Source organism: uncultured Nitratireductor sp. (genome assembly GCF_913053745.1).
GTDB lineage: Bacteria > Pseudomonadota > Alphaproteobacteria > Rhizobiales > Rhizobiaceae > Nitratireductor.
The window spans coordinates 1-43,217 of sequence record NZ_CAJXGF010000019.1 but is presented as its reverse complement, the minus strand read 5'-3'; the positions used below and the strand labels follow the sequence as shown (position 1 = coordinate 43,217).

The following is a 43,217-nucleotide window of genomic DNA, read 5'->3' as shown; positions in this document are numbered from 1 at the left end:
TTTCGGCTTCCGGTAGGGCAAGGATGTCGCGCCCTGCCAGGGTGGCCGTCCCCGCCGAGACGCGCGCCATAGGCTTTGGCAAAAGCTGCATCAGCGACAGCGCGGTCATGGATTTTCCCGAACCGCTTTCGCCGGCGATACAAAGTGTCTTCCCGCGTTCCAGCGAGAAAGACAGATCGTCCACGACCGTGCGCGCGCCCGTCGGCGTGGCCACCTGTACGGTGAGCCCGCTCACCTCTAGAAGGCCGGTGCTTGCTGTTTTTTCCATGGCGCGCGCTATGGTCATTGAGCCCTTCTCACGAGAATACGATGCGCGGGAAGTAGAACGAGACCACCCAGTTGGGCTGGTCGACGATCTCGCTGATGCGCAGGTCGCCACACACCGAACACAGCATGTAGGCGTCCTCGGGCGAGAGCCCGCGCGTGGCACACAGAAGGTCGATCATGCCGGAAAGAGCAGCGCGTGCACCTTCCATGAGGTCGGAGCCGATGCCCGTCGTCACCTCATAGCCTTCCGCATCCAGATGCCGCGTGACCGGTCCCGGCGTGGTGAAGCGCGGCATGGCAAGGTTGGCATCCTTCACCACATCCAGCTTTACCGCCACGTTCATCTGGCTCTCGATGGCCGTGCCGCACACTTCGCCATCGCCCTGGGCAGCATGGGTGTCGCCGATGGAGAACAGCGCCCCCTCCACCTCGACCGGCAGATAGAGCGTGGTGCCCGCTGCCAGATCGCGAATGTCGAGATTGCCGCCCATGCGGCGCGGCGGCACAACCGAGTGCAAGCCAGCTTCCGCCGGTGCCAGCCCGATTGTTCCGGCAAAGGGTTTGAGCGGAACACGGCCATGCTTGCCAAAGGCAGCCGGCTCAAGGCTCGTCGCGTCATAGTTCCACAACGTCAGTGCCGGGTCCTCGAACTGGTCCGCCAGAAGGCCGAAGCCGGGAATGTTCGCCGTCCAGCCGAAGCCGGACGGTTTGAACGAGAGGATCTCCACCTTCAGCGCGTCACCCGGCTTGGCCCCCTCCACATAGATGGGGCCGTTGACCGGATTGACCTTGGAGAAATCCAGCGTCGCGATATCGGCCACGGTGCTTTCCGGCGAAAAATGGCCGGAGCCGGAATCCAGACACTCGAATTCCAGCGTCGAGCCCGGCGTCACCCGTTCTGCGGGCGGGATCGAATGATCCCACCCAAAGTGGTGATGGCGCCCGTGGATGGTGTAGTCGCAGTTATTGCACATCTTTGGCATAGACCTCGTCATAGTGGACGGGAATGTGCACCGGATCGACGAACAGCTTGTCGTCGCCGCCGATGCGTTCGGAGCGAATGGTGAAGCGCTCTTCGTTGAAAATCGGTGCCCACGGGGCGTCTTCCATCACCTTCAGATAGATGTCGCGCCACATGGCCTCGCGCTCACCGGCCTTTTCCGGATCGACCATGGCATCGGCGTCCTTCGCCATGGCGTCGAGATCCTCATTGCAATACCAGGCCCAGTTCCAACCACCCGGCACCGCGCCGTCGCAGCCGAGGATCGGACCATAGAAGTTGGACGGATCGGGGAAGTCGGCAATCCACGCCATGCCGCCCGACCAGATCATCGGCGCTTGATCTTCCTCGCCGCCAGCCGCAATCACATTGGCCTGCGCCAGAGACTTGATCGAGGCATTGATGCCGATGGCCTTCAGATCCTGCTGGATCGCCTGTGCGATACGCGGCTGCGGGTCGGTGTTCATCACATAGAGTTCGGTCTCGAACCCGTCGGCAAGACCGGCCTCGGCCAGAAGCGCCTTCGCCGCTTCGGGATCATAAGCATAGCCCTCATAATCCTTGGCGTAGCCCGGCATGGAAGGCGGCAGCGGCTGGTTGGCGGCAACAGCGCGGCCATTGATGATGCGCAGGATGCGATCCTTGTTGATAGCCATGTTCACGGCCTTGCGCACTTCCGGCTTGTCGAAGGGCTCCATCTTCACATTCATGGTCACATAGCCGGTGTGTAGCTGGCCACCCTGAATGATCAGATCCTTGAATTTGGGATCGTTCTTAACCTCGATGAACTTCGCCGGCGGAATGCCGTCGCCCGGCGCGTCCACTTCGCCGTTCTGAAGACGCAGCAGCGCAACCACCGGCTCCTGCCCGACCTCGAAGACGATCTGGTCGAGCTTCGGCACGCCGGAGTTCCAGTAATCCTCGAAGCGTTCGAAGACCAGGCGCTGGCCAAGCGTCCATTCCGCCAGCTTGAACGCGCCGGAGCCGACCGGATGCTTGCCGAAATCGGCACCATGCTTCTCGACCTCTTCCTTGGGCACCACATGGGCGAAGTTGAGCGCCAGAACATGCAGGAAGGTTGCGTCGGGGCGGGAGAGTTCGAATTTGATGGTGTGATCGTCCACCACGGTGATGCCCGAAAGCCCGTCCGCATTGCCGCCGGAGGCTTCCTCAAAGCCCTTGATTGAGCCGAAAAAGCCGGCACCCGGGCTCTGCGTCTTCGGGTTCACCGTGCGCTCGATGGAGTATTTTACGTCCTCGGCGGTCAGTGCCCGGCCATTGTGGAATTTCACGCCCTCGCGCAGCTTGAAGGTGAAGACCGTGCCGTCGTCGGAAATCTCGTAGGATTCGGCGATTTCCGGGCGCAGTTCCGTGGTGCCAGGCACATAGTCCATCAGCCCGTCGAACAGCGACTTGATCATCGACCAGTTCTGCCAGTCGTATCCGATCGCCGGATCGAGCGTGGACACGTCGTCCTTGTAGGTCACGGTCATGGAGCCGCCCTGCTTGATGTCCTGGGCAAGTGCCGGGACGAGCATGGCGGAGGTGGAAAGGGCAGCGGCGGCGGCGCCGGCCAGAAGCAGTTTTCTCATCTCAAGTGTTCCTTTCTCTGGTGCTGCACGTTTTGTTTGTCTTGCATCAGCGCAGCTTGATGCGCGGGTCGATCAGTGGGGTGATCAGATCGGCAAGCAGATTGCCGAGCACGATGGCGCAGGCCGAAACCAGCGTGACACCCATGATGATGGGAATGTCGACGCGCTGGATCGCCTGCCAGGCGAGCTGACCGATGCCAGGCCAGCCGAACACGCTTTCCACCACCACGATGCCCGACATGAAAAGCCCGATGTCGATGCCGATCATGGCGATGATGGGCAAGATGGCGTTGGGCAGCGCATGGCCGAAAAGCACTTTTGCGCGGGTCGCGCCGGTGGCGCGGGCGGTGCGGATGTAATCCTGCCTGAGCACGTCGATCAGCGACGAACGCATCATGCGCGAATACCAGCCGGCTCCCAGAAAGCCGAGCGTGATGGAGGGCAGGACGAGATGCGCAAACGTGCCGTAGCCGCCGATGGGGAACCAGCCGAGCTTCACCGCGAAGACGTAGAGCAGCAGAATGCCGATCACGAATTGCGGTGCCGAAACGCCGACGAAAGAGGCGATCATCAGCGTGTCGTCGGTGCGCGAGCCGCGTTTCAACGCCGCCACCACACCCATGGTCAATCCGAGCACGAGTTCGCAGAAGATCGCACCAACCATCAGGAGAAGGCTGGCCGGCAGGCGGGAAGCGATGAGTTCGGAAACCTCGGTCTTTTGCAGATATGAGCGGCCGAGATCGCCGTTCAAAAGGCCGCCGAGATAGCGCAGATACTGTTCATAGAAGGGCAGGTTGAGGCCAAGCTGCTCGCGGATGTTCTCCACCGTGGCCGCGGTGGCGCTGCGGCCGGCGATCTGGCGTGCCGGATCGGCCGGCACGAGATAGAGCAGCACGAAGGTCACGAAGCTGATGCCGAGCAGGATCAGCGCGGTTTGGATCAGGCGGCGGGCGACATAGGCGGGCATCAGTGGCGCCCCTGCTGTGTCGGGTCGAGAATATCGCGCAGCGCGTCGCCGACGAGGTTGAAGGCTAGCGCGAGCGCCAGAATGGCCGCACCGGGAATGAAAACCAGCCAGGGCGCGGAGGTGAAATAGGTCTGGTTTTCGAAAATGATGTTGCCCCAGGAAGGAATGGGCGGCTGAACCCCGATGCCGAGGAAGGAGAGCGTTGCCTCCAGAAGCACGGTGGTTGCGATGCCGAGCGTTGCCCACACGATGATGGTGGACAAAAGATGCGGCAGAATGTGGCGGAACAGGATGCGCCCCGCGCCCGCGCCCATGGCGCGCTCGGCCACGACGAAATCGCGTTCGGCGATGGAGCGTGTCTCCGTGTAGGTCACGCGGGCGATCTGCACCCAGTTCACCATGGCGATCACCATGGCGACGATCCAGAGACTCGGGCTGAAGATCGCCGCCAGAACGATGGCCAGAAGCAGCGCCGGAAAGGCCATCATCAGATCGGTGAAACGCATCAGCACCGTGTCGACCCAGCCGCGGAAATAGCCGGCCGAAATGCCCACGGCCGAGCCGATCACCACGGCGATGCCGTTGGCCACCACGCCGATCACCAGCGATGTCTGCGCGCCATAGATGAGACGGCTGAAAAGATCGCGTCCAACGAGATCCGTCCCGAACCAGAACTGCGCATTGGGCGGCAGCGGCGCGCCCTCGATGGTCAACCCCTCGAAGAATTGCTCATAGGGATTGTAGGGCGCGAGCCATGGTGCAAAAACTGCGGCCAGAACCACCACCGCGATGATGATGAGCCCGGTCAGCGCCAGCGGCCGGCGCAGAAGGCGCGCCAGAACCGACGGCGTCGACACGGGTCTCTCCGTCTCAGCGACCGTTTGTGACATTCGTTTGTCCGTGCGTGTCGAAGCCAGCGACGATGCTGGCCGCAGCCCTTTCGATGGAGCGCCTTTCGGCCATGGCTGTCTTGCGAAGGCGGTTGTAGGCGGCCTCGGCACCGCAATTGTGTTTCAGCATGAGGATGGCGGTCGCCTCGGCAATGACCTGCCGTTTGGCCAGTTGGTCTTTCAGTCGGACGATTTCCTGGGTCTGTGTCGTGCGCCGCAGAAACCCCTGGCTCGCCACGACAAGTGCGCTGTAGAGCCCGGCGCTGCCGATGGGCTTGAGAAGCTGTGCGTCCGCCCCCTGGCCGATAGTCCAGGCGATCCGGCCCGGTGCCTCGGAGCCGATCAGCGCGATGATCGGTATGGGTGCCAGTCCCGGCGCCCAGGGAAACTGTTCGTCATGACCCATATCGGCGTCGATCAAGAGCACGTTGAAACCGGACATCGCATCTTGATCGTCAAGCGTGGGCCAGGCCTGTTCGGCCGTGATGCCGATGCGCGCGCATTGCGCGCTCAGGGCGTCCACGTTCTGGTGCGGGCGGTGCAGGATCAGTGCCCGCCAGCCGACGAAATTGGGGGTATGGGCAAGCGAAGGGCTCATCGCACCACCCTTAGCTGACGCGCATCGGCGCCACTGCTGGCATACAGCCGGTCAAGCGGCGTTGCCGTCAGGAAGGGATCCGGCGTTATGGTTTCACGACAGTGGTGCACGATGTCAAAATCGCCATCGGCGCGCGCCCGCCCGATGTGTCCGCAAAGGCTGACATGGTTCGTGCCGCGATCGACACGTACGGAACCGAGCGGCGTTGCCGTTCCGCTGCTGCGCACGGCCTCCAGAACGCCCTGCGCCTCGTCGCTGCCGGTCTGGCGGATGGCTTCAGCGATCATTACCACCGCCGCATAGGCTTGTACGAAGAAGGCATCCGCCACTTGACTCGGGTTGTCGGCCTTCATGCGTGCCGCGAACCGGTCGTTTTCCTCGCTCGCCAGCGCCCGAAAATAGCTCGAAACCGTATAGTGCCCGGCGGCATTTTCGCCGAGCCGCGTGGTCTCGTTCTCGCAGAGATTGCAGCTTATCACCGGACAGTTTTCCGGCAGAAAGGCCGGATCTTCCTGCCCAAGCGCGCGGTAGGCGGCAAGAAAAGCGTAGGAGGATGGGCCGATCAGATTGTTGAGGATGAAGTCCGGTCGTTTCTCACGGATTTCCGTGATCAAGTGGCCAATATCCTCGTCGCCTATGGGCACATAGCGCTCGCCTAAAACGGCGCCGCCGGAGCGGGTGAGGATGTCGCGGGCGATGCGGTTCGTCTCCCAGCCCCAGATGTAGTTGGAGCCGGTCAGGAAGGCGCGGGCGCCGAAACGCGGAACGATGTGGTCGAGCAGTGGCACGAGATGCTGGTTGGCGCAGGCGGCCACGTAAACGAGGTTCTCCGAAACTTCGAAGCCCTCATAAACGCATGGATACCACAAGAGCGCGTCGAGCTTTTCAACGACAGGGATCACCTCCTTGCGGCTCCACGAGGTGGTGCAGCCGACGATGTGCTGAGCGCCGGACTTACGGATCAGATCGCGACAAAGCTCCGCATAGCGGTCGGCATTTCCCTTCGGGTCGGCATGATGAACCTTGAGCTGAAAGGGATAGGCGTTGTCGGCGTTGATGTCGCTCACTGCCGCCAGTGCGCCGAAATAGCCTTGCTCGGCCGGACGGCTGTAACCGCCCGAACGCGAAAATAAAACCCCTACCGGATAAACGCTCACACCCGTTCCCCAAACGCAAAAGGCCCCGGCGGGAACAACAATATTCCCAACGAGGCCCAGATGCCAAAATCTTATTATGTCTTAAGCCTAGCCAGTGACGCGAAACTGTCAAGAGCGTCGTGGATTTCGAATTGCTGCGGCGCAGCAAGGTGCGGCGCTTGACAAGACATCGCGTCATGCCTCATTGATCCTACCAATGCGTTCAAGGGAGGAGCAATGACGTCGCGCGGTACGGCTCCATGGAGGTCGGGAGCCTTCATCACGGCTGAGGTCATCGGTCAGGCGATTGTGGAGGGCGAGTTTTCCCAGGGCGAGCGTTTGCCTTTGGAAGCGGAGCTTGCGTCGCGCTTTGCGGTTTCGCGCAACACGCTGCGCGAAGCGATGAAGCTGCTCGCCGCCAAGTCCATGGTGGCCATTGCGCCACGTCGCGGAACCGTGGTTTTGCCGCGCGCTGAATGGAACGTGCTCGATCCCGATGTGATCGACTGGTTCGGGTCGTTCTTTCGCGCCGACCCGCAGTTTCTCGAAGAGTTGGCGAAAACCCGCCAGACCATCGAGCCGGCGGCTGCCTTCGAGGCTGCCGTTTCGGCCACTCCGGAGCAGGTGCAGGCCGTCGCAGCGGCCTATCGTGCCATGGAAGGCCAGCACGGGAGCGATAGCACTGTCGAACAGGTCAAGGTGGATGTGGCTTTCCACCTCGCGGTCGCCGATGCGGCAAACAACCGATTTATCCAGTCCATCATCCGCTCGATCATCCATGCCGTGCGCGCCAATTTCGAGGCACTCATCGAGCAACCGGGCAATTTCGAGGGGAATCTGAAAAATCACCGTCTCGTGTACGAGGCCATCGCCGCGCACGATCCGGGTCGGGCCCGTGCGGCAATGGACAAGCTGCTGGAGCAGAGCCTGTCCGACACCAAGGAGCTTTTCGGTTCGACGCGAACACGGCGCGGATCGTCAACCGGCATCGACTGAATGCCAATCAACGGAGGAGAAGCAATGAAATACGCAACCCTGACGACGCTGTTTGCGGCGACCGTGGCCTTTGCCGGCCCGGCCTTCGCCGAATATCCGGAACGCCCGGTCACGCTGATCGTCCCATGGTCGGCTGGCGGCGGCACCGATGCCGTGGGCCGCATGCTCGCAAAAGGCCTGCAGGAACAATTGGGCACGCCGGTGAATGTGGTCAACCGCACCGGTGCCGGCGGCATTGTCGGCCATACGGCAATGATCGACGCCGATCCCGACGGTTACACGCTGGGCCTTGCGACCGCTGAACTGACAACCTACGCCGCGATTGGCACATCCCAGGCGTCCCCGGCTGATGTCACGCCCATCGCGCTCGTCAATTTCGACGCATCGGCTTTCAATGTGCGCGCCGACAGCGATTGGGAAGACGCCAAGCAGGCGCTTGACGACATCAAGGCCAATCCCGGCGAGTTCAAAGCGTCCGGGTTCCCGGTCGGCGCGGCGTATCACTTGGCCTTTGCCAGCTTCCTGAACGACAATGGTGTCGATCCGACCGCGCTTACTGTGGTGCCCAGTCAGGGGGCGGCTCCTGGATTTCAGGAACTGGTAGCCGGCGGTGTCGCCGTTGTTCCCTCGTCGCTGCCGGAGGCCGCCTCGATGCGTGACGCCGGTCTGGTGAAGACGCTCGCCGTCCTGGCCGACGAGCGGCTTGCATCCTACCCCGACGTCCCAACTGCCGAGGAGGCCGTGGGCACGGCTTCGGTCGGCGGCACCTGGCGCGGCGTTGTCGGGCCCAAAGGGCTCGATGAGGCAATCGCCGACAAGGTGGAGGCCGCGCTCGACACGGTCTATCAGAGCGACGAGTTTCAGGAGTTCATGAACAGCCGTGGCTTCGGCGTGCGCTGGCTTCCTGCGGATGAGTTCGGCGCGTTCATGGACGACGCTTCCAAAAGCAATGCCGAAGTCATCGAGAAACTCGGATTGAAACAGTAACCGGGCGTGGGGAGGCCGAGACCATGCGTATGAACGACGCCGTGACAGGAGGAATTTTCGTTCTCCTTTCGGCCATCATTCTGTTTGCCGTTCGAGGCTTCCCCACCCTGCCGGACCAGCCTTACGGCCCCGGCACGTTTCCCGCCATCATCGCGGCCGTGATGATGGTTGGCGGCCTAGGCCTGATCTGGAGTGGGATACGCAGCCATGTGCCACTCGTCGAGGTCGCCGACTGGATGCGCGGTCCGGCCACGTTGCATCGCATGGTCTGGGTGCCGGGTTTCGTCATCGCCTATATTTATTTGAGCAAGCCGGTCGGTTTCCCGCTTCTGGTGCCGGTGCTGCTGGGTGCTTTCCTGTCCGTCACAACGGGCAGGCCCGCGCGCTCCGCGCTTATTGCCCTGCTTGGAACCGCCGCCCTTTGGCTGCTCTTCGCCTATACTTTGCGTGTGCCGCTGCCGCTCGGCCTGCTGACGGAGGTGATCTACTGATGGACGCCGTTCTGACAGCTTTCGCCGAGGTTCTGCAGCCGCAGGTATTTTTCATCATCGTTGCGGCGTCAGCCTACGGCCTGATGATCGGTTCCATTCCCGGCCTTACCGCGACCATGGGGACGGCGCTGCTGGTGCCGATTACGTTCTTCCTGGACCCGATCCCGGCCATCGGCGCGATTGTCGCGGCCACCACCATGGCCATCTTCGCCGGCGATATTCCCGGCGCACTTCTGCGCATTCCCGGTACACCGGCATCGGCGGCCTACACGGACGAAGCCTATCGCATGCGCGAGAAAGGGCAGGTCGAACTGGCGCTCGGCGTCAACATGGTGTGTTCCACCATTGGCGGCCTCGTCGGCGTCGCCGTTCTCATCTTTGCTGCGCCGCAGATAGCCGCGGTATCGCTGGGCTTTTCCAGCTACGAGTATTTCTGGCTGGCGCTGCTTGGCCTGTCCTGCGCCATTTTCGTGTCCAGCAGTTCGCCGGTGAAGGGCGTCTTGTCATTGTGCGTCGGTCTCATGCTGTCCACCATCGGCATCGATGTTGTGATGGGCGTCAAACGTTTCACCTTCGGAGATACCGAACTGATCGGCGGCGTCTCCATTATCCCGGTTCTGATCGGCATGTTCGCCATCACCGAGATCTTGCGCAAGGTCGCCCGCCCCTCGCGGTTGCCCGCGCCGCCGCCGGTACGGCTCGGCGCGATGGTGTCGGGTGTCGGCAGCACCATTTGGCGTTTCAAGGGCGGCGTGGCGCGTTCCTCGCTCATGGGCAGCGTTATCGGTGCACTGCCGGGCGCCGGCGCCGATATCGCCGCCTGGATCGCCTACGCGATTTCCAAGAAATTCTCCCGATCCCCGGAGAAATTCGGGACCGGCTATCCCGAGGGCATCGTCAGCGCTTCGAGTGCCAACAACGCGGCTCTGTCCGGCGCCTACGTGCCGAGCCTGGTTTTCGGCATTCCCGGCGATACCATCACCGCTATCCTCATCGGCGTCCTTCTGATGAAAGGCATCACGCCGGGGCCGATGGTCTTCGTTATGGACACCGGGCTGGTGAATGCGATCTTCGCGGTCTTCGTCCTCGCCAATCTCCTGATGCTGCCGCTCGGTCTGGCCGCCGTGTACGGCTCGCGCCGGCTGCTCGGCATTCCGCAGGACATCCTGTTTCCGATTATCCTCCTGTTCTGCGTGATCGGCGCGTTCGCCGCCAACAACACCCTGTTCGACGTGTGGGTGATGTTGGTGGTGGGGCTCGTCGCCTTCCTGCTGGAGGAAAACGACTTTCCGCTCGCGCCGATGATCTTGGCGCTGATCCTCGGGCAACTGGTCGAGGAAAACTTCATGAAGTCGATCATCAAGGCGGATGGGCATCTGGCCGAGTTCTTTGCCCGTCCCATTGGCGGCACGCTGGGCGTGCTGACATTGACGCTCTGGGCGCTTTTGATCGGCATGTCGCTTCACAGGGCATGGCGTGGGCGCCACGCCGAAAAACCGGAGACTGAATGAATGACGAGAACGGTTGTCGTCGTCGGCGGGTCGAGCGGCATCGGCCGCGCCATTGCCGCCGGCTTCGCAGGCGGGGAGGGCACACGCGTTGTCGCGACCGGGCATGAGCAAAGCGCCGTGGGCGATCTGCCGAACGGTGTCGAGGGGGCGGTTCTCGATGTGCGTGACGCAGAAAGCGTCGCCCTGTTCTTCGCCGCGTTCGAAAGTCTCGACGTACTGATCAATTGCGCCGGCGTGATCCGGCGCAACAAGGCGGAGTTTCGGCAGCAGGACTTCGCCGACGTGCTGGATATCAATCTCAACGGCACGCAGCGGTGCTGCGAGGCCGCCCATGCGGCGCTAAAGGTCGCTGGCGGCTGCATTATCAACACCGCATCCATGCTCACCTATTTCGGCAGTGCCACTTCGCCGGCTTACGCGGCCTCGAAGGGCGGGGTAGCGCAATTGACGAAGTCGCTCGCCATGGCCTGGGCGTCGGACGGTATCCGCGTCAATGCGATCGCGCCGGGCTGGATCGCCACCGATCTGACGAGGGCGCTTACCGAAGACCCTGCGCGCAGCGACGCGATCCTGTCGCGCACGCCCATGAAACGCTGGGGCAGGCCGGACGATCTCGCCGGCCCGGCGCGTTTTCTCGCTTCCCCCGAAGCCGCTTTCGTCACCGGCGCGATCCTGCCGGTGGATGGTGGTTATTCGGCCTCTTGAAGAAGGACTTGACCTGATGAGCAAACCCTACGCCAACGACACGGAGATGTTCGCGCTCATGCGTGAGCGGCTGTTCACCGCCGTGCTTGGAGACATACTCGACCAGCTGGGCCTGCGCCGCCAGTTTCTACCGGCCGGCATCGCGCCGTTGAAACAGGAGATGATCACGGTCGGCCGCGCCATGCCCGTTCTCGAGGCCGATGTGTTCGACGATGGCGGCCCCGAGGCGCGCGGGCCGCTCGCGCACAAACCGTTCGGCCTGATGCTCGAGGCGCTCGATGATTTGAAGCAGGGCGAGGTTTATGTGGCCACGGGCGCATCGCTGCGTTATGCGCTCTGGGGCGAGCTCATGGCCACCCGCGCCGGTTTCCTCAAGGCCGCCGGCGCGGTTCTTGACGGATACGTGCGCGATGCCGACGGCATCGAGGCGCTCGGCTTTCCGACCTTTTGCCGCGGCGTTTACGCACAGGATCAGGGGCCGCGCGGCAAGGTGATAGACTTCCGTTCGTCTGTGGAGATCGAGGGCATCCGGGTCGAGCCCGGCATGCTCGTGTTCGGCGACCGTGAGGGCGTCCTGATCATTCCCCGGGATGCGGAAGAAGAAGTGGTGCGCCGCTCGCTGGAAAAGGCCGAGACGGAAAGCCGCGTCGGCACGGCGATCCGCGAAGGCATGCCCGCGGTCGAGGCTTTCGAAACCTTTGGCGTGATGTAATCGAAGGAGAAAGATGTGGCCCAGAGCGAAGACGAAAAGAGAATGCCCTATCAGTTGCCCATGCCGCCGGAGGCGGGCAGCGACATCGTCGTGTCCAGTGTGATCCCGCAGGATGAGCGGGTGTGGGTGCCGCAGGCCGAGCAAGTCTGGTTCCGTCCGCTGTGCTTAAACGCTTCGCAAGGCTATTGGGTAAACCTTTTGAAGGTGCGCAAGGCCGGTGTCCTGGCGAGGCACCGCCATCCGAACCCTGTTCACGGCTATGTGATCAAGGGGCGCTGGCATTATCTGGAGCACGACTGGGTGGCCGAGGAGGGGGGCTATGTCTATGAGCCGCCGGGCGAAACCCACACGCTCGTCGTCCCCGAAGACGTTGAGGAGATGATCACGCTCTTTCAGGTGAACGGCGTCATGTATTACGTCGATCCCTGGGGCAAGCATGAAGGGTTCGAGGACGTCTTCACAAAGATCGAGATGTGCCGCAAGCACTATGAAAAGGTCGGCCTCGGCCGTGATTTCGTCGATCAATTCATTCGCTGAAACGCAAACCGGCAGCGTGCCTTCCGGTCGTCTCTGGGAGGCAGGCGCGGGAACATCGACCGAGTGTTCACACGGGCTTTCGACAAGGACCGAACGAGCGCTTCTGCAGGACGGCTCTGAAAACGCGCCTCCGGAGGCCGGCGATGTCAGTTACATCAACGGCGATAATTTATTTTTATATGCATCTACAATGATAATTTATTGACAAAATGTCTGGAAATGTTTTCTTTGGGCACCAAAGTCGCTCGCAAAGCGCGGAGATCAAGCGTCTCCCGATCGCCTGGGCCATCGAATAGGGCCAGATGATGCCGGGAGCAACGAGACATTTCGGCGCTGTCAGTCAACTGCGAGCACCCGCCAGATGGGAGTATCAATGCCGCAGCCCGGACAGGACACGTTACTGGATGTTCGTTCACTTGCCGTCGAGTTCGGCTCGAACCGGGTGGTGGACGATCTGAGCTTCAAGGTGGCGCCGGGCCGCACACTGGCGATCGTTGGCGAATCCGGGTCCGGCAAGTCGGTCACATCGCTCTCCATCATGCGTCTGATCGACCACATGAATGGCACCATCGCCGGTGGCGAGATCCTGTTCGATCACGGCAGTGACAATGCGATCGATCTGGCAACCGCATCGGTCGATACCATGCGTCGGGTCCGCGGCAAGGACATCGCCATGATCTTTCAGGAGCCGATGACGTCGCTCAACCCGGTCTTCACCATCGGCGACCAGATCGCCGAAGTGCTTATGTTGCATGAGGGCGTTTCCAAAAAAGAAGCGCTGCGCCAGGCTGGCGATCTTCTGGAGATGGTGCGCCTGCCGGATGCCCGCGCGCTGCTTTCGCGCTATCCACACCAGCTTTCCGGCGGTATGCGCCAGCGCGTCATGATCGCCATGGCGCTGGCCTGCAAGCCAAAGCTGCTGATCGCCGACGAGCCGACCACCGCGCTCGATGTCACCATCCAGGCTCAGATTCTGTCCATCGTAAGCGATTTGCAGGAAAAGCTCGGCATGGCCGTCATCTTCATCACGCACGACATGGGCGTGGTGGCGGAGGTGGCCGACGAGGTGGTCGTCATGTGGCGCGGCCAGAAGGTCGAGGAAGGCCCGGTCGACCAGATATTCGCCAACCCGCAGCACGCCTATACGCAGACCCTCTTGTCGGCCGTGCCGACGCTCGGCTCGATGAACGGCGAAAAATATCCCAAGCGCCTGCCGGTTGCCGTCATGGATGGCGCAACGCCCCGTATCGTCGGCGAAGAACACCTGCAGGACACGGCGCGTTACGATCAGGCCCCGCTTTTGAGCCTGAAAGGCTTGGAAACCCGCTTCGACATCAAGAAGGGCTTCTTCGGCGGCGTTACCCATCGTGTTCACGCGGTGGAAAAGGTGAGCCTCGATATCTGGCCCGGCGAAACCCTTTCGCTGGTCGGTGAATCGGGATCCGGCAAGTCCACCATCGGACGCACGATCCAGCAACTTCAGGGAGCGACGGGCGGTGAAATCTTCTTCGAAGGCAAGGCGATCTCAGCCATGTCGTCGGCCGAGCGTCACAGCCTGCGCCAGAAGGTGCAGTATGTGTTTCAGGATCCGTTTGCCTCGCTCGATCCGCGCCGCACGGTCGGCTTTTCCATCGCCGAACCCATCGTCACCCATGGTCTGATCGAGGGCTCTGCCGCCCGCCAGAAGCGCGTGGACGAACTGCTTGAGCGCGTCGGTCTCAGGCCCGAACATGCGCGCCGCTACCCGCATGAATTTTCCGGCGGCCAACGCCAGCGCATCTGCATCGCACGCGCACTCGCCTCGCGGCCAAAACTCATCATTGCCGACGAGGCGCTTTCGGCGCTCGACGTGTCGGTGCAGGCGCAGATTATCAATCTCATGATGGAGCTTCAGGCCGACGAGGGGCTGTCCTATCTTTTCATCAGCCACGATATGGCCGTGGTGGAGAAGGTCAGCCATCGGGTCGCGGTGCTCTATCTCGGCCAGATCGTCGAGACGGGTTCGCGCGAGGCCGTGTTCGAGCGGGCAACGCACCCTTACACGAAAAAGCTGCTCTCGGCCGTTCCCGTCGCCGACCCGACGAAGCGGCCCGACCGACCGATGCTGGAAGGCGAGATCCCAAGTCCCGTCCGCCGGGTCGGCGACGAACCGGAAATCCAGCCTCTGGTGGAAATCGCGCCCGATCATCTGGTGGCGCAAGCCGCTACAGGCTGATCACTGGAACACAAACACCAAAGAAACGGAGGACTTATCCATGAAATTGGGCATCACACGCGGCGCATTGCTCGCCGCCGTGCTGGCGGCTCTGCCGTTCGGCGTCACGCCGGCGCAGGCCGCAGGCACGCTCACCATCTCTTCCCCGCAGGATCCGGGCAGCTGGGACCCGATCGACACCTTCCTGGTGAACTGGTCGTCCGTCGCCACCAACATCTATGACGGCCTGGTCTATCGTGGTCCCGATACGAAGATCGTCCCCGGTCTCGCCACCGAGTGGGACGTGCTCGACGAGGGCAAGCGTCTCCGCTTCAAGCTGCGCGAAGGCGTCAAGTTCCACAATGGCGAGGATTTCAACGCCGAGGCCGTAAAATTCACCTTCGACCGTCTGCTTGGCGAAGAAGGCAAGAAGGGCCCGCAGCGCTCCAATTATGCCGTCATCGAAAAGGTCGAGATCGTTGACGATTTCACGGTGGATCTGGTTCTGACCCAGCCCGATCCGGTGCTCATCACCAAGCTCGCAGGCTATGGCGCGATGATCGTGCCGCCAAAATACGTCACCGAGAACGAGGAAGATTTCGTCAACGCAAATCCCGTCGGCACCGGCCCGTTCAAGATGACCTCCTACGAGCCGAAGGTCGGCGTGAAGCTTGAAGCCTTCGCCGATCACTGGGGCGGCGCACCCAAGCTCGATGCCGTCGAGTACCGCTTCATCTCGGAGCCGGCCACCGCCGTTGCCGAGCTGCAGGCCGGCCGTGTCGACATCGTCATCCCGCCGACCATTCCGATCTCCATGGTTCCCACCATCGAGGCGGACGACAAGCTTGAAATCCGCTCCGTCACCAGCCCGACGGTCTATGCACTGCGCTTCAACACCGGCAACGGCATCACCGCCGATGAGCGCGTGCGCAAAGCGATGATCATGGCCGTCGACCGCAAGGCCATCATCGACGCCGTTCTCGGCGGACAGGCCAAGCAGATCGCATCCTTCCAGTCGGAACTGTCCTTCGGCTACGACCCGGAGATGGAGCCGCTGCCCTTCGATCAGGCAAAGGCCAAGGAGCTTCTGAAGGAAGCCGGCATCGCTGCCGGCGCACCGGTCCAGATCGACATTCGCGGCAATGACGCCACCTTTGGCGAAGTCACCCAGGCAGTTGCGAGCTACCTGCAGATGGTCGGCCTCAACGCCACCATCAAGCCGTATGAGACCAATGTCCTGCTCAACGACATCATCCCGCAGGGCAAGACGGGCGAAATGTTCCAGCAGAGCTGGGGCGGCTGGACGCTCGATTACGACAACACCGCTTACCTGATGTACCACACGGGCGAGCGCTGGAACCCGTATGACAGCGATAAGGAACTGGACGCGCTTCTGGAATCGCAGCGCCCCATGATCGACGCCGAAAAGCGCGAAAAAGTGCTGCAGGAGATCGCACATTATGCGGCCGATCGCGCTCTCGAAATGCCGCTCTACAACCTCAATGCGCTCTATGGCGTCAACAAGCGGGTGAAGAATTTCATCGCGCCGCCGGACAGCCGCATGCGTCTCAACGAGGTTGAAGTCGAATAGTCCTCCCAGGACAAGAATGTCGGGGGCGGTTCTTGCCGCCCCCGAGCCTGTGAACCTGGCGCAAACCGCATGGACTCACGCGGGCGCGCACCGAATTTATCCCGGAGGCTCTGGTGGCCAGTTTTCTTCTCAAACGCATCCTGCAAGCGGTGTTCGTCGTTTTCGTCGTCACCCTCACGGTGTCGTTCGCCATCCGGCTCACCGGTGATCCAGCACTCATGCTTTCTCAGGGCGCGGGCAGCGTCACGGAAGAGGATCTGGCGAATATCCGCCAGGCGCTCGGCCTCAACGAGCCGTTCATCTCCCAATACTGGGACTTCATCAAAGGCCTGTTCGTGGGCGATTTCGGCCGCAGCTTCCTTGGCGGAACCTCGGTCTCCCTGCTCATTTCCAGGGCCCTGCCGGCCACACTGGCTTTGGCGTTTTCCTCCATGCTGGTGTCTATCGCCATTTCCATTCCGCTCGGCATTCACGCTGCGGTCAACAAAGGCAAAACCGCCGATCAGGTGATCCGCATCCTGTCGCTGGTCGGTCTTTCCTTCCCCAATTTCTGGCTCGCCATCATGCTGGTACTGGTGTTCTCCATCATGCTGCAATGGCTGCCGCCGTCGGGCATGGGAGGCTTTGCGAGCTTCATCATGCCGGCGGTCACCATGGGCGTCATTCTCACTGCCACCAATGTGCGCCTGGTGCGCACCGCCATGCTCGAGACGCTCCGCTCGCAATACATTCAGGTCGCCCGCGCCAAGGGCCTCAGCGAGACCAAGGTGCTCTACAAGCATGCGCTGAGAAACTGCGCCATTCCGCTCATCACCTATTTCGGCCTCCAGTTCGGCGGCCTTCTGGGCGGCATCGTGGTCATCGAGCGTGTGTTCAACTGGCCGGGCCTCGGCACGCTCGCCTTCGATGCGGTGGCGGGTCGTGACTATCCGGTTCTGCAGGCCGTCATCACCGTGCTTTCGCTGCTCATCATCGGCGTCAATCTGCTGGTTGACATCGCCTACGGGCTGGTCGATCCGCGTATCCGCAACCGATAGAAAGGACGCATTCATGGCACAGGCTGTTTCGCGTTTGCGTCACTTCAAGAACATCGAGTTCATTCTCGGCGTACTGCTCGCCGGCACGATGACATTGGCAGTCCTTTTCTCGCCACTGCTGTTTCCCGGTGGCGGCGAACAGATCGATCTCGCCGCGCGCCTGACCAAACCATTTACCGACTGGACCCACATTCTCGGTACCGATCCGCTGGGGCGCGATGTGCTTGCGCGTGTGGTCACCGGCGGCAAGATCTCGCTTCTCGTCGGCTTCACATCCGTTGCCGGTGCCGTGGTGGTCGGCGTCGTCATGGGGCTGATCTCGGGCTATTATCGCGGCTTCTGGGACATGCTCGTCATGCGCTTTGCCGATGTACAGCTGGCGCTTCCCTTTATCCTGCTCGCCATCACGTTCATTGCCATTGTCGGCGGCGGCATCACCAACACGATCGTTCTGCTCATCGTGTCGCAATGGGTGCAATATGCCCGCCTTGTGCGCGGCTCCGTCCTGTCGCTCAACGACCGTGAATTCATCCACGCAGCCAAGGCCATCGGCGTGCCGGATTTCAAGATCCTGTTCCAGCACCTTCTGCCCAATCTCGCCGGCCCGGTCATCGTGCTGATGACGCTCAACGTCGCCACCAACATCCTTCTGGAAAGCTCGCTCACCTTCCTCGGTCTCGGCGTCGATCCGACCATCCCCAGTTGGGGCGGCATGCTGGCCGACGGACGCACCTATCTGCAGAATGCCTGGTGGGTCAGCGTTTTTCCTGGGCTTGCAATCCTCTTCACCGTGCTCGGCCTGAATCTGCTTGGCGATTGGCTGCGCGATCTTCTCGATCCAACAGGACGCACAGAAACATGACCGCGATCTTCGAAAAGACCTTCGACCGCACGCTCGACCGTTTGGTCGCCGACTACGCCAGCGAGGCATGGAGCGGTGCAGAGCTGGAGGCATGGCTTTTCGAGGATGAAGCCGCGCGCCGCGGCGCCGAGAAGCGCCTTCGGGCGGCAGGTATCACGGCTCGGCTGCACAGTGCTTACAAGCCGCTCGTTCATTTCTTCACCGAAGATGCGCCGAATGATGCAAGCCGCGTCGCCATCACCTATCCGGTCAGTCCCGCGGCCGGCGAGCAACGTTTCCTTCTGGAGGCCTATCCGCTCGCGGGCATGGTGGGCGGGGCGGAGATCGCCTTCGCTCCGGCCGAGGCCGGCGGGCCACTCGAATACGGCGTCGAGCTTACAGCGGCGGATGGCACGGTTTCGCGTCACGCGGTTTTCGCGCCCAACCGGCTCGCCGCCGACCATATCGGCGAAATGCTCCTGTCGCCCTGCGGTTGGCTGCGCGTGCGTCATCCGGATGGCCGCAGCATCGATGAGGCTCTGGAGACCGATTTCGAGCGCCTGTTCCAAGAGACGGTTCGGGCCATCGATGCGCATCCATGGGGCGAGCGCGAACCCTTCTTCGAGGCACTGCACATCGCTGTTTCCATGCCCGGTACAGACGAGCGGCTGCCAGTCGGCGAGGAGGCGATCAGCCGGCATGAAGCGCTGCACGAGGACTTCTATTTTTCGCTGCTCGAACTCTTCCAGAAGAAATCCGGCCGCCCGCTCGGTTCGCGCGGACTCCAGCCCGGTCAGATCATTCCGGTGATCGCGGCAGGCGAGGGGCCGCTGACCGTCAAGGTGGAAACCCGACCGCTCTCCACAGAACCAGCCGCCTGGCCGGTGCAGCCGCTGCACGAGGCCACGGGGCCGTTTTCGGTTGCCGCGGTGAATGAAACGCTGGAGCGGATCGGTGGCGAGGCGTTCGGGGTTACGTCGCGCGCGGGCCGCTCCTTGCCTGCCCGCTATGTCAGCGGATGCGATCATCCGATCATGTTGAGCGGCGGTCAGCATCCCAACGAGATTTCCGGCGTTGCCGGGGCGCTGCGCGGGGCGGCGCTGTTGTCGGAGCGCGAGGGCGCGCATTTTACGGTCTCGCCATTGGAGAACCCGGACGGCTATGCGTTGCACTGGCAACTCTGCCAGAGCCAGCCGCACCACATGCATCACGCCGCGCGCTACACCGCGCTGGGTGACGATCTCGAATATCGCGAGGCCGAGCCGCTTTACGAGAAGGGCATTCGCAGCCTGTGCTTCGCGCGCACGACGGCGGCGCTCCACGTCAATCTGCACGGCTATCCCGCGCATGAGTGGACGCGGCCGCTGACCGGCTATATCCCGCGCGGTTTCGAGATGTGGACGGTGCCCAAGGGCTTTTTCCTGATCGTCCGCCACAAGGCGGGTTGGGGCGAGCGCACGCGCCGGCTTTTGGAAAAGGTAACGACGGAGCTGGCGAAAGTGCCGGGCTTGGTCGAATTCAACGCACGCCAGATCAGGCTTTACGAGATCCATGCCGGCAGGTTGCAATTCGAGGTTCTGAACGGTTTCCCCATTACGATATCGGAGGACGACCGTCACGACGCGCCGATGATGCTCATCACGGAATATCCCGACGAGACCATCTATGGGGACGCCTTCCTTTTGGCGCATGAAGCGCAGGCACGGACGGTTGTGGCCGCCTACGATGCGTTGCAGGAGATGATGGCGGAAAGCCTGATGGTTTAGGCCTGATCGGTTTTCTTCGCCGCCGCCTGTTCGTGCCAGGCATGGTCGATGGAGCCTTCGGCGGCTTTGTGAAAATACTGGGAGCAGACCAGCCAACCCTTGAGTGGGCGCAGCAGCGCCATGCAACTGAGGATCGTCAGCGGCACGGTGGTGAAAACGTGCACCCATAGGGGCAGCTCAAACGCCATCTGGAACCACACGCCGAAGGCAAGGGCGGGAACGGCGGCAATGGTCATGGCGAAGAAAGCCGGGCCGTCGGCCGGATCGGCGAAGGAGAAATCGAGGCCGCACACGTCGCAGCTTTCCGCGAGTTGCAGATAGCCTTTGAAGATGTGCCCCTTCTGGCATTGCGGGCAGCGGCCGAGCGCACCGGTCAGCATAGGATTGTCGGTGGGTGTGTGTTGGGCGTTCTTCATCGCGGCCTCTCCGTTTCGGGGCCAGTTTCTTCGAAAGAGAACTGCACGGCCATGTGACAATTCAGCTTGCGACAAAATTGCCGAAAACTCCCGGAAATTCCAAGATTTTAGGAAATACGCTTTCGTTTTCCGGAAAACGACGCGTTTTACGCCAAAAGTTGCTGGCCGTGAAAATCGTCCTTCGCGGCCTCCGCTTCGGTCTTGATGAAGTCCGTCAGCATTCGGATACGCGGCGTGTGGGCGACGTCCTGATGGGCGATGCACCAGTAATAGCGTTCAAGATGAATCTCTTTCGGAATGACAGGCACAAGGTCGGGATAATGCCGCGCCATGAAGTTCGGCATCACGCACAGCCCCAGCCCTTTTCGCGTGGCGGCAAGCTGCGCGTGAATGCTGGAGCTCTGGTAGAAGGCGCGGGCGCCCGGCAGGATCTCCCGATGGTAGTCGAGGCCCGGCGTGAAGATCATGTCTTCGATGTAGCCGATGATGCGATGGGAGCCCAAATCGGATTTGCGGCGCACCGGAGGATGCTTTTCCAGATAGTCGCGCGTGCCATACAGAAACAGGCGGTACATGGTGATCTTCTCATAGTGATGAGATCCGGCCCGGTTTGTCGAAAGCGTCACCGACATGTCCGCCTCGCGGCGCGACAGCGAGACGATCTGCTGGATGATGAGAAGTTCGATCGACAGGCTGGGCAGGGATCGTGCCAGGTCGGGCAGGCGGTCGGCGAGAAAGAAATTGCCGAACCCTTCCAGCGTGCTGATGCGCACCACACCGCTGACCGAGGTTGCATCGCCGGCAAGCTCGCTCTGCACCTGCGAGGCTTCGCGCTCGATCACCTCGGCCCGTTCAACCATCTTTTCACCGGCCGCCGTGAGGAGATAGCCGCGCGGATTGCGCTCGAAGAGCCGCGTCCCCAGTGCCTGCTCCAACCGGTCGATCCGGCGCGAAACCGTGGCATGATTGGTTCTGAGCTTGCGAGCGGCGGCCGAAAGTTGCCCAGTGCGCGCGACGGCGAGGAAGAATTGCAGGTCGTCCCAGGAAAATGGCCGCATCGCTCTGTACGTTTTTGCACCGTGTTTGTGCAAAAATAAGGAGTTGTGTACGGAAAGGTCAATGCTATGACTAATGATATGGTCGCGCATGAAGGGAAGGGAGGCCCGGTTCGCACCGCTTCCGATTGCCGTTCGCATGCCGATTTTTCCGCCTGGAGAGTATGGAGGAGCCCGCGCTCTCCTTGCGGTTCGAGATATCCGTACCCAGCGCATAAGCGTTGAGGACGGTTCATCGTTTTGGGAGGAGAGTTCGATTATGAAATTACTTGCGCTTGCATCCATGGCCCTGATGACGGCCACCGTCATCCCGGCAATGGCCCAGGTTTCCGACGAGAAGGTCAAGATCGGTATCCTGAACGACCAGTCCGGCGTCTACGCCGATTTCGGTGGCAAATGGTCTTATGAGGCCGCTCTGATGGCGGTGGAAGACTATGGCGGCACCGTGCTCGACAAGACGGTCGAGGTGATCACCGCCGACCATCAGAACAAGCCGGACATCGCTTCCAACATCGCCCGTCAGTGGTACGACACCGAACAGGTGGACGCGATCATGGAACTGACCACCTCGTCGGTGGCGCTGGCCGTGCAGGGTATCTCCAAGGAGAAAAAGAAGATCAATATGGTCACCGGCGCGGCGACCACGGAACTGACCGGCGCGCAATGCTCGCCTTACGGTTTCCACTGGGCGTATGACACGCATGCGCTTGCCGTCGGCACCGGCGGCGCGCTTGTGGAGCAGGGCGGCGACACCTGGTTCTTCCTGACCGCCGACTATGCGTTCGGCTATTCGCTTGAAGAGCAGACCGGCAATTTCGCCAAGTCCAAGGGCGGTGAGATTCTGGGCGCAGTGCGTCATCCGCTCGCCACGACCGACTTCTCCTCCTTCCTGCTGCAGGCTCAGGCTTCCGGCGCGAACGTGATCGGTCTGGCCAATGCCGGCCTCGACACCGCAAACGCGATCAAGCAGGCGGCCGAGTTCGGCATCGTCGCCGGCGGCCAGCGCCTTGCAGCCCTTCTCTTCACGCTGGCCGAGGTTCACGGCCTTGGTCTCGAAGCGGCACAGGGGCTGACGCTGACGGAAGGCTTCTATTGGGATCGCGACGATGAATCGCGCGAGTTCAGCCGCCGTTACTACGAGCGCACCAACCGTATGCCCAATATGATCCAGGCCGGCACCTATTCGGCCGTGACCCAGTATCTGAAGGCAATCGACAAGGCCGGAACCGACGAGACGGAGGCCGTCGCCAAGGAATTGCACGAAATGCCGGTCAACGACCTGTTCGCCCGTGACGCCACGGTGGGCGCCAATGGCCGTCTTCTCAACGACATGTATCTGATGGAAGTGAAGGCACCGGCCGACAGCGAGGAACCCTGGGACTATTACAATGTCCTGGCGACCATTCCAGGCGAGGAAGCCTACATCAAACCGTCCGAAAGCGGCTGTTCCCTGGTTAGCCAGTGACGGAGGCCAATGTGACCGAAGCGCCGGTTTCCGGCGCTGTCAACGACGCAGAGCCGCGGGTGGTGCTTTCCGCTCGCGGCCTGCGGCGTGATTTTGCCGGGTTTGTCGCCGTCAAGGATGTCGATCTCGACGTGCGACACGCCAAAATCCATGCCTTGATCGGCCCTAACGGGGCCGGCAAGACCACCGTTTTCAATCTGCTGACCAAGTTTCTTGCACCCAGCGCGGGACGCATCGAGTTCATGGGGCGCGACATTACCCACACGTCGCCTGCAAAGGTGGCGCGACTGGGTCTGGTACGCTCGTTTCAGATCTCGGCGATCTTTCCGCATCTGACCGTGCTCGACAACGTACGCGTCGCTTTGCAGAGACCGGGCGGGCTCGGCTATCAGTTCTGGCGTTCGCTGGGCAGTCTCGATCTTCTGACGCCGCGCGCCGAACAGCTTCTGGAGAGCATGGGCCTGCAGAACGAGCGGCACAAGCTGGCTGCCGATCTTTCCTATGGTCGCAAGCGCGTTCTCGAAATCGCCACCACGCTCGCCCTCGACCCGAAGGTTCTTCTGCTCGATGAACCGATGGCGGGGATGGGACACGAGGATGTGGAGACCGTGGCCGACATCATTCGCGATGTGGCGAAGGACCGCGCGGTGCTGATGGTGGAGCACAACCTGAAGGTCGTGGCCGATCTGTGCGACTGGATCACCGTCCTGCAGCGCGGCGAAATCATTGCTGCCGGCGATTATGCCGAGGTGAGCCAGGATGAGCAGGTGAAAGTGGCTTATATGGGGACGGCCTATGACGAGTGAGCACGGAGGCACGCCGCTTCTTTCCGTCCGCGACCTTCATGCCTGGTACGGCGAAAGCCACGCGCTGCACGGCGTCAATCTCGATGTGGCCGAGGGCGAGACGATCACTTTGCTCGGGCGCAATGGCGTTGGAAAGACGACGACACTGCGCGCCATCATGGGCATCATCCGCAAGCGCAAGGGAACGATCGAGTTCGCGGGCAAGGATCTGATGCAGATGCCATTGCATCGCACCGCTCACACGGGTCTCGGTTTCGTCCCGGAGGAGCGCGGCATTTTCGCTACGCTTTCAGTGGACGAAAACCTGCTTCTGCCGCCCGTCGTCTCGGATGGCGGCATGAGCATCGAAGAGATTTTCGAGCTGTTTCCCAATCTGAAGGAACGGCGCAACAGCCAGGGCACAAAACTCTCCGGCGGCGAACAGCAGATGCTGGCCATTGCGCGCATGCTGCGCACCGGCGTGAAGCTGCTTCTGCTCGACGAGCCCACCGAGGGGCTTGCGCCCGTGATCGTGGAGCGCATCGGCGAAGTGCTGGCCACGCTCAAGGCGCGTGGCATGACGATCCTGCTGGTGGAACAGAATTTCCGCTTTGCGAGCCGCATCGCCGACCGTTTCTACCTCATGGAGCATGGTCAGATCACCGCCGACTTCCCGGCCGTCGAGCTGGAGGAGCGTATGGAGGTGCTGCACGAGGTGATTGGAGTTTGACGACATGACCATGATCTTCGGAATCCCCATCCAGGCCTTTCTCGGGCAGTTACTGGTCGGCCTCATCAACGGTTCGTTCTACGCCATGTTGAGTCTCGGTCTGGCCATCATTTTCGGCCTGTTGCGGGTGATCAATTTTGCCCATGGCGCCCAGTACATGCTGGGTGCGTTCGTCGGTTATCTTCTTCTGGCGCATCTGGGCATCGGCTATTGGCCGGCTCTCATTCTCGTGCCTCTGCTCGTGGGCCTGAGCGGCATGGTGATCGAAAAGGTCGCGCTGTCGCGGCTCTACAATGTCGATCCACTCTACGGCCTGCTCTTCACCTTCGGCCTGGCGCTCGTTCTCGAAGGCGCGTTCCGCTATTTCTACGGCGTGTCGGGACAATCCTACATGCCGCCGCCGCAACTTTCCGGCGGCACCAATCTGGGCTTCATGTTCCTGCCGAATTACCGCGGCTGGGTGGTCGTCGCCTCGCTCATCATCTGCATCGGAACCTGGCTCCTGATCGAGAAGACCAAGCTGGGCGCCTATCTGCGCGCGGCGACGGAAAACCCGACGCTCGTGCAAGCTTTCGGCGTGAATGTGCCGCTGCTTCTGACGCTGACCTATGGTATCGGCTCCGCGCTTGCCGGCCTCGCCGGCATCATGGCGGCTCCAGTCTATCAGGTGAGCCCGCTGATGGGGTCGAACCTCATCATCGTGGTCTTTGCGGTGGTGGTCGTTGGCGGCATGGGATCGATCCTCGGCGCCATCGTTACCGGCTACATGCTCGGGCTCGCCGAGGGACTGACCAAGGTTTTTTATCCGGAAGCCTCCAACATCGTCATCTTCGTGATCATGGCGATCGTGCTTCTTGTCCGGCCCGCCGGATTGTTCGGGAAGGATGCGTGACATGGCCGATCTGACCACCACAGGGATCGAACGGCAGACGCGTGCCCGCACCGAATGGTTGCTCGTCGGGCTCGGCGTTGCCGCGCTCGTTGCCGCGCCGTTCTTTCTCTACCCGATTTTCCTGATGAAGATGCTTTGCTTCGCACTGTTCGCGGCCGCCTTCAATTTGCTGCTCGGTTATACGGGCCTGCTCTCCTTCGGCCATGCCGCCTTCTTCGGCGGTGCCGCCTATTTCACCGCGCATGCAGTAAAGGAGTGGGGATGGACGCCTGAGTTCGGCGTTTTGCTCGGCGTTCTCGGTGCGGCGGCGCTGGGGCTCGTCATCGGCTTCTTCGCCATCCGCCGGCAGGGCATCTATTTCGCGATGATCACGTTGGCGCTGGCGCAGATGTTCTACTTTTTCTGCGTGCAGGCGCCTTTCACCAAAGGCGAGGACGGCATCCAGGGCGTGCCGCGCGGCCATCTTTTCGGCTTTATCGATCTCAGCGTGCCGCTCAACATGTACTTTTTCGTGCTCGGCGGCTTTCTGATCGGCGTCTTTGCCGTCTGGCGCATCGTTCATTCGCCCTTCGGCATGATCCTGAAATCGATCCGCGAAAACGAGAACAGGGCAACGTCGCTTGGCTACAGCGTGGCGCGCTACAAGCTGGCGGCCTTCGTCATGTCGGCGACGCTGGCCGGGCTGGCGGGTGCCATGAAGGCGCTCGTCTTCCAGTTTGCAACGCTGACGGACGTGACCTGGCAGATGTCGGGCGAGGTGATCCTGATGACGTTGCTCGGCGGCATCGGCACCATGCTCGGACCGATTGTCGGCGCCGGGCTGGTGGTCACGCTTCAAAACTACCTCGCCACATCGGAGTTCCCGGTGACGGTGATCACCGGTGCGATCTTCATGATCTGTGTGCTCCTGTTCCGCCGTGGCATTGTCGGTGAAATCCTCGCGCGGTTATCGCGCGGGGAGGGTGACGCGCGCTGACGGCCATGACGGAAACGTTCGACTACATCGTCGTCGGGGCGGGGACGGCTGGCTGTCTGCTGGCAAATCGCCTTTCCGCCGATCCGAAGGTTTCCGTGCTGCTCCTGGAAGCCGGCGGGCGTGACAACTACGCCTGGATTCACATTCCGGTCGGTTATCTCTACTGCATTTCCAATCCGCGAACGGACTGGTGCTTCTCGACCGAGAGCGAGCCGGGACTGGGCGGGCGCTCGCTCGCCTATCCCCGCGGCAAGGTGCTCGGAGGCTGTTCGTCAATCAACGGCATGATCTATATGCGCGGCCAGGCGGGCGATTACGACCGCTGGCGGCAGATGGGTTGCACGGGCTGGGCCTGGGACGACGTGCTCCCCTTTTTCAAAAAGCCGGAAGATTATTACCGGGGCGCCGACGACATGCACGGCGCCGGTGGCGAATGGCGTGTGGAAGAAGCGCGGGTGCGCTGGGAAATCCTCGAAGCCTTTCAGGATGCGGCCGAAGCGCTCGGCATTCCCAAGGTCGACGACTTCAACCGGGGTGATAATGAGGGCTCGTCCTATTTCCGGGTGAACCAGCGTGGCGGGGTGCGCTGGAACGCCTCGAAAGCCTTTTTGAAACCGGTGCGAGAACGCGGAAACCTGCGCGTGGAAACGGGCGCGCATGTGCGCCGGCTGCTCGTGAAAGATGGTCGCGTTACAGGCGTTGCCTATGAGCAGAACGGTGCGGCGCGGGAAGCGAAATGCCGCCGGGAGGTCGTGCTTGCGGCCGGTGCCATCGGATTACCGCACATTCTCGAACTGTCTGGGATAGGGCGCGGCGACGTGCTTCAGGCCGCCGGTATTCCGGTTGCGTTCGAGCACGCTTCGGTTGGGGAGAATCTGCAGGATCATCTGCAATTGCGTTGCGCCTACAAGGTAACGGGTATCCGCACACTGAACGAGCAGGCAAGCCGGCTTACAGGCAAGGCGGCAATCGCACTGGAATATCTTTTCAGACGCTCGGGGCCGATGTCCATGGCGCCGAGCCAGCTCGGCCTTTTCACGCGCTCCGACGAAGCCCGGGAAACGCCGAACCTACAGTATCACGTGCAACCGCTCTCGCTCGACAAGTTCGGCGATCCGGTTCATCCCTTCCCGGCCTTCACGGCAAGCGTGTGCAATCTGAGACCCGACAGTCGCGGATCGGTGCATGTGACTTCCGACGATTTTCGCAAGCAACCGGCCATTCGGCCAAACTATCTTTCAACGGAGAGTGACCGACAGGTGGCCGCCGACGCGATCCGGTTGACGCGCCGCATCGTCGAACAGCCGGCCTTGCAGCGTTACCGGCCCGAAGAGTTCAAGCCAGGAGCGGAATTTCAAAGCGAAGAAGACCTGGTGAAGGCAGCGGGGCAGGTCGGCACGACGATCTTCCATCCGGTCGGCACTTGCCGGATGGGCACGGACGAGGGTGCGGTTGTCGATCCGCGGTTGAAGATGCGGGGGCTTGAAGGACTGCGCATTGCCGATGCCTCGGTGATGCCGGCCATCACGTCCGGAAACACCAACTCGCCGACCTTGATGATTGCCGAGAAAGCGGCGGCGATGATCCTGGAGGATGCGCGGTAGGCGCCGGAGATCCGATACGAAGATGATTTATTCCGCGCCTTCGCCTTCGTCGCCATAGAGGCTGTTTTCTGCCTGAAGGGCGGCTGCACGGAGGGCGACAAGCGCTTTTTCCGTCGTTTTTTCCGTAAAGCGCGTGGATGGACCGAAGGCGGAAAGGCCGGCGATCATGCGCCCGGTACGGGTGCGAACAGGCACCGCAACGGCGCGGATGCCATCCTCGCGTTCGGAATTGTTGATGGCATAGCCCTGCCGACGGACGATTTCGAGTTCCGCATTGAGCGCGTCGAGATCGGTAATCGTGTTTTTGGTGAAGCGCACGCGCTCGACCGTCTCCAGGTAACGCTGACGCTCATGTTCGGGCATGAAGGCGAGCCACGTCTTTCCATGAGCGGTGCAATAGCCGTCGAGCTGGCTGCCGACGCGGATTTCCACCGACAGCGATCGCGCCGAAGTGGCGCGGGCGATGCAATAGACCATGTCGGAGCGGAAGACGGTGGCCATTGTGGCTTCCCGAAGCTCCTCGCTGAGCGCGTTGAGATGGGGCTGGAGCAGGCGTGCCAGCGCATCGTTCTGCAGCACGCGGTCCCCCAGGTCGGCAAACACATAGCCGAGGCGGTAGACACCCTTCGAAACGGCGACCAGTGCGCCGACATGCTCAAGCGTGCGCAGGAAACGATGGGCGGTGATGCCGTTCATGCCGGTTTCGCGCGCGACCTCGGACGCGGTGAGTTCGGGCCGCTGTTCGGAGAACAGTTTCAGAACGGTGAAGGCCTTGACCACCGAGCCGTTGATTTGTGGTGCCACGTTTCCATCCGTCGGGTTTCGTTCGCTTGCCGCTACTTCAGAATCGCCGGCAGCACAAGCACGAGCCAGGGAAAGGCGATCAGCAGACCGACGCGCACCAGCTCGACCCCGAAGAAGGGTAGGGCGCCCTTGAAGGTTTCGCGCATGGGAACGCCGCGCGCAATGGCATTGATGACGAAGACGTTCATGCCGACGGGCGGTGTGATCAGGCCGAGCTCGACGACGACAAGCGCCAGTATGCCGAACCAGATCTTCGTCTCGTCTGGCGTCATGCCGAAATCGAGCCCCGAAATGACCGGCCAGAAGAAGGGAATGGCCAGCAGGATCATCGACAGGCTGTCCATCAGGCAGCCGAGCAGGATGAGCGCCGCCAGGAGCAGTATGAGAATCGTGTAGGGCGAGAGGCCGCTTGTCGCCATCATTTCGGCAGCCGCCTGCGGCACGCCTCCGCGCGCCATGAATATCTCCAGCAATTCGGCGCCGAGCAGAATCAGATAGATCATGCCCGAGGTCTTGGCCGTCGCAAGCAGCGCCGCGCGCAGCGCCCTTAGACCGATCAACCGCATGACGACGCCATAGACGAGCACCAGGAAAACACCGATGGCGGCGGCGGGTGTGGGATTGAAAAAGCCGAAATAAATGCCGCCGATCACGAGGCCGAATATGGTTGCGACGGGGGCGACCCCGAGCGTCGCGGCGAAAAACTCCTGGCGCCCGACCGGATCGGCGGGCGGTCCCGCCTCCGGCGCAACGCGCACATAGATGGCAATGGTGAGGATGAACAGAAGCACCGCCAGCAGGCCGGGAATGAAGGCGGCGGCGAACATCTGCACGATGTTTGCCTCAACGATGACCGAATAGACGACGAGCACGACCGATGGCGGGATGAGGATGCCGAGCACGCCGCCGGCGGCGAGTGTGCCGGTGGCGAGGGCCGGTGAATAGCGATAGCGTTCGAGCTCCGGCAGCGCCACGTGCCCCATGGTGGAGGCTGTGGCGAGCGAGGAGCCACAGACGGCGCCGAAACCGGCGCAGGCCGCCACAGCCGACATCGCGACACCGCCGCGAAAACGCCCGAGCCACGCATTGGCGGCTCGGAACAGGCTCTGCGAAAGACCGGCATGTGTCGCCAGATGTCCCATCAGCACGAACAGCGGCACGACGGACAGGTCGTAATTGGAGAAAACGCCATAGGCGAGCGTCTTCATCTGCGACATCAGGATGGCGGGTCCGGACAGGGTGAGGATGCCGCCGGCGCCCACCACGATCATCGCATAGGCGATGGGCAGCCGCGCAACGATGAGTGCGACGAGAATGCCGAGGCCGGTCAGGCCGAGAAAAAGTTCGTTTTGCACGGATACGAAGCCCTTGCCGACATTGTTCGATCAGAGTTCGGCGCTTTCCTGCGTGGCCCGGCCAGCCAGCGCATCGGCAAGGCTCATCAGAGAAGCGACGATCAGGAGTGCGATGGAAACCAGGATCGGCACATAGGCGATCCAGATGGGAAACTGGTAGATGGCGGTGGTTTCCTCATAGAGCCGAAAGTCGAGAAAACCCTCATACATGCGCCACAAGAGGAAGACGGCGAAGGCCGATGCGACGATAGACGCCGCAGTGGACAGAACGGCAAGCGTCCTCGGCCCGGCACCCGACGTGAAGATGTCGGCCGTCACATTGGCGCCCGTCACCTGGCAATAGGGAAGAAAGCAGAAAACCGAAACCGCCACCCCGACCTCGACGATTTCGAAATCGCCGGGGAAGGGGCGGCCCGCCAGAATCAGGCTGCTGAGGCTGAAGGCGTTAACGAGCACCACGCCGATCAGCACCACCCCGCCGACAAGCGCCCATGCCTCGATGACATGGCGCAGAACATTGCCGGTCGCCGATGGCTGCCTGTTCCCGGCGGCCATGTCACATGCCCTTCGAATGCTTGGCGATGGCGGCGCGCGCCGCGTCGACGAGGGCGCGACCATCGATGCCCTTGGCGTCGACTTCCTCGATCCAGCGTTCGACCACCGGTTCGAGTTGCGTGCGGAACGCCTCGGTTTCCTCGGCCGTCAAGGTGACATGCGTATTGCCGGCATCGGTAGCAACCTCGATGCCGCGATCGTCGATCGCCCGCCAGATCTCACCGACTTCGCGCGACCAGTCCTCACCGGAATTGTCGAGAAATATCTGCTGGATGTCCTCGGGCAGACTGTCCCACTTGGCCTGATTCATCGACACCTGGAAGGTGGTCGTTCCGAAGCGCGTCTTGTCGGCGCCTTCGATCTGGTAATCGGTAAGATCCTGCATCTTCAATGCCGGAATGATTTCCCAGGGTATGAAGGCGCCATCGACCACCTTGCGCGAGAGCGCCTGGGGCAGGTCCGGCACAGGCATGGAAACCGGGCTCGCGCCAAGCGCTTCCACCACCCAAGCGCCGGTTCGGGTCGGTATGCGGATCTGCTTGCCTGCAAGGTCGGAAGGTTTGCGCACTTCCGTATCGACCATCTGGATCGCCTGGCCTGCATGGACGTGGCTGAAGAGCACTTTCACGCCCTGGTATTCCTCGGCCAGATGGGCGTCGAACATGTCGCGCATGGCAAGATTCGTGGCCACCGGATCGTTGGTGTGGATGAAGGGCAGTTCGAACACCTCCGAGCGCGGAAACAGACCTGCGGTATAGCCATTGACTGTCCAGATGATGTCGACCACCCCGTCGCGGGCCTGGCGGATCAGCTCCGGTGGGCGGCCGCCCAGAGACATGGCCGGAAATATCTCGATGTCGACGCGGCCTTCGGACGCTTTCTCGATACGCTCCGCCCACGGTTCCAGCATGTCGGTCTGCGCTGGCGCCTTGGGCCCGAGAAAGTGATGGAGTTTAAGCTTGATCACATCCTGTGCCGAGGCGCTGCCGGCCAGGCCAAGAACAGCCATGGCCGCCCCAGCAAGGAGCGAGGCGAGGCGCGGAGATTTAACGGTTCCAATCATCATTTCCTCCCGGTTCCAAAAGAACATGGTTTCCAACGAAAACGAAGCCCCGGTCATCCTTCCTCCCAGCGGCGGATGACGGGAACGGAGACAATCTCTCCCATGTATGAGGAAAGAGATTGACGGCAGTGCATTCCATTGTCAATCTATATTTAAATTATGTATTTCAAATATAGAAATATGGAAAACACCCATGCGTGATGCCCCTTCTCTTGCCGACACCGCCGCCATCATGACGGCAGGCGGGGCGCTGCTCGCCAGGATGAAGGCGCTCGGCGTCGATTACATCTTTGCCAATTCCGGCACCGACTTCCCTCCGATCATCGAGGGGTTGGCCGAGGCCGAGGCAAAGGGGGTGCCGCTCCCGCAGGCGCTGGTCATGCCTTACGAAAGCGCGGCGATGGGCATGGCGCACGGCTACTATCTCGCGACGGGGCGCACGCAGGCCGTGATGGCACACACAAATGTGGGGCTCGCCAATTGCGCCATAGGCGCGATCAATGCGGCGACCGAACACATCCCGATGCTTCTGTTCTCCGGGCGCACCCCGACAACCGAAAAGGGCAGGCTGGGCGCGCGCACGGTGCCAATCGGCTGGGGGCAGGAAATGCGCGATCAGACTGCCCTCGTGCGCGAGGCCTGCAAATGGGATTACGAATTGCGCGTTCCAGAACAGGTCGTCGAAATCACCGATCGTGCACTGGCGATCGCCGAATCCACACCGCGCGGGCCGGTTTATGTGAGTCTGCCACGCGAAGTGCTTTGCGAGACCTGTCCCACGAACGACCTCGATGCGCCCCGCACGATGGCGCCGGCGGTGGCTGGCATCGAAGACGAGCGTCTTCGAGCCGCGGTCGCACTTTTGTCCGATGCCGAGAACCCGGTCATCATCGCCCAGCGCGGTGCCGGAGGAGAGCGCGGTTTTGCCGCTTTGCAATCCATCGCCGCAGATTGGGGCATTCCGGTGTGCCAATACTGGGCGGTACGGCTTGCCCTGCCACTCGATCATCCGATGGCGGCGGCGTCCGATCCGGCTCCGCTTCTCGAACAGGCCGACGTGGTTCTCGTGATCGATTCGCTGGCGCCCTGGTCGCCGGACATTCACTCCCTGAAGCCTGGCTGCAAGGTAATTCAGCTCGGTCAGGATCCGCTCTACAGTCGTTTTCCGGTGCGCAATTTCCGTTGTGACGTGGCGCTTACCGGTGAGGTTGAAGAAGGGCTCGTAAAGCTGCGCGCGGCGCTTGCCGATGAAAACACCCTGTCGAAAGAACGCATTGTGCGTCGGCGCGACAGACATGCCCGGACCAATGCGGGCGCACGGGCCGAAACCATTGCGCGCGCCGAAGCCGGCGAAGGCGCGCCGATGACGAAGGACTGGGTCAGCCTTTGTCTGTCGCGTGCCATCGAAGGCCGCGATGCGTCGGTGTTTTCCGAACTCGGATGCCCGATGGCGCCGATGACGCTCGACCATCCCAAAGCCTGGTATCAGGAGCCGCATTCGGGTGGGCTCGGGTGGTCGTTCCCCGCCGCGCTCGGCATGCAACTGGCCGACCGCAACCGGCTGATCGTCGCAACAATGGGCGATGGCTCCTACATGTTTTCCAATCCCGTCGCCTGTCATCAGATCGCCGAAGCGCTGGACCTGCCGGTGCTCGTGGTGATCGTGAACAATGCCGAATGGGGGGCCGTGCGCCATTCGGTTCTTGGAATCTATCCCGATGGATACGCATCCCGCACCAACACGATGCCGTTGACCGGTCTTTCCCCGGTGCCGGATTTCGCCAAGGTTGCCGAGGCGAGCCGTGCCTTTTCCCGAACGGTGAAGGACGGCTCGGCGCTGTCCGGTATTTTCGCTGAAGCGCTCGATCATATCGACACGAACCGCACCCTGGCACTGATCGACGTGCATGTGCGCCCGTGACCAGACCCCAGCCCAATTGCAAGGAGACGTGGAATGGCTGAAGCCGCGACGACCGAATTCTGGAAAGACCTGAAACCCATCGAGAAGGTGTTTCAACGCGACGCCCTGCCGGAAGTCTATCTGGCCGATGCGCCGAGCGAGGATGAACGCTTTTATGTGCCTTTCACGGAGACCGTGTTTTCGCGTCCGCTGTGGATCTCGCCGACACAGAACAAATGGTGCGACATTCTCATGGCCAAGCGCGCCGGCCTCGTGAACCGGCACTATCATCCGCACGAGGTTTTCGCCTACACGATCTCCGGAAAATGGGGGTATCTGGAACACGACTGGACAGCGACGGCGGGCGATTTCGTCTATGAGACGCCGGGCGAGGGCCACACGCTGGTGGCCTATGAGCATGAAGACCCGATGCGGGTGTTCTTTCAGGTGAAAGGGCCGCTGATCTGGCTTGACGAGACAGGAGAGCCCGACGGCTTCTTCGACGTGCACAACTATATCGAGATGTGCCGGAACCATTACGACGAGGTGGGTATCGGCGCGGATTATATCGAGACGCTGTTTCGCTAGTGGAATGAGTTTGACAGTCGATACCCGCTCGATGTCGATTGCGAGATCGAGCGGCAAATTCGTGGATTCCGCCAGGCCGCGCATCGCATCACACCGACATTCCGCCGTCGACCGTCAGCGTCGTTCCTGTTGTGAAACTGCTGTCGTCGGATGAAAGATAGAGCACGGAACGCGCCACCTCGTCGGCGCGTCCGTGACGGCCCAGGGGGATCAGGCGGTTGAAGAAATCGGTGCCGTCGATCCCCATTTCCCTGCCGAGCCCGTCTTCCACCGCCTGCTGAAAACCGTTGTCGATGGGGCCGGGATGAATGGTGTTGACGCGGATTGCACGCGCCGCCAGCTCTTTGGCGAGACAACGCATCAGGCCGATTTGGGCATGTTTGGCGGTGATGTAGGCATAGACCCCGGCATCGCCGCGCAGGCCGGCGACGCTGGAGGTGATGACGATGCTGCCGCCGTTGCGCATGTTCGGCACGGCGTGTTTCGCCGCCAGAAACGCACCCTTAACGTGGACGCGTTGGACGGCGTCGAACACATCCTCCGGATAGTCGGCGATGGGCGCCACGGTGCCGAAATTGCCGGCGTTGGAAAACAGCACATCGACCGGGCCGAAACGTTCGACGGCTGTCGCAACATAGCGCTGCGTGTCTGCGGGGGACGACACATCGGCGGTTACAGAAACGACCTTGTCGGATGACAGGGCCCGCATGGCCCGGTGCAACTCGTCCCGGTCGCGATCGACCAGGACGACACGGGCTCCCTCGTTCAGGAAGAGACGCGCCGTGGCGACGCCGAGGCTGCCGGCGCCACCCGTGATGATGCAGTTCTTTTCGTCGAGTTTCATGACACTGCGATGTGATCGGTTGCTGTGGACCGTGCCCGTTCGGACCGGTCGAGATCTAGAATGGATAATGCACAGGGCCGTCCTGAACGGTGATCCAGCGCAACTCCGTAAACTCGGCGATGCCCGCCTTGCCGCCGAAGCGGCCATAGCCGGAATCCTTCACGCCGCCGAAAGGCATCTGCGCCTCGTCGTGAACCGTCGGGCCGTTGACGTGGCAGATGCCGCTCTCGATGCGGCGCGCAACGGCCATGGCGCGGTTCACGTCACGCCCGAAAACCGCGGAGGACAGGCCGTATTCGGTGTCGTTGGCGACGCGCACCGCTTCATCGATGCCGCTCACGCGCACCACCGTAACGACCGGGCCGAAGCTCTCTTCGGCATAAATGCGCATCGCCGGCGTGACCCGGTCGAGCAGGGTGGCCTCCATGATGGTGCCATCGCCGCCGCCGCCCGCCGCCAGGATCGCCCCCTTGCCGACCGCATCCTTGACCAGATCCTCGATGCGCCGCGCCGCACTCTGATCTACCACGGCACCGAGCGGCGCCTTGCCCTCGCGCGGATCGCCCGCCTTCAGCGAACGGGCTTTTTCGGCAAGCGCTTTGACGAAGGTGTCGGCGATCTTCTCGTCGACGACGATGCGCTCGGTCGACATGCAGATCTGGCCCTGATTCATGTAGGCGCCGAAAGCGGCCGCTGCGACAGCGGCATCGATATCGGCGTCGTCGAGCACCACGAAAGGTGCCTTGCCGCCCAACTCCAGCAGCGCCGGTTTGAGATGACGTCCCGCCGTTTCGGCGATAATGCGGCCAACGCGGGTGGAACCGGTGAAGTTCACCCGGCGTACGGCGGGATGCGCGATCAGGGTCTCGACGATCTCGGCGGCGTCTTCCGGTGCGTTGGAGATGGCGTTCAGCACCCCGCGCGGCACGCCGCCGGCATGCAAGGCCTCGACGATCAGCCGATGCGTTTGCGGGCAGATCTCCGACGTTTTCATGACCACGGTGTTGCCGCAGGCGAGCGGTGTGGCAAGCGAACGAACGCCGAGAATGACAGGCGCGTTCCAGGGCGCGATGGACAACACCACGCCGGCAGGCTGACGCACTGCCATGGCCATGCTGCCCGGGCGGTTCGATGGGATGATCTCGCCGGTAATCTGGGTGGTGAGGGATGCCGCCTCGCGCAGCATCTCGGCGGCAAGCCCGACATTGAAATGTGCCCAGCCGGCGGTCGCGCCGATCTCATCCGCCATGGACCGGGCGAAATCGTCTGCCCGTGACTGCAGGGTGTCGGCCGCCGACAGGAGAATGCGACGCCTTTCGCCCGGCGTGGTCGCGGCCCAGTCGGGAAAGGCGCGCGCCGCAGCATCGCACGCCATACGGGCGTCTTCCAGCGTTGCTGCCGCTGCCCGTGTGGCCATTTGTCCGGTTACCGGATTGAGACGCTCGAACGTGTTGCTGTCCGAAGCCGCGCGATCGTCGTCGCCGATGAGCAAACCCAAATCTTCCATTATTTCATCCTCGTTCGTCTGTCTTACCCAAAAAAGCGCGTTGCACGGCCTCGTCGTTCAGCAATGCCTTCGCCGTGTCGGCGCCGACAATGCGCCCGGCCTCTATCAGATAGCCGCGATCGGCGATCGACAGGCTGACCCGGACGTTCTGTTCGACGATCAGAAGCGCGACGCCGGATTTGCGGATCCGGTCGAGCGCCAGAAAAAGCTCGGTGACCATGACGGGAGCCAGGCCGAGGCTCGGCTCGTCAAGCATGAGATAGGCCGGGTTGGACATCAAAGCACGGCCGATGGCCACCATCTGCTGTTCGCCGCCGGACATGGTGTTGACGGCCTGGCGCCGGCGCTCCTTCAGCTTGGGGAACAGATCGTAGACCTGGGCTCTGCGCTCGCCTTCGTCGGTGCGGGCACGTGGCGGATTGGCGCCGAGCAGAAGATTCTCCTCCACGGTAAGGTCGCCAAATACGCCACGCCCCTCCGGGACGAGGGCGATGCCTTCCTGAACGATACGATGGGCCGGGAGTGCCGCCAGGAGACGTCCGTCAAGGCGGATCTGCGATCCTGCATCGGAAGGCACGAGCCGGGCAACCGATTTGAGGAGCGACGATTTGCCGGCACCGTTCGCCCCGAGGATGACCACGGTTTCGCCAGGGGCGATCGTAACCGAAACACTGTCGAGCGCCAGATGCTGTCCGTAATGCAGGTTGAGGTCCTCAATTTCAAGCATGGGCGTCTCCCAGATAGGCGCGCACCACGCCGGGGTCGCCGAGCACATCGCCGGTCGGCCCGTCGGCGATCTTCATGCCGGCGTTCATGACCACCGAGCGACCGCACAGAGCGCGGATCGCGTCCATCACATGCTCTACCAGAAAGACGGTCATCCCGCTGTCGTTGAGGTCGGCAATCAGGTCGATGCCGATGCGAAGCTCGGTCGGGTTCAGGCCGGCGAGCCATTCGTCGAGCAGGAGCAGGGAAGGTTCGGCGGCAAGCGCGCGGGCCAGTTCGAGCCGCTTCTGATCGATATAGGTGAGATCGGCGGCGTTCTCCGAACCGCGACCCTGGAGACCGACGCGTTCGAGGCAGGTAAGGGCGTCGTCGCGGGCCGCTCGATCCCAAAGACGCTTTTTCCCGAAAGCCAGGGCGGCAACGACATTGTCCTCGACGGAGAGCGAGGGAAGGATGCGCACGAGCTGAAAGGTGCGCGCCACGCCGCGTCTGGCGATGCGGTTGGCCGCGAGCCCCGAGATTTTCTCGCCGTTTAGATGGATCGCGCCGCCGCTTGCCGGAAGCAGGCCGGAAATCATGTTGAGCACCGTGGTCTTGCCCGATCCGTTGGGGCCGAGCAGGCCGACCGTTTCACCGCGGGAAATGTCGAAGCTTACGCCATTCACCGCCGTCAGCCCGCCGAAGCGCTTGGTCAGGTCGCGGATTTCCAGGAGCGCGCTCATTGGCGGGCCTCCGCGGTTCCGGGTTCTCTTACGCGCTCTGCGTTGCCGGTGACCCGCTTCGAGTGAGCCAAGGCCCGTTCCACGAAGGCGAGCACGCCGCCCGGCAGGATGAAGACGATGGCGATGAAGAGCAGGCCGAGAATGATCGAATAATGGTCGGGAAAATTGGCTGACAGCCATTCGAACAGCAGGAACAGCGGCACCGCGCCGAGCGCCGGGCCCCAGAGGCGGTTCGCCCCGCCGAGCAGCGCCATGATCAGGGTCAGGAAGGAAACGGTCGGATTGAACACGATGCCGGGCTCGATATAGGTCCAGCGCGGCGCCTGGATCGCGCCGACCAGAGTAATGATCACCGCACTGAGCGCGAACAGAGCCAGCTTGGTGCGGGCGATGTCGATGCCGCAATGGGCGGCGACCACCTCGTCGTCGCCAATGATCTTGAGCGCCAGGCCGAGCCGGCTGCGGCCGATGCACCACGAAACGAACAGCGTCGCCGCCATCAGAGCCAAGAGCTGCCAGTAGATTTCCTCAGGGCCGAAGGACATGAAGATGTAGCGGCCCAACGTGCCCGTCACGTTCACTTCGTACCAGGTGACGAGCTGGCGCACGAGTTCGGCGAGACCGAAGGTGAAGATGACGAAATAGACACCGGCGAGCCTGAGCGTCGACAGGCCGACGATGAGCGCGATTCCCAGCCCGACGCCGGCCGCTGCCAGAAGAACCAGCGGGTAGGGCAGAATCTCGTTGAGCGCCGCGACCGTGTAGGCGCCGATGCCGAAGAAGGCGACGGTGGCCAGCGACACGTAGCGGGTGGGACCGGAAAAGAGCGCCCATGCGCTCGACAGGGTCACGTATCCAGCCAGGCCGATCAGCAGGCCGACCTGATAGGGGCCGACATAGAAGGGCGCGAAGGCGAGGGCGGCGAGTGCCGCGGCCGCAAGAGAAAAACCGAAGGCAAGCCGCATGGTCATCGCGCGGCCTTTCCGAACAGACCCTGGGGGCGCCACAGAAGCAGCGCCAGAAAGATGCCATAGGTGGCGGCCAGCGTGAGTCCGGGATCCACATAGGTGGCGACAAAGGTTTCCACCATGCCGAGGATCAGCCCCGCCGAGAGGGCGCCAAGAAGATTGCCGACCCCGCCCATGATGACGACGATCAGGGCTTTCATGGTGAACACCACGCCGGAGGTGGCGGTGAAGGTCTGATACATGGAGATGACGACGCCGCCGGCAGCGGCAAGCGCGCCGCCGAGCGCGAAGGCGAAACGTGCCGTTCGGTTGACGTCGATGCCGACGAGCGGTGCGGACTGCGGTGCAACGGCGACGGCGCGAATGGTCGTGCCCCAGCGTGTGCGCGTCATGAGCAGGTATAGCGTTACGCCGATCGCAAGCGCGAGAACGAGCGCGAGCAGCCGGTTGGCGGCGACATTGGCGCCGAGAATGCTGACCGGCACGTTGAGATAGGAATAGCTCATATAGTTGGCGCCGAAGATCACGAGCAGAACGCCCTGGATAACGAAAAGGAGCCCGAACGTTGCCAGAATGGAATCGATCTCAAGTGCACCTCGGTCGCGGGAGCGGGTTACCAGCGGACGCATCATCAGCGCGTAGATGGCCCAACTCAGAAGAAACCCGCCCGGCACGATAAGAAGCAGGTCGGCGATCGGATTGAGCCCGAGCGCGCTTTGTAGGATGAAGGCCGCGAAGGCGGCTGTGATCATGGTCTCGCCATAGGCGAGATTCATGATGCGCGCGATGCCGTATTGCAGGGTGAGCCCCATGGCCACCAGTGCATAGGTGCCGCCAAGCACCAGGCCGGCGATGAGCGCCGTCATGAGCATATTGTTCAATCTCCCGAGTTCTTGCGGCGGCCGGCGCGTCCGCGCGCCGGCCGAAACGATTCCGTCTTATTGCGCCTGCCAGGCGGCCTTCGGCAGTTTGACTTTGGAAGCGCCGGACCTTCCCTGCGGGGCTACGCCGACGAAAACGCCATCTTGCCACTGACCGGTCCACCAGAGCGTGCGGAGCTGATTGTCCTCAAGCTTGGTTTCACCCAGAACGGTCTCGAAGGTTCCGTTGGAAAGCTCTTCGGAAACCTTGTCGCGGTCGAGGCCAACGCGCTTGATGGCCTCCTGCAGCATCTGAAGGCTCGCATAGGTGATGACGCTTCCCCAATAGTCCGGCCCCTGGCCCGTCAGCTCCTTGTGACGCTTGCGATAGGCCATGTTGCTTTCATTGTCGGGGGCGATTCCGCCAAGGCTCATCACGCCTTCCGCATTCGGTTTGTCTTCTCCATAGACGGGAAAGCCGACGCCGACACCGAGATAAAGCACCTTGGGATTGTAACTCGACACCTGCGCCTGCTGCGTCAGGGCAAACGTGTCCGGCGGGTAGGAAAAGGCGACAAAGGTGTCGGCATCCGTCGTCGCGGCTTCGTTGACAATGGGGGAGAAGTCGGAAGTTCCGACGGGATAGGTCTTGTCATAGACCGTTTCGAACCCTGCCTCTTCGAAGGACGCGCGTGCCGCCGTCACCAGATCGATGCCGAAGCCGTCGGCAACCGACGCCATGGCGATCTTTCCGTTTATCGTGCCGGCGTCGCGCTGTTCGGCAAGCAGGGTGGCAAGGGCATCGGTATAATCCTCTCCACCGCCGAGCATCCAGTAACTCCTGGGCCAGCGCTCGACGAACTCCGGTGCCTTGTCGGTCACCGAGGAAACGGCAAGCTGCGGGTAGCCGAAGCGGTCGAACAGTGGCGCGACGGCGAGGTTGAAGCCCGTTCCCCAAGGGGGCAGGATGAAATCCACCTCATCCTGTGTCGCCAGACGCTCCACCGCGCGCACGACCTCTTCGGCCGAAGAGCGGTCGTCATACTCGATGACTTCGATCGGCAGCTTGCTGCCGTCGGGAAGCTCGAGACCGCCGGCTTCCTTAACGTCGTTGATCCAAAGCTGGTAGTTGGGAATGGTGGTGATGCCCGCCCCGCCGGCGTTCGCGCCGGTCTTGGATACGGCATACCCGATCTTGATCGTTTCGCGTTCCTGCGCATGCGCGGATGCGCCGACCAGCACGGTCATTACGGCGCCGGCAGACAAAAAAACGTCGCGCAGGCGCCGCCTGCTTGCAGACTTCATCATGGTTTCCTCCTCCACGTCCCTCGCTCTAAGCGAAATGCCGTTGCGGACCGTTCCTTACGCCGGTCCAGCACGGGACGGTCTGAAGTTTAGGGGGTGGGCGTTCGGTGGAAATAGACTTTTTGTCGAAAGAATTGTACTTTTGGGCGGTTCGCATATGCCCGTTCAGCGCTTTGGAGAAAAAGCTCGATTTGTTACAGAACAGCCGTACGGGAGATGCTCCGCCGGCGGGGACGATCCCTCCCATCGTTGTCCTGCCGGATACGGAAGCGGCGGTTGTCAAAACAGCGCTCTCCCCGGTCGCGTGGACGCTTCACGGCAACCGAAACAGGGCGTTCGCTCTCATTTCGGGCGTCGGGCAACTCGCGCTCGAGAGCACGATCATCCCACTTGCCGCGCCCTGCGTGCTCTGGTTGCCGGCGGGCAAGCCGGCGACTTTGACGCTGGAGGCTGGCGCACGTGGTGCCGCGCTTGCCGCATCGGAGCTCGCAATCGGCCGTGCGGTGCCCTCCGGCCCCATCGGGACCGAGGTCAAGAATGCGCTGTTTCATCCGGTTCTGGGCGCCAAAATTGCGCCGGCTCTGGCTCAGGACCTGTGCCGCAGCATCGAAGTCATCGGCGACGAATTGCGCAGCGACCGGCCCGGAGCGCAGGACACGGCGCGCTATCACCTCGTCCTGATCCTGATCGCGCTTTGGCGCACGTCGAGTCCCATGCCGTCCAAGCAGCAATCGGCGCCGCGCACGCTTGTGCGCAACTTCCTGCATTTGGTTGAGCTCCATGTGCGCGACCACTGGAGCGTCAGCGACTATGCGCGGTTCCTTTCAGTGTCGCGAGGGCGGCTCGGCAGCGCGGTGCGGCGGGTGACGGGGCGTACGCCGCTTGAGCTGATCCACGCCCGGCTTGTTGCCGAAGCGGAGGTTCTGTTGAATGGAACCGGTCTTCAGGCCGCCGAGGTGGCGGAAGCGCTCGGCTTCAAGGATGCCGGATACTTCAACCGCTTTTTCAAGCGTGAGACGGGAATGTCGCCGGGGCGCTTGCGTCGCGAGGCGATGCAGCGCAAATCCAAGGGCGAGAATTCCTTCGCCGCCTGGCCGTAAACGCTTTTCGGGCTTTGCAGGAACTTCAAGGCCGGTTGGCCGGTTTTCTTCACGGGTGATAAAATCCATGCAGTCGAGGTGATTCCATCTTGACGAAGTGAAGTGTGATGATTATTGAAAATCGTCAGAGATAAGATGATGAAGCCGATTATACGCCCACGCACCGATCCGGAAGAGACGCGATCTCGTATTCTCGAGGTTGCAGAAAACTTCTTCCGCAGCATCGGTTACCAGAAAACCTCCGTTGCGGACATCGCCGCGGAGCTGGGGATGAGTCCGGCCAACATCTATCGTTTTTTTCCGTCCAAAGGTGCGATCAACGAGTGCATTTGCGGGCGCATCGTGGAGGAAGTGGCGGAGATTGCCTTTGCCATCGCGCGGACCAAGGCGCCGGCTTCGGAAAAGTTGACGCGGCTTTTGACGGCGATCCATCAGCACAACAAGGCAACGCTGATCAAGGAGAAGCGCACGCACGATATGGTCGCCGCCGCGATGCAGGAAAACTGGTCGATCATCAAGGCGCATATCGAGCGCATGACGACGATCATGGAGGGGATCATTCGCGAGGGTGTCGAGGCCGGCGAGTTCGACGTCGACGACCCGGCTATGTCCGCGCGCTGCGTGAAGACGGCCTTCGTGCCGTTTCTGCACCCTCTTCTGATCGAACATTGCATACAGCATGGCGAAGATACCGAAGAGGGGCTGCGCGAGCAGCTTCGCTTTATCCTGAAAGGACTGGGCAAGCAGGACTAGGCCGCCAAGGAAGGGAGGCCTGAGTTTTTGTGTGTCAAATTTATGATGAATATCGAGAATCGATAGTTAACAACGTTTATAAGGTGCTGGCTTATGCCGCTAAAGACCATGAAACGGATTGTTCTTCTGAGCGCGGTGGCGCTCGCGCTCGCGGCCTGCCAGGACGAGGAGGTGGTCGAACGGCCCGATCCGGTGGTGCGGGTGGCGACGGTGCGGCTCTCACCGCTCGCCGAAACGCGCACCTATACGGGCACAGTGGTGCCACGCACCGAGATAACCGAGGCGTTTCGCGTCGGCGGCAAGGTGGCGGCGCGCCTCGTTGATGTAGGCGACAGGGTGGAAGCCGGAGAGGTCCTGGCGCGGCTGGATCCGATGGATCTCAACCTGCAACTCGAACAACAGCGCGCCGCGCTGACGGCAGCGCGC

Annotated in this window: 43 protein-coding genes; 23 read left to right on the top strand and 20 right to left on the bottom strand. The window is 62.0% G+C overall.

Going from position 1 to position 43,217, the window contains the following annotated elements; all coding sequences use genetic code 11:
• The 7 genes from QZ638_RS05260 to QZ638_RS05230 all read right to left on the bottom strand — a co-directional run.
• The coding region (locus QZ638_RS05260; RefSeq protein WP_295807765.1) for an ATP-binding cassette domain-containing protein at nt 1-286 on the bottom strand (286 nt) is incomplete at its 3' end.
• Between the two features lie 10 nt (nt 287-296).
• Nucleotides 297-1,241 carry an acetamidase/formamidase family protein gene (locus tag QZ638_RS05255; protein ID WP_295807763.1) on the bottom strand — a complete coding sequence of 315 codons (945 nt, stop codon included), beginning with the start codon at nt 1,239-1,241 and terminating at the stop codon, nt 297-299.
• A complete protein-coding gene (locus tag QZ638_RS05250; RefSeq protein WP_295807761.1) occupies nt 1,231-2,859 on the bottom strand; it encodes an ABC transporter substrate-binding protein in 1,629 nt (542 codons plus the stop codon). Before QZ638_RS05250 ends, QZ638_RS05255 begins: the two co-directional genes overlap by 11 nt.
• A gap of 46 nt (nt 2,860-2,905) precedes the next feature.
• On the bottom strand, nt 2,906-3,826 hold the full coding sequence (locus tag QZ638_RS05245) for an ABC transporter permease (protein ID WP_295807759.1): 921 nt from the start codon (nt 3,824-3,826) through the stop codon (nt 2,906-2,908).
• A complete protein-coding gene (locus QZ638_RS05240) occupies nt 3,826-4,716 on the bottom strand; it encodes an ABC transporter permease (RefSeq protein WP_295807757.1) in 891 nt (296 codons plus the stop codon). The genes QZ638_RS05245 and QZ638_RS05240 overlap by 1 nt, the downstream gene beginning before the upstream one ends.
• Nucleotides 4,697-5,314, bottom strand: coding sequence for an ANTAR domain-containing protein (locus QZ638_RS05235; RefSeq protein ID WP_295807755.1), 618 nt, complete (start codon nt 5,312-5,314; stop codon nt 4,697-4,699). Before QZ638_RS05235 ends, QZ638_RS05240 begins: the two co-directional genes overlap by 20 nt.
• Nucleotides 5,311-6,471 (bottom strand): transporter substrate-binding domain-containing protein, encoded by a 1,161-nt coding sequence (locus QZ638_RS05230; protein WP_295807754.1) that lies wholly within the window; start codon nt 6,469-6,471, stop codon nt 5,311-5,313. The genes QZ638_RS05235 and QZ638_RS05230 overlap by 4 nt, the downstream gene beginning before the upstream one ends.
• Before the next feature lie 216 nt (nt 6,472-6,687).
• Between QZ638_RS05230 and QZ638_RS05225 the strand changes: the two genes are divergently transcribed.
• From QZ638_RS05225 to QZ638_RS05170, 12 genes are all read left to right on the top strand, one after another.
• The gene (locus tag QZ638_RS05225; protein ID WP_295807752.1) at nt 6,688-7,446 is read left to right on the top strand and encodes a FadR/GntR family transcriptional regulator; all 759 of its coding nucleotides are present in this window, start codon (nt 6,688-6,690) and stop codon (nt 7,444-7,446) included.
• Between the two features lie 24 nt (nt 7,447-7,470).
• On the top strand, nt 7,471-8,433 hold the full coding sequence (locus QZ638_RS05220) for a tripartite tricarboxylate transporter substrate binding protein (RefSeq protein WP_295807750.1): 963 nt from the start codon (nt 7,471-7,473) through the stop codon (nt 8,431-8,433).
• Nucleotides 8,434-8,456: 23 nt separating this feature from the next.
• Complete coding sequence (locus tag QZ638_RS05215) at nt 8,457-8,924, top strand: tripartite tricarboxylate transporter TctB family protein (protein WP_295807749.1); 468 nt, start codon at nt 8,457-8,459, stop codon at nt 8,922-8,924.
• Nucleotides 8,924-10,435: a tripartite tricarboxylate transporter permease gene (locus tag QZ638_RS05210; RefSeq protein ID WP_295807748.1), complete on the top strand. Its 1,512-nt coding sequence runs from the start codon at nt 8,924-8,926 to the stop codon at nt 10,433-10,435. Before QZ638_RS05215 ends, QZ638_RS05210 begins: the two co-directional genes overlap by 1 nt.
• On the top strand, nt 10,436-11,140 hold the full coding sequence (locus QZ638_RS05205) for an SDR family oxidoreductase (protein WP_295807745.1): 705 nt from the start codon (nt 10,436-10,438) through the stop codon (nt 11,138-11,140). It abuts the gene before it with no gap.
• Between the two features lie 16 nt (nt 11,141-11,156).
• Nucleotides 11,157-11,852 (top strand): RraA family protein, encoded by a 696-nt coding sequence (locus QZ638_RS05200; protein ID WP_295807743.1) that lies wholly within the window; start codon nt 11,157-11,159, stop codon nt 11,850-11,852.
• A 60-nt stretch (nt 11,853-11,912) separates the two neighbouring features.
• Nucleotides 11,913-12,389: a 2,4'-dihydroxyacetophenone dioxygenase family protein gene (locus QZ638_RS05195; protein ID WP_295807772.1), complete on the top strand. Its 477-nt coding sequence runs from the start codon at nt 11,913-11,915 to the stop codon at nt 12,387-12,389.
• Nucleotides 12,390-12,762: 373 nt separating this feature from the next.
• A complete protein-coding gene (locus QZ638_RS05190) occupies nt 12,763-14,604 on the top strand; it encodes a dipeptide ABC transporter ATP-binding protein (protein WP_295807741.1) in 1,842 nt (613 codons plus the stop codon).
• Nucleotides 14,605-14,644: 40 nt separating this feature from the next.
• Nucleotides 14,645-16,174, top strand: a complete 1,530-nt coding sequence (locus tag QZ638_RS05185) for an ABC transporter substrate-binding protein (RefSeq protein ID WP_295807738.1) — start codon at nt 14,645-14,647, stop codon at nt 16,172-16,174.
• Nucleotides 16,175-16,287: 113 nt separating this feature from the next.
• On the top strand, nt 16,288-17,211 hold the full coding sequence (locus QZ638_RS05180; RefSeq protein ID WP_295807736.1) for an ABC transporter permease: 924 nt from the start codon (nt 16,288-16,290) through the stop codon (nt 17,209-17,211).
• 13 nt (nt 17,212-17,224) lie between these two features.
• On the top strand, nt 17,225-18,073 hold the full coding sequence (locus QZ638_RS05175) for an ABC transporter permease (protein ID WP_295807734.1): 849 nt from the start codon (nt 17,225-17,227) through the stop codon (nt 18,071-18,073).
• The gene (locus QZ638_RS05170; RefSeq protein WP_295807732.1) at nt 18,070-19,818 is read left to right on the top strand and encodes a peptidase M14; all 1,749 of its coding nucleotides are present in this window, start codon (nt 18,070-18,072) and stop codon (nt 19,816-19,818) included. Before QZ638_RS05175 ends, QZ638_RS05170 begins: the two co-directional genes overlap by 4 nt.
• Here the strand turns inward: QZ638_RS05170 and QZ638_RS05165 are convergent.
• The gene (locus QZ638_RS05165) at nt 19,815-20,234 is read right to left on the bottom strand and encodes a DUF983 domain-containing protein (RefSeq protein ID WP_295807730.1); all 420 of its coding nucleotides are present in this window, start codon (nt 20,232-20,234) and stop codon (nt 19,815-19,817) included. The genes QZ638_RS05170 and QZ638_RS05165 overlap by 4 nt on opposite strands.
• Before the next feature lie 146 nt (nt 20,235-20,380).
• Nucleotides 20,381-21,292, bottom strand: coding sequence for a LysR family transcriptional regulator (locus tag QZ638_RS05160; protein WP_295807729.1), 912 nt, complete (start codon nt 21,290-21,292; stop codon nt 20,381-20,383).
• A gap of 256 nt (nt 21,293-21,548) precedes the next feature.
• Here QZ638_RS05160 and QZ638_RS05155 point away from each other — a divergent pair, with 256 nt between their 5' ends.
• From QZ638_RS05155 to QZ638_RS05130, 6 genes are read left to right on the top strand one after another with little or no spacing between them, the layout of a single operon-like run.
• Complete coding sequence (locus tag QZ638_RS05155) at nt 21,549-22,754, top strand: ABC transporter substrate-binding protein (RefSeq protein WP_295807726.1); 1,206 nt, start codon at nt 21,549-21,551, stop codon at nt 22,752-22,754.
• A gap of 11 nt (nt 22,755-22,765) precedes the next feature.
• Complete coding sequence (locus tag QZ638_RS05150; protein WP_295807724.1) at nt 22,766-23,560, top strand: ABC transporter ATP-binding protein; 795 nt, start codon at nt 22,766-22,768, stop codon at nt 23,558-23,560.
• Nucleotides 23,550-24,269 (top strand): ABC transporter ATP-binding protein, encoded by a 720-nt coding sequence (locus QZ638_RS05145; protein WP_295807721.1) that lies wholly within the window; start codon nt 23,550-23,552, stop codon nt 24,267-24,269. Before QZ638_RS05150 ends, QZ638_RS05145 begins: the two co-directional genes overlap by 11 nt.
• Nucleotides 24,270-24,273: 4 nt before the next feature.
• Nucleotides 24,274-25,161, top strand: coding sequence for a branched-chain amino acid ABC transporter permease (locus QZ638_RS05140; protein WP_295807720.1), 888 nt, complete (start codon nt 24,274-24,276; stop codon nt 25,159-25,161).
• A complete protein-coding gene (locus QZ638_RS05135) occupies nt 25,154-26,137 on the top strand; it encodes a branched-chain amino acid ABC transporter permease (protein ID WP_295807718.1) in 984 nt (327 codons plus the stop codon). Before QZ638_RS05140 ends, QZ638_RS05135 begins: the two co-directional genes overlap by 8 nt.
• 5 nt (nt 26,138-26,142) lie before the next feature.
• Nucleotides 26,143-27,741, top strand: a complete 1,599-nt coding sequence (locus QZ638_RS05130) for a GMC family oxidoreductase N-terminal domain-containing protein (RefSeq protein ID WP_295807716.1) — start codon at nt 26,143-26,145, stop codon at nt 27,739-27,741.
• A gap of 27 nt (nt 27,742-27,768) precedes the next feature.
• Here QZ638_RS05130 and QZ638_RS05125 read toward each other — a convergent pair whose 3' ends face one another.
• The 4 genes from QZ638_RS05125 to QZ638_RS05110 are packed head-to-tail and all read right to left on the bottom strand — an operon-like array spanning nt 27,769 to nt 31,464.
• Nucleotides 27,769-28,545 (bottom strand): IclR family transcriptional regulator, encoded by a 777-nt coding sequence (locus QZ638_RS05125; RefSeq protein WP_295807714.1) that lies wholly within the window; start codon nt 28,543-28,545, stop codon nt 27,769-27,771.
• Nucleotides 28,546-28,577: 32 nt separating this feature from the next.
• Nucleotides 28,578-29,900: a TRAP transporter large permease gene (locus QZ638_RS05120; RefSeq protein ID WP_295807712.1), complete on the bottom strand. Its 1,323-nt coding sequence runs from the start codon at nt 29,898-29,900 to the stop codon at nt 28,578-28,580.
• Between the two features lie 30 nt (nt 29,901-29,930).
• On the bottom strand, nt 29,931-30,455 hold the full coding sequence (locus tag QZ638_RS05115; RefSeq protein ID WP_295807710.1) for a TRAP transporter small permease: 525 nt from the start codon (nt 30,453-30,455) through the stop codon (nt 29,931-29,933).
• Between the two features lies 1 nt (nt 30,456).
• Nucleotides 30,457-31,464: a TRAP transporter substrate-binding protein gene (locus QZ638_RS05110; RefSeq protein WP_295807770.1), complete on the bottom strand. Its 1,008-nt coding sequence runs from the start codon at nt 31,462-31,464 to the stop codon at nt 30,457-30,459.
• 247 nt (nt 31,465-31,711) lie between these two features.
• On the opposite strand from QZ638_RS05110, the gene QZ638_RS05105 reads away from it, so the two are divergent.
• Both QZ638_RS05105 and QZ638_RS05100 read left to right on the top strand, forming a co-directional pair.
• Complete coding sequence (locus tag QZ638_RS05105) at nt 31,712-33,439, top strand: thiamine pyrophosphate-requiring protein (protein WP_295807708.1); 1,728 nt, start codon at nt 31,712-31,714, stop codon at nt 33,437-33,439.
• 33 nt (nt 33,440-33,472) lie between these two features.
• On the top strand, nt 33,473-34,006 hold the full coding sequence (locus QZ638_RS05100; protein ID WP_295807706.1) for a 2,4'-dihydroxyacetophenone dioxygenase family protein: 534 nt from the start codon (nt 33,473-33,475) through the stop codon (nt 34,004-34,006).
• A gap of 88 nt (nt 34,007-34,094) precedes the next feature.
• Here QZ638_RS05100 and QZ638_RS05095 read toward each other — a convergent pair whose 3' ends face one another.
• The 7 genes from QZ638_RS05095 to QZ638_RS05065 all read right to left on the bottom strand — a co-directional run bounded on the left by QZ638_RS05095 (nt 34,095) and on the right by QZ638_RS05065 (nt 40,881).
• Nucleotides 34,095-34,850 carry an SDR family NAD(P)-dependent oxidoreductase gene (locus QZ638_RS05095; RefSeq protein WP_295807704.1) on the bottom strand — a complete coding sequence of 252 codons (756 nt, stop codon included), beginning with the start codon at nt 34,848-34,850 and terminating at the stop codon, nt 34,095-34,097.
• A gap of 55 nt (nt 34,851-34,905) precedes the next feature.
• Nucleotides 34,906-36,357 carry an aldehyde dehydrogenase gene (locus tag QZ638_RS05090; RefSeq protein ID WP_295807703.1) on the bottom strand — a complete coding sequence of 484 codons (1,452 nt, stop codon included), beginning with the start codon at nt 36,355-36,357 and terminating at the stop codon, nt 34,906-34,908.
• Nucleotides 36,358-36,361: 4 nt separating this feature from the next.
• A complete protein-coding gene (locus tag QZ638_RS05085; protein WP_295807701.1) occupies nt 36,362-37,084 on the bottom strand; it encodes an ABC transporter ATP-binding protein in 723 nt (240 codons plus the stop codon).
• A complete protein-coding gene (locus tag QZ638_RS05080; RefSeq protein ID WP_295807698.1) occupies nt 37,077-37,805 on the bottom strand; it encodes an ABC transporter ATP-binding protein in 729 nt (242 codons plus the stop codon). Before QZ638_RS05080 ends, QZ638_RS05085 begins: the two co-directional genes overlap by 8 nt.
• The gene (locus QZ638_RS05075; RefSeq protein ID WP_295807767.1) at nt 37,802-38,770 is read right to left on the bottom strand and encodes a branched-chain amino acid ABC transporter permease; all 969 of its coding nucleotides are present in this window, start codon (nt 38,768-38,770) and stop codon (nt 37,802-37,804) included. The genes QZ638_RS05080 and QZ638_RS05075 overlap by 4 nt, the downstream gene beginning before the upstream one ends.
• Before the next feature lie 2 nt (nt 38,771-38,772).
• Nucleotides 38,773-39,645, bottom strand: a complete 873-nt coding sequence (locus QZ638_RS05070; RefSeq protein WP_295807696.1) for a branched-chain amino acid ABC transporter permease — start codon at nt 39,643-39,645, stop codon at nt 38,773-38,775.
• A gap of 66 nt (nt 39,646-39,711) precedes the next feature.
• Nucleotides 39,712-40,881 carry an amino acid ABC transporter substrate-binding protein gene (locus QZ638_RS05065; protein ID WP_295807766.1) on the bottom strand — a complete coding sequence of 390 codons (1,170 nt, stop codon included), beginning with the start codon at nt 40,879-40,881 and terminating at the stop codon, nt 39,712-39,714.
• Nucleotides 40,882-41,129: 248 nt separating this feature from the next.
• Between QZ638_RS05065 and QZ638_RS05060 the strand changes: the two genes are divergently transcribed.
• The 3 genes from QZ638_RS05060 to QZ638_RS05050 form a co-directional block, all read left to right on the top strand.
• Entirely contained in the window at nt 41,130-42,038 is a 909-nt protein-coding gene (locus tag QZ638_RS05060) for an AraC family transcriptional regulator (protein WP_295807695.1), read from the top strand.
• Between the two features lie 135 nt (nt 42,039-42,173).
• Nucleotides 42,174-42,791, top strand: coding sequence for a TetR family transcriptional regulator (locus tag QZ638_RS05055; protein WP_295807693.1), 618 nt, complete (start codon nt 42,174-42,176; stop codon nt 42,789-42,791).
• A 93-nt stretch (nt 42,792-42,884) separates the two neighbouring features.
• The coding region (locus QZ638_RS05050; protein WP_295807691.1) for a biotin/lipoyl-binding protein at nt 42,885-43,217 on the top strand (333 nt) is incomplete at its 3' end.

Coding starts and splice junctions, on each gene's coding strand:
- QZ638_RS05255 (WP_295807763.1), bottom strand. CDS start 1,241: ATGTGCAATAACTGCGACTACACCATCCACGGGCGCCATCACCACTTT.
- QZ638_RS05250 (WP_295807761.1), bottom strand. CDS start 2,859: ATGAGAAAACTGCTTCTGGCCGGCGCCGCCGCCGCTGCCCTTTCCACC.
- QZ638_RS05245 (WP_295807759.1), bottom strand. CDS start 3,826: ATGCCCGCCTATGTCGCCCGCCGCCTGATCCAAACCGCGCTGATCCTG.
- QZ638_RS05240 (WP_295807757.1), bottom strand. CDS start 4,716: ATGTCACAAACGGTCGCTGAGACGGAGAGACCCGTGTCGACGCCGTCG.
- QZ638_RS05235 (WP_295807755.1), bottom strand. CDS start 5,314: ATGAGCCCTTCGCTTGCCCATACCCCCAATTTCGTCGGCTGGCGGGCA.
- QZ638_RS05225 (WP_295807752.1), top strand. CDS start 6,688: ATGACGTCGCGCGGTACGGCTCCATGGAGGTCGGGAGCCTTCATCACG.
- QZ638_RS05220 (WP_295807750.1), top strand. CDS start 7,471: ATGAAATACGCAACCCTGACGACGCTGTTTGCGGCGACCGTGGCCTTT.
- QZ638_RS05215 (WP_295807749.1), top strand. CDS start 8,457: ATGCGTATGAACGACGCCGTGACAGGAGGAATTTTCGTTCTCCTTTCG.
- QZ638_RS05210 (WP_295807748.1), top strand. CDS start 8,924: ATGGACGCCGTTCTGACAGCTTTCGCCGAGGTTCTGCAGCCGCAGGTA.
- QZ638_RS05205 (WP_295807745.1), top strand. CDS start 10,436: ATGACGAGAACGGTTGTCGTCGTCGGCGGGTCGAGCGGCATCGGCCGC.
- QZ638_RS05200 (WP_295807743.1), top strand. CDS start 11,157: ATGAGCAAACCCTACGCCAACGACACGGAGATGTTCGCGCTCATGCGT.
- QZ638_RS05195 (WP_295807772.1), top strand. CDS start 11,913: ATGCCGCCGGAGGCGGGCAGCGACATCGTCGTGTCCAGTGTGATCCCG.
- QZ638_RS05190 (WP_295807741.1), top strand. CDS start 12,763: ATGCCGCAGCCCGGACAGGACACGTTACTGGATGTTCGTTCACTTGCC.
- QZ638_RS05185 (WP_295807738.1), top strand. CDS start 14,645: ATGAAATTGGGCATCACACGCGGCGCATTGCTCGCCGCCGTGCTGGCG.
- QZ638_RS05175 (WP_295807734.1), top strand. CDS start 17,225: ATGGCACAGGCTGTTTCGCGTTTGCGTCACTTCAAGAACATCGAGTTC.
- QZ638_RS05170 (WP_295807732.1), top strand. CDS start 18,070: ATGACCGCGATCTTCGAAAAGACCTTCGACCGCACGCTCGACCGTTTG.
- QZ638_RS05165 (WP_295807730.1), bottom strand. CDS start 20,234: ATGAAGAACGCCCAACACACACCCACCGACAATCCTATGCTGACCGGT.
- QZ638_RS05160 (WP_295807729.1), bottom strand. CDS start 21,292: ATGCGGCCATTTTCCTGGGACGACCTGCAATTCTTCCTCGCCGTCGCG.
- QZ638_RS05155 (WP_295807726.1), top strand. CDS start 21,549: ATGAAATTACTTGCGCTTGCATCCATGGCCCTGATGACGGCCACCGTC.
- QZ638_RS05145 (WP_295807721.1), top strand. CDS start 23,550: ATGACGAGTGAGCACGGAGGCACGCCGCTTCTTTCCGTCCGCGACCTT.
- QZ638_RS05140 (WP_295807720.1), top strand. CDS start 24,274: ATGACCATGATCTTCGGAATCCCCATCCAGGCCTTTCTCGGGCAGTTA.
- QZ638_RS05135 (WP_295807718.1), top strand. CDS start 25,154: ATGCGTGACATGGCCGATCTGACCACCACAGGGATCGAACGGCAGACG.
- QZ638_RS05130 (WP_295807716.1), top strand. CDS start 26,143: ATGACGGAAACGTTCGACTACATCGTCGTCGGGGCGGGGACGGCTGGC.
- QZ638_RS05115 (WP_295807710.1), bottom strand. CDS start 30,455: ATGGCCGCCGGGAACAGGCAGCCATCGGCGACCGGCAATGTTCTGCGC.
- QZ638_RS05110 (WP_295807770.1), bottom strand. CDS start 31,464: ATGGCTGTTCTTGGCCTGGCCGGCAGCGCCTCGGCACAGGATGTGATC.
- QZ638_RS05105 (WP_295807708.1), top strand. CDS start 31,712: ATGCGTGATGCCCCTTCTCTTGCCGACACCGCCGCCATCATGACGGCA.
- QZ638_RS05100 (WP_295807706.1), top strand. CDS start 33,473: ATGGCTGAAGCCGCGACGACCGAATTCTGGAAAGACCTGAAACCCATC.
- QZ638_RS05095 (WP_295807704.1), bottom strand. CDS start 34,850: ATGAAACTCGACGAAAAGAACTGCATCATCACGGGTGGCGCCGGCAGC.
- QZ638_RS05090 (WP_295807703.1), bottom strand. CDS start 36,357: ATGGAAGATTTGGGTTTGCTCATCGGCGACGACGATCGCGCGGCTTCG.
- QZ638_RS05085 (WP_295807701.1), bottom strand. CDS start 37,084: ATGCTTGAAATTGAGGACCTCAACCTGCATTACGGACAGCATCTGGCG.
- QZ638_RS05080 (WP_295807698.1), bottom strand. CDS start 37,805: ATGAGCGCGCTCCTGGAAATCCGCGACCTGACCAAGCGCTTCGGCGGG.
- QZ638_RS05075 (WP_295807767.1), bottom strand. CDS start 38,770: ATGCGGCTTGCCTTCGGTTTTTCTCTTGCGGCCGCGGCACTCGCCGCC.
- QZ638_RS05070 (WP_295807696.1), bottom strand. CDS start 39,645: ATGCTCATGACGGCGCTCATCGCCGGCCTGGTGCTTGGCGGCACCTAT.
- QZ638_RS05065 (WP_295807766.1), bottom strand. CDS start 40,881: ATGACCGTGCTGGTCGGCGCATCCGCGCATGCGCAGGAACGCGAAACG.
- QZ638_RS05055 (WP_295807693.1), top strand. CDS start 42,174: ATGATGAAGCCGATTATACGCCCACGCACCGATCCGGAAGAGACGCGA.